Annotated in this window: 44 protein-coding genes and 2 tRNA genes (2 of these 46 running past the window's edge); 3 read left to right on the top strand and 43 right to left on the bottom strand. The window is 35.6% G+C overall.

Annotated features, from left to right (window positions below; translation table 11 throughout):
• Positions 1-904: the 3' portion of a siderophore ABC transporter substrate-binding protein gene (locus EL194_RS02185; protein ID WP_003774832.1), read on the top strand. It extends 11 nt beyond the left edge of the window; the window shows 904 of its 915 coding nt (coding positions 12-915); the start codon falls outside the window, past its left edge; the stop codon is at positions 902-904.
• 575 nt (positions 905-1,479) lie between these two features.
• Here EL194_RS02185 and EL194_RS02175 read toward each other — a convergent pair.
• The 27 genes from EL194_RS02175 to EL194_RS02040 form a co-directional block, all read right to left on the bottom strand.
• Positions 1,480-2,070, bottom strand: coding sequence for an ATP-binding cassette domain-containing protein (locus tag EL194_RS02175; RefSeq protein WP_003774829.1), 591 nt, complete (start codon positions 2,068-2,070; stop codon positions 1,480-1,482).
• 525 nt (positions 2,071-2,595) lie between these two features.
• The gene (locus EL194_RS02165; protein WP_115355042.1) at positions 2,596-3,381 is read right to left on the bottom strand and encodes a hypothetical protein; all 786 of its coding nucleotides are present in this window, start codon (positions 3,379-3,381) and stop codon (positions 2,596-2,598) included.
• Positions 3,382-3,715: 334 nt separating this feature from the next.
• A complete protein-coding gene (locus EL194_RS02160; protein ID WP_003774823.1) occupies positions 3,716-4,696 on the bottom strand; it encodes an ArsR/SmtB family transcription factor in 981 nt (326 codons plus the stop codon).
• 11 nt (positions 4,697-4,707) lie between these two features.
• On the bottom strand, positions 4,708-6,441 hold the full coding sequence (locus EL194_RS02155; protein WP_003774821.1) for an ABC transporter ATP-binding protein: 1,734 nt from the start codon (positions 6,439-6,441) through the stop codon (positions 4,708-4,710).
• The gene (locus EL194_RS02150; RefSeq protein WP_003774819.1) at positions 6,425-8,146 is read right to left on the bottom strand and encodes an ABC transporter ATP-binding protein; all 1,722 of its coding nucleotides are present in this window, start codon (positions 8,144-8,146) and stop codon (positions 6,425-6,427) included. Before EL194_RS02150 ends, EL194_RS02155 begins: the two co-directional genes overlap by 17 nt.
• Before the next feature lie 132 nt (positions 8,147-8,278).
• Positions 8,279-9,082 carry a hypothetical protein gene (locus EL194_RS02145; protein ID WP_003774816.1) on the bottom strand — a complete coding sequence of 268 codons (804 nt, stop codon included), beginning with the start codon at positions 9,080-9,082 and terminating at the stop codon, positions 8,279-8,281.
• 101 nt (positions 9,083-9,183) lie between these two features.
• Entirely contained in the window at positions 9,184-9,873 is a 690-nt protein-coding gene (locus tag EL194_RS02140; protein WP_003774815.1) for a pseudouridine synthase, read from the bottom strand.
• 80 nt (positions 9,874-9,953) lie between these two features.
• The gene (locus tag EL194_RS02135; RefSeq protein ID WP_003774812.1) at positions 9,954-11,816 is read right to left on the bottom strand and encodes a hypothetical protein; all 1,863 of its coding nucleotides are present in this window, start codon (positions 11,814-11,816) and stop codon (positions 9,954-9,956) included.
• On the bottom strand, positions 11,813-12,667 hold the full coding sequence (locus tag EL194_RS02130) for an ABC transporter ATP-binding protein (protein ID WP_003774810.1): 855 nt from the start codon (positions 12,665-12,667) through the stop codon (positions 11,813-11,815). The genes EL194_RS02135 and EL194_RS02130 overlap by 4 nt, the downstream gene beginning before the upstream one ends.
• Positions 12,648-13,685, bottom strand: coding sequence for a hypothetical protein (locus EL194_RS02125; RefSeq protein WP_003774808.1), 1,038 nt, complete (start codon positions 13,683-13,685; stop codon positions 12,648-12,650). The genes EL194_RS02130 and EL194_RS02125 overlap by 20 nt, the downstream gene beginning before the upstream one ends.
• Before the next feature lie 228 nt (positions 13,686-13,913).
• Positions 13,914-14,606 carry an ATP-binding cassette domain-containing protein gene (locus EL194_RS02120; RefSeq protein ID WP_003774807.1) on the bottom strand — a complete coding sequence of 231 codons (693 nt, stop codon included), beginning with the start codon at positions 14,604-14,606 and terminating at the stop codon, positions 13,914-13,916.
• Positions 14,607-16,748 carry a hypothetical protein gene (locus EL194_RS02115; RefSeq protein ID WP_003774805.1) on the bottom strand — a complete coding sequence of 714 codons (2,142 nt, stop codon included), beginning with the start codon at positions 16,746-16,748 and terminating at the stop codon, positions 14,607-14,609. It lies immediately after the preceding gene.
• Positions 16,749-16,920: 172 nt separating this feature from the next.
• Positions 16,921-16,996 (bottom strand) — tRNA-Arg (locus EL194_RS02110).
• Positions 16,997-17,063: 67 nt separating this feature from the next.
• Positions 17,064-17,996, bottom strand: a complete 933-nt coding sequence (locus EL194_RS02105) for an alpha/beta hydrolase (protein WP_003774802.1) — start codon at positions 17,994-17,996, stop codon at positions 17,064-17,066.
• 137 nt (positions 17,997-18,133) lie between these two features.
• Positions 18,134-18,643, bottom strand: a complete 510-nt coding sequence (locus tag EL194_RS02100) for a hypothetical protein (RefSeq protein WP_003774800.1) — start codon at positions 18,641-18,643, stop codon at positions 18,134-18,136.
• Positions 18,637-19,284, bottom strand: a complete 648-nt coding sequence (locus tag EL194_RS02095; protein ID WP_003774797.1) for an ATP-binding cassette domain-containing protein — start codon at positions 19,282-19,284, stop codon at positions 18,637-18,639. The genes EL194_RS02100 and EL194_RS02095 overlap by 7 nt, the downstream gene beginning before the upstream one ends.
• On the bottom strand, positions 19,271-19,960 hold the full coding sequence (locus EL194_RS02090; RefSeq protein WP_003774796.1) for a hypothetical protein: 690 nt from the start codon (positions 19,958-19,960) through the stop codon (positions 19,271-19,273). The genes EL194_RS02095 and EL194_RS02090 overlap by 14 nt, the downstream gene beginning before the upstream one ends.
• On the bottom strand, positions 19,957-20,559 hold the full coding sequence (locus EL194_RS02085; protein WP_003774793.1) for a hypothetical protein: 603 nt from the start codon (positions 20,557-20,559) through the stop codon (positions 19,957-19,959). The genes EL194_RS02090 and EL194_RS02085 overlap by 4 nt, the downstream gene beginning before the upstream one ends.
• Complete coding sequence (locus tag EL194_RS02080) at positions 20,546-21,454, bottom strand: hypothetical protein (protein ID WP_126345107.1); 909 nt, start codon at positions 21,452-21,454, stop codon at positions 20,546-20,548. Before EL194_RS02080 ends, EL194_RS02085 begins: the two co-directional genes overlap by 14 nt.
• A gap of 306 nt (positions 21,455-21,760) precedes the next feature.
• A tRNA-Val gene (locus EL194_RS02075) sits at positions 21,761-21,836 on the bottom strand.
• A gap of 96 nt (positions 21,837-21,932) precedes the next feature.
• Positions 21,933-22,928, bottom strand: coding sequence for an SIS domain-containing protein (locus EL194_RS02070; protein WP_003774790.1), 996 nt, complete (start codon positions 22,926-22,928; stop codon positions 21,933-21,935).
• 9 nt (positions 22,929-22,937) lie between these two features.
• Positions 22,938-23,762, bottom strand: a complete 825-nt coding sequence (locus EL194_RS02065) for a PTS system mannose/fructose/sorbose family transporter subunit IID (protein ID WP_013853305.1) — start codon at positions 23,760-23,762, stop codon at positions 22,938-22,940.
• Positions 23,749-24,519, bottom strand: coding sequence for a PTS mannose/fructose/sorbose/N-acetylgalactosamine transporter subunit IIC (locus EL194_RS02060; protein ID WP_003774785.1), 771 nt, complete (start codon positions 24,517-24,519; stop codon positions 23,749-23,751). The genes EL194_RS02065 and EL194_RS02060 overlap by 14 nt, the downstream gene beginning before the upstream one ends.
• A 15-nt stretch (positions 24,520-24,534) precedes the next feature.
• Positions 24,535-24,999: a PTS sugar transporter subunit IIB gene (locus tag EL194_RS02055; RefSeq protein ID WP_003774783.1), complete on the bottom strand. Its 465-nt coding sequence runs from the start codon at positions 24,997-24,999 to the stop codon at positions 24,535-24,537.
• Between the two features lie 9 nt (positions 25,000-25,008).
• Positions 25,009-25,422, bottom strand: a complete 414-nt coding sequence (locus EL194_RS02050; protein ID WP_003774781.1) for a PTS sugar transporter subunit IIA — start codon at positions 25,420-25,422, stop codon at positions 25,009-25,011.
• Positions 25,423-26,235 (bottom strand): sugar phosphate isomerase/epimerase family protein, encoded by an 813-nt coding sequence (locus tag EL194_RS02045; protein ID WP_003774779.1) that lies wholly within the window; start codon positions 26,233-26,235, stop codon positions 25,423-25,425.
• The gene (locus EL194_RS02040) at positions 26,232-28,934 is read right to left on the bottom strand and encodes a sigma 54-interacting transcriptional regulator (RefSeq protein ID WP_034886701.1); all 2,703 of its coding nucleotides are present in this window, start codon (positions 28,932-28,934) and stop codon (positions 26,232-26,234) included. Before EL194_RS02040 ends, EL194_RS02045 begins: the two co-directional genes overlap by 4 nt.
• A gap of 462 nt (positions 28,935-29,396) precedes the next feature.
• On the opposite strand from EL194_RS02040, the gene nagE reads away from it, so the two are divergent.
• Positions 29,397-30,833, top strand: coding sequence for an N-acetylglucosamine-specific PTS transporter subunit IIBC (nagE, locus tag EL194_RS02035; RefSeq protein ID WP_003774776.1), 1,437 nt, complete (start codon positions 29,397-29,399; stop codon positions 30,831-30,833).
• Between the two features lie 41 nt (positions 30,834-30,874).
• Here the strand turns inward: nagE and EL194_RS02030 are convergent, their stop codons facing one another.
• The 12 genes from EL194_RS02030 to EL194_RS01985 form a co-directional block, all read right to left on the bottom strand.
• Complete coding sequence (locus EL194_RS02030) at positions 30,875-31,723, bottom strand: PRD domain-containing protein (RefSeq protein WP_003774773.1); 849 nt, start codon at positions 31,721-31,723, stop codon at positions 30,875-30,877.
• 122 nt (positions 31,724-31,845) lie between these two features.
• Positions 31,846-34,428 carry a calcium-translocating P-type ATPase, PMCA-type gene (locus tag EL194_RS02025; protein WP_003774771.1) on the bottom strand — a complete coding sequence of 861 codons (2,583 nt, stop codon included), beginning with the start codon at positions 34,426-34,428 and terminating at the stop codon, positions 31,846-31,848.
• A 335-nt stretch (positions 34,429-34,763) separates the two neighbouring features.
• Entirely contained in the window at positions 34,764-39,392 is a 4,629-nt protein-coding gene (locus EL194_RS02020; protein ID WP_003774769.1) for a DUF1542 domain-containing protein, read from the bottom strand.
• Positions 39,393-39,868: 476 nt separating this feature from the next.
• Positions 39,869-40,348, bottom strand: a complete 480-nt coding sequence (locus EL194_RS02015; RefSeq protein WP_003774767.1) for a GNAT family N-acetyltransferase — start codon at positions 40,346-40,348, stop codon at positions 39,869-39,871.
• An 80-nt stretch (positions 40,349-40,428) separates the two neighbouring features.
• Positions 40,429-41,190 carry a phosphotransferase gene (locus tag EL194_RS02010; RefSeq protein WP_232012992.1) on the bottom strand — a complete coding sequence of 254 codons (762 nt, stop codon included), beginning with the start codon at positions 41,188-41,190 and terminating at the stop codon, positions 40,429-40,431.
• Positions 41,191-41,223: 33 nt separating this feature from the next.
• Positions 41,224-41,514 carry a hypothetical protein gene (locus EL194_RS08630; RefSeq protein WP_003774761.1) on the bottom strand — a complete coding sequence of 97 codons (291 nt, stop codon included), beginning with the start codon at positions 41,512-41,514 and terminating at the stop codon, positions 41,224-41,226.
• Positions 41,515-41,584: 70 nt separating this feature from the next.
• Entirely contained in the window at positions 41,585-41,695 is a 111-nt protein-coding gene (locus tag EL194_RS08725; protein WP_396349460.1) for a DUF6903 family protein, read from the bottom strand.
• Positions 41,696-41,723: 28 nt separating this feature from the next.
• Positions 41,724-43,910 carry a 1,3-beta-galactosyl-N-acetylhexosamine phosphorylase gene (gnpA, locus tag EL194_RS02005; RefSeq protein WP_003774759.1) on the bottom strand — a complete coding sequence of 729 codons (2,187 nt, stop codon included), beginning with the start codon at positions 43,908-43,910 and terminating at the stop codon, positions 41,724-41,726.
• A gap of 9 nt (positions 43,911-43,919) precedes the next feature.
• Positions 43,920-44,801, bottom strand: a complete 882-nt coding sequence (locus EL194_RS02000; protein WP_003774757.1) for a carbohydrate ABC transporter permease — start codon at positions 44,799-44,801, stop codon at positions 43,920-43,922.
• Between the two features lie 8 nt (positions 44,802-44,809).
• Positions 44,810-45,706, bottom strand: coding sequence for a carbohydrate ABC transporter permease (locus EL194_RS01995; RefSeq protein ID WP_003774755.1), 897 nt, complete (start codon positions 45,704-45,706; stop codon positions 44,810-44,812).
• Between the two features lie 86 nt (positions 45,707-45,792).
• Positions 45,793-47,109 carry a carbohydrate ABC transporter substrate-binding protein gene (locus tag EL194_RS01990; RefSeq protein ID WP_003774753.1) on the bottom strand — a complete coding sequence of 439 codons (1,317 nt, stop codon included), beginning with the start codon at positions 47,107-47,109 and terminating at the stop codon, positions 45,793-45,795.
• Positions 47,110-47,236: 127 nt separating this feature from the next.
• Positions 47,237-48,310 (bottom strand): phosphotransferase enzyme family protein, encoded by a 1,074-nt coding sequence (locus EL194_RS01985; protein WP_003774750.1) that lies wholly within the window; start codon positions 48,308-48,310, stop codon positions 47,237-47,239.
• 130 nt (positions 48,311-48,440) lie between these two features.
• Here EL194_RS01985 and EL194_RS01980 point away from each other — a divergent pair, with 130 nt between their 5' ends.
• On the top strand, positions 48,441-49,262 hold the full coding sequence (locus EL194_RS01980) for a helix-turn-helix transcriptional regulator (protein WP_003774749.1): 822 nt from the start codon (positions 48,441-48,443) through the stop codon (positions 49,260-49,262).
• A gap of 246 nt (positions 49,263-49,508) precedes the next feature.
• On the opposite strand, the gene EL194_RS01975 is transcribed toward EL194_RS01980, so the two are convergent.
• The 4 genes from EL194_RS01975 to EL194_RS01960 form a co-directional block, all read right to left on the bottom strand.
• Complete coding sequence (locus tag EL194_RS01975; RefSeq protein WP_003774747.1) at positions 49,509-54,653, bottom strand: DUF1542 domain-containing protein; 5,145 nt, start codon at positions 54,651-54,653, stop codon at positions 49,509-49,511.
• 239 nt (positions 54,654-54,892) lie between these two features.
• Positions 54,893-55,789 (bottom strand): LysR family transcriptional regulator, encoded by an 897-nt coding sequence (locus EL194_RS01970; RefSeq protein ID WP_003774745.1) that lies wholly within the window; start codon positions 55,787-55,789, stop codon positions 54,893-54,895.
• Between the two features lie 15 nt (positions 55,790-55,804).
• Positions 55,805-56,860, bottom strand: a complete 1,056-nt coding sequence (buk, locus tag EL194_RS01965; protein ID WP_003774744.1) for a butyrate kinase — start codon at positions 56,858-56,860, stop codon at positions 55,805-55,807.
• Positions 56,860-57,671, bottom strand: the 3' portion of a protein-coding gene (locus tag EL194_RS01960; protein ID WP_003774742.1) for a phosphate acyltransferase. 85 nt of this gene lie beyond the right edge of the window; the window shows 812 of its 897 coding nt (coding positions 86-897); its start codon lies beyond the right edge, outside the window; its stop codon occupies positions 56,860-56,862. Before EL194_RS01960 ends, buk begins: the two co-directional genes overlap by 1 nt.

Here is a 57,671-nt window from a genome sequence, read left to right as displayed (position 1 = left end):
AACATTAATCGTGTGCTTTGCCCTCATCTTCGTGACGGGATGTACACCTCAAAAAACAAAAGATACCACCCTTTCCATTACACATAAATTAGGAACAACCGAGGTTAACGAAAACCCACAGAACGTATTTGTCTTTGATATGGGAATCATTGATATGATGGAATCCTATGATTTACCAATTTCCGGGGTGCCTACTGCCTCCTTAACGACAACACTGAAGTCGAAATTGGATTCAAACCTCACCGATATTGGTACCCTTTTTGAACCCAATTATGAACGCATAAGTGAAGCACAACCAGATCTTATCGTTATCTCAGGTCGCAGTGCCAAACATTACGAAGCCCTCTCAAAAATTGCCCCTACAATCTATATGGGAAGAGACAGTCATCCCGATGGCTTAATCGCATCGATGAAAACAAATACTGACATACTTCATCAGCTCTACCCAGGTCGTGATCTTGAAGGCTTGATGACTGATTTAGAAAGTCAGGTAGATGCATTCAAGAATGAAGCACAAAAACAAACGGGCACCTTACTTTTCTTAATGGCCAATGGCAATGAGATTAAAGCCTTCGGACCTGAAAGCCGATATGATCATGTGTACCGTGATTTCGGATTTACGCCCGTTTCCAAACAATTTGATGTCTCAACCCATGGTTCTACCCTCTCCTTCGAACAAATCCAAGACCTTAACCCTGATTATATCCTTGTAATGGATCGCTCCCGGGTAACCGGTGGTGAAGGAAATGCGGAAGTCTTGATGGACAATGCCTTTGTGAAAGCAACGCGTGCCTACCAAAACGGCCATATCATCTATGTGGATCCTGAAGTTTGGTACCTAACCGAAGGGGGAACAACCGCAGTTTTATCCATGATTGAATCATTAAAACCTCTATTACCGTAAAAAAAACACACTCTAGAAGTGTGTTTTTTGCTTAGAGTTCATGTTTCACAAACAACAACAATGTGTGAACACTGAACTAAATCCTTGGTTAATTTTGTAATTACAAATGAATTGATTCCCTTTAAATAAGCCTATAGGCAATCATCGCTACTAAAGACACAAAAAAAGTAATGTGTGAATTTTTCTTGTTATAAAGAAACATGATTCCAAAAAGACAAAGTAATAAGTAGTATTCTAAATGTCTGAAAACACCTAAAGAATCTGCTTGAACAAAATAAATAAAAAGCGAATTTGTCGTAAAAATTGTTATGATTGAGAATATTAATTTTTCAAATATAAAATAATAATACTTCTCTTTTTTTCTAATTTTAATATTTGTCTCAACATCCAAATACGGAGTCAAGAAATCAAATACATATAGAATATTAAAAATAGAAACTAATAGAGAAGCACAAAGTTTCATTAATGTGAAATTACTCGAAGGGATTTTAAAAATAAGGTGTTCAATCTGACTACTCTCTACGATATTTTTTGTTATACAAGACAGTATTAATAATAGGTTAAGTAAGAAAAATCTATATTTTTTCCAATTTACCATTTACGAGCTCGAATTTCTTATCAAAATTTATGTCTTCTATTTCATCATGTGAACAAATTATTATAGTTTTCGCCTTCATATTACTGATTATATTTGTGAAAGTTAAGATAGATTCATCATCGAGACCGCGTGTTGGCTCGTCAAGCAGAATAAGATCTTGATCTTCCATGATTGCCTGAATTATACCCACTTTCTGTCTCATCCCAACACTATAATTTTTCATTTTGATTTTACTATCGATCTCTAAATCAAAAGCGTCTGCTAATTCTTTTACATATTCATAATTAAAATTTGATTTTATATTAAATAAAAATTTGAGGTTTTTTATTAATGTTTGGTCTTCTATAAAAGAGGGATTTTCAATAAGAGCCCCTATATTTTTATAATTTGTTTTTATACTGCCACCATCCGCTTTTAGTATTCCAGATATAATTTTTAGTAAAGTTGATTTACCGCATCCGTTTTTACCTTTTATATAAATGATTGAATGATCGTTTAGTTCTAAATTTAGATTTTCTAAAACAGTTAAATCCTTATAGCTTTTTTTTATATTTTCTAATATTAACATAGGTTACTCCTTTTTATAAAACTGACATAAACACAACGTGAAATCCAAAAGTTAACAAAAAACTTAAGAGCGAGACAAATAAAAAATAACGGTTATTAAAATAAATTACGAAGGATAAGAGTAAAGATATACTGTAGTACAGTAAAAGTAGTGACAAGATATAGATAAATAAAATTGTGAGAAATTCAAATTTAACAAAAAATATTACGGGTATTATATGTGCTAGCGTACCATAGCAAAAAATAAAAAAAATAGTCCTCTGTAACCTTATCGATAATTCGCGATCATTTACACGAGCCAACAAAAAAAATTTTGTTTTTGAGATTTTATAAACTATAGTAAAACCAATTATTAGACATACAACATTTAAACTCATCCAATAAAAATTATGATTCAACAAAACAGCGATAGCACGCGCTCCTGAATTATAAATAAGAGCGTATTCAGATATATTTAGAATTATAAATATAAACAACAAGATATACTGTTTCTTTGAAACACACGAAAGTATTTTTCTATTTGGGTTCATCCTTCTGTTTCTCTCTTTTTAACAGTTATAACATAAAAAAGAATCGATATTAAAAGGTACAGAACAATAGAAGCAAGGAATATGTTAAGTCTGTTTGCTCCCGATGAGAAGTTGCCAACTGTTGGAAGATTTCCTATAACCAAGCCGTAGAAATACATTGATAAGTTCTTCAATGCACTTAATTTATTCGTAAATGGAATGATAAAAACTCCAACTATAAAAATAGTTGTGATAGAAATTAATGGACTTAGTGCAGTATATAAGTATTTGTTTTTTATATAATAAATTAAACTGCTTAAAAAGACACAATAAACTGTGGTTCCGATAATTGAAAGTAAAAAATAAACAAAGAAATTAATCGTATTATGTGTGCTAAACGGTAACATTTGCGTTAATGTCGGATCATTGACTTCAAAGGTCAGTGGTGATTTGATAAATATAATGATTAATAATAACGTAATTTGTTGTAACAACGAAATAAAAAGAGTTCGCTTTATTACGTTTTTGATCTTGCTCGAATAATACTTAAAATATCCAGTTCTTAATATTACTAAATCATCAAATTTATTTTGTGTGATGAGATATTCGAAATTTAGAGCATATATGCTCTCTAAACTAATTATTATTAAATAATAAACAAAAAAGAATCCTGGATTTGTTATTGTATAATAATAGAAAGAGGCATCGAAATTAAATATTTCTTGCTTTAAAACAAAAATAACTTGGACTACAATTATTGGTAACATAATTGATAGTAAATTTTTTTTACTTGATTTGTACATTTTTTCCCCCCGTATTAATAATAAGTTTATCATTCTAGACAATGGTGTACAACGCATTATTTGTTGATTTGCTTGTTGTTCTTGTAAGTATTTACTGTGTTTTTGATACACTACTGGAGTATTCTCATCGAATTATCAACTCAAATCATTTTGTATCTATACGATGTCTATCGTAATTGTGGATTAACGCCGGTTGTGAAAGACTTAGAGGTTTCCACACAGAGACTTACCCTTTCCTTTGAAAAATCCAAGACGTAACCCGGACTATATCCATGGTTTAATTATTAATTCCTCTATTTCCGTAAAAAAACACACTCTAAGAGTGTGTTTTTGTTTAGAGTTCCAGTTCGTGTTCCACAAACACCAACAATTCTCGAACCCTGTCTTTCGCAATATTATAATAAACCCGTTTATTGCTGCTGGGTTCACATTGAATCAACCCATCATTTAATAATTCTTGGATGTGATAGGAAATGGTTGCGGGTGTTAAACCAAGCAGGGTCGCGAGTTCCTTTCCGTATTTTTGTCCATGATTCAAGGCTTTTAAAATCGCAAATTTACTTGGATCACCCATACTTTTCATCATCTTACATGCATTTTTATCGCTGAGTTGATTTCGATTTAAAAATGCTTCTGTCATCGTAATTCCCAAATACGTTACATCCACAAATGAATTATTAGCCATCACACTTGGATAAATAATCCCCTCATGATTATCCCAAACAATTCCAAACGTATCACGAAGATATTCAATATAAGTATTTGACTCAAGACGCGCGGTCCACTCTTGGTTTAAGACCTCAATTTCTTGATCAAACACCGATAACATTTGTTTCAGCGGTTTTGAAAGGTCTGTCACAATACCTTTAAACTCGTGATACAGCACGTCAACGGACTCGACCATACTTACTAATGCCCACTTTTCAGAATAACTTAACGATGCATGATTGATTACCTGGAAAATCCCTTCATGACGCGTGGATCCTTCACTAAAAAATGCTTTTAAAATATCTTCAATGGTTTCAACCAATAATGCCTTAATCTCGTTTTGATTACGTGTTTGGATTTCAAGAAAACATTTAAAGGGAATATAGTACAGTTGTGCTTTTTCATTGCCAAGTAATTCAAGAATTTCAGTTGCATGGGGGTAATTTTTTTGAACTTGAAGCATCGATGCTTCACACCCTTTATAAATTGAATCAATGCGATCATGAATTGCATGAGCATCCTCTGCATAAGGGGCCTCTTGGGTCAAAAAACGTCGAAACATTACATAAGCTTCAAATTCATAATTTAGTTTTTTCTCAAATTTCATCGTAAACTCCTTTAAATATGTTGGGACTGCACAAAGCGTTCATAGACACCGTGCTCTGTTAACAGCGAATCATGGGTTCCCATTTCCACAATCACACCCTGATTTAATACAATAATTTTATCAGCATCTCGAATGGTGCTCAATCGATGTGCCGCAATAAGAATTGTTTTTTCGTTTTGGATGTTTGCGATGGCTTTTTGAATCAGTTGTTCTGACTCACTGTCCAATGCGGATGTTGGTTCATTCATTATGAGAATGGGTGCTTCACTTATTAGTGCACGAGCAATCGCGATGCGTTGACGTTGTCCCCCTGAAAGCATTCCACCTTGTTCGCCCACATGTGTATCATACCCTTGGGGAAGCGACACAATAAAATCATGGATTGCGGCTTTGTGTGCGGCTGCCTCAATCATCGCATCACTGACAATGCCTTTACTGCCTAGACGAATGTTTTCACGGATGGTGGTGTTGAACAAGGGGGATTCTTGTTGGACATAACAAATTTGATTTCGGACACTTTGCAGTGAATAATCTTGCACATCCTTTCCATCCAACAAAATCCGCCCATGATCGGGTTTATAAAAGCCAAGAAGTAATTGAAAAATGGTTGACTTCCCACTTCCCGATTCTCCCACAAACGCCACCTTAGATTGTGGACTGATCGTAAAATCAACAGACTTTAAAATGGTATGATCTGGTTGATATCCAAATTGAACCTGATCAAAGGTAATTAAATCATGACCTTTCCCAAGACTTAGGTCTTGTCTATCAATACGACCCTCTTCACATTCCATGTCCAACATCGTTAAGATACGATCCGCAGATGTTTGAACTTCCAAAATATAGTTCCAAGCAACACCAAAGTTTCCAAACATATATCCAATAGATGCCTGTAATGGTAACAACAACATTACCTTCGCAAATTCAAAATCAGTGGTCAATGCTAAGTAAAAGCCAATTCCCACAAACAATATTTTACCCAAAGCCCCAAAACCATCATTCCACATAGTAACTCGATGCTTTTTAACTTCCGCATTTATGAGGGCCTTTGCATGCGCTTGGTTTAATTCACGATAATCATCCACCACCGTATTCTGTGCATTATACAAACGCACCATTGTTTCATTTGCGATAATATCGGATACGTGATTGGTTGCTTTGTTTTGGAAGTTTCGTGCTGATACGTAATCAGTTTGAATTGCGTCTGCATACCGTGTTGCCACCCATACACTCACAATTCCCAACACAACCGCAATCACCCCAAATCGCACATCCACAAAGAATGTTGTGATTAAGGCTGCAAGACCACCCACTGTAGGATGAATAAACATGTAATTAAATCCTTGGAAATAATAATTATTAATGACATCCGCATCACTGGTTAATAAGGTCATCATATCGCCGGTATGTGAAGCACGAATTGTTGCTTCTTTTTGACGTAAGATATGATGAATCATGTGTTCTTTGAGACGTTTCTCTGCGTTTAATCCCCCCATGAGATTTCCCGTTTGTCCCATTACAAGAAGTGGAAACATAAGGAGAAATAGACCGGTTATTGTGAGGAGGATTTGTAAATCAAAAGTTCCTGCTGTAGCTTGTTCGATGGAAATCTGCGTCATCTTTCCAAACGTAAAGTTAAGACCGAAATTTGCGAGACTGGCAACACAACCGCCTAGAATTGCGCCAACAAAAGCCCACGAACCAATTTTGGATATTCGTCGCATGGTTTTAAATACGTTTGTCATGATGATCACCTCCATTTTGAATTGCGATTAAACTTGCATAGATCCCGTCTTGAGCCATCAGTTCATGATGCGTTCCACTCGCAACAACCGCCCCTTGATCCATCACAATATTGCGATCACAATTGCGTAAGGTTGCAAGACGATGCGCAATAATCAGTTGCGTACGTTCTGTCGTATCCATAACATGCTGGATGAGCTGTTCTGTTTCCACATCTAAAGCTGAAGTTGCTTCATCAAACAACAAGACATCACTCTCTTTAAGCAGCGCTCGTGCAATCGACAAGCGCTGACGTTGTCCCCCGGACAAACGATTCCCCTTTTCGCCAACGATAAAGTCCAAGCCGTTTTGATCCACAAAGTCTGAGAGATGAACGTGATCCAGCACCTCATGAAGTTGCTTATCCGATACCATCTGATTGCCATACTGAAGATTTTGACGAATGCTTTGATTCATCAATTCACTATTTTGAAATACAACCGCCAAGTCATTACGTAAGGCTTGTTTATCCCAATCTTGAATCGAAATCCCTTTATAATAAACCGCTCCGGATTGAGGCGTATACAGTCCTAACAGGAGCTTCATCAGCGTTGATTTCCCTGAACCACTGGTTCCCACAACACCGACGTGTTCCTGATTATAAATCTCAAGATTGAAGCCCTTTAATACGAGAGTATCCGTATTTGGATATCCAAAAGATACATCTTTAAAAGCAATAACAGGATCGCTTTCCTCTGATCCCACCGCATTCCCGAATGTTTCTTTCGCAGCATCCCACATTGGATAAATTCGTTCGGTTGAAACCAATAATTGCGGAATGTTTTGAACCATATTCGCAATAACATTAAATTCATTTGAAATCAGTTGAACTAAAAGAAAGGCACTGACAAGTTGACCCAATTCTAGCTCACCGTGTGCGATAAGATAGGTTCCACCAATACCAATGAGGAAATTGGGAAGCATGGCAAAGACTGAAAATGGAAATTGCAGTAAGTAGAGGGAACGGATTCCATAGATTCCCTTATCCCGTGAATCCACCAGTGCTTTCTCGACCCATGAAGCAACCGTATCATACAAACCAAAGGTTCTTATGGTCGTTCGGTTATTCATCACATCTTGCGTGAGGGCATTGGTTTTACCCATAGCCGTTTTCCATGGAAGGATGAAATCACTGGATTTTTGTGAAGCATAACGTTGAATGATAAAAGCCAATGGAAGGGGAATAAAATACAAGATTAATAAACGCACATCAATACGAAGAATCCCAAAGGATAAGATTATTAAAAGTACAACCGCTTTAGATAAGGTGACACTTAAATTTGTTGCGGAAACAATGCTTGAAACATCATTTTCAAGCCGTCCAATGAGATCACCTTGTTCCAGTTGTGAACTGACACGATAATCACTTTCCAAAATGCAATCAACTGTTTTTGTTTTAAATTGACTGCGCATTGTTTCAATCACTTGAGTTTGGTATTTTTGGGCCTGATAGGTCATCAATACCGCAAGAAGGGTAAGACAACCAAACCCTATTAGACTGGCTTGAGTTTGGGTAAAATCACGCAGTAATATCGATTGGGTTAGTGCTCCAAAATATTGCGATGCCATTAATTCCATGGCACCAATTAATACGAAACTACATAGGAGTACCACATATCGATTGAAACGATTGCTTTCGCGCCATGCGCGTTTTAATTTATGGATCATAAACCATCCTCCTACACTTAGTTATATCTTCATCTAATGTTATGTTAGATAAACATTAACACAAGCGGTCTTTTCAGTCAACAAATATCTAACAACGTGTTAGACATTAATGAGAACCATAAAAAAAGAGTCTCACGACTCTTTGACTTGGATACGATCTAAATTTATAACTCCGGCATTTTTTAAGATTTGATACATCTCTTCGGAAACATTTTCCAGATCCACATAATAGAGATAGACTTGATACTGCGTTTCGTTGACTCCATCAGAAGCTTCAATTTTAAGCTGTGTCGCCTCTTTCACCGGTGATTTTGAAGAATTGAATTGAATCTCAATATCGTGATCAAATCGCGTATCCGTAACACGCAATTCCCCTTCATCATCCCCTGTTTGGACCACAATGCGTGCACCACTATCAACTTCTTTATCATCCACACGATACGTTATTTTAGGCGGAATTGTATCAACGGCTTTAAAGACTTTCTCAAAGCTTGCTTCTTCACCGTTTGAAAACGATGCGATAAAGCGCATTTCTAAATCACCGACAACAGGAATTTCATCCCCGTTATCTAGCAAGTCCATAATTCCCTTATCATCAAACCCTTCTGGAAATGGATAGGGAATGTTATGCATCGTTGTATACAACTGAATTTGTTCTTGTCGGATGGTCTCAGGATCTATAATCTTTCCATCTCTTAAAAATTCAACGTGATACGTTCCAAAATTACTCTTTTCGAGATCAATAGCATCTTGTAGTGCTGCATTACTTAAGTAAGTGTATTGTTCTAATTGCGCATTATTTTTAAATACGATTGTTGGTTTGGCTGGTTTGGTTAGTTGATAAACAAATACAATAATTACCACAATCAAAATAACCGCAACTGAACCAACATATCTGAACTTTTTCACTTTGTCTGAACGTTTTAATGGTTCCATCTCAATGCTCCTTTCAAGTTTATAAACTCATATTACTTTAATCGTAGTCCCTTTTGATTCAAAATGATACCCAAATCACAAAAGACTCATCAGATTACCATTTATTTGATAAACAAGTTGATTTCTTCCTCTGATAAATCTCGGTACGCACCGGGTTGTAAGCTTGAATCCAGTTCCAATGCACCAATCTTAATGCGTTTTAAATACGTAACTTCATTATCGCAGGCATGCATCATGCGTTTCACTTGATGGTATTTCCCTTCACCGATTGTTAAGTGGATGGCGCGTTCCCCTACAACTTCAACTTGAGCAGGTTTCAAAAGTTCATCCCCTAACATCATCCCTTTTTCTAATTCTTCACAAAAGCGCAGGTCAAATGGTTTATCTAGTTCAACATAATATTGTTTATGAACATTACTTTTACTGTGCGCAACACGATGTGAAAACTGGCCATCGTTTGTAATTAAGAGTAACCCTTCCGTATCCGCATCCAAGCGACCGACAAAAACCAAATCACGATGATACGATTCTATCAGTTCTAAAACAGAGGGATACATTTCAGGATTATGTTCACAAATATATCCAGCTGGCTTGTTCATCATAAAGTAAATATCCTTCTGGTACGATACACTTTCCCCTTTAACAAAGACTTCATCCTTTTCAAGGTTTAAAACCATACCTGCATCCCGTACCACATCGTGATTTACCGTAACCATACCCTTTTTCACAAGAATTTTTACATCTTTTCGTGTTCCAAATCCATTATGAGCTAAAAATTTATCCAATCGCATATCTTATCCTCATTTCAATATCTTCTATTATATCGTATTCTTTAGAATTACGGATGAATTTTAAAAAGATTATAAATCACTTAGAGGCTATCATTAAATACATTCCTTTGGATTAAATACATCAAATTTCCAATGCGTCCGATACCATAACTCATGAGCGTCAACATAACCCACACTAAAACAACGCCTGTTTTTAACGTGACCGGAATCGATGTAATGAGGAGGTCTTTCATTGTATTTGAAAAATCTATATTTAAGACCTTGGAAATTTTTAAAATATGCATCGCAATCATAGTGAAACTCATCATCATTGAATAAATCAAGAGTGAATATCTATGGGTCTTTCGATAGTTTTTCATTCCAGTTCTACTTATATGAATAAAGCTCTCATTACGGCGGTCATAAATAAGGTGGTATTGTTGATAGCCTAAGAAAAACATTGGGACCAATAAAACACCCATAAAGATAAGACGATAGAAGACTTGGTTCTTCATAACGATGAGTGAGGCACCACGATTATCAATCATGGTATCAACACCCAACATCTGTGCCTGCTTAAGTTCTTCATCAAATCGGAGTGCATTTGAAATTTCATGGGCACGTTTAAATACCGCATCATGCTCTACGTAGAGATCATGAGCGCGCTCAGGTTCCCGTTCAATCATTATTTGAATCTTTTCTTTTTCTCTTACAGCTTCTTGAATTATCTCAAGTGCTTGCTTATGTCTTATGATACTTGAATCATCGATGGGGCCAAGATAATTTTGTTTATAAAATTGATAAGACTGTTCATTTGACGTCGTACTGATCGAAAAGGTTTTAATATTATAGATACCAAAAATTAGTACAAAAACAAGAATTATTAACCCATAAGAACTTATCCAAAGTTGATACATGCTATGTACAATTCGATGTGTACTTCGAATCGGAATCCCCGCCCCCTTATGCTTACGGATTGGTCCACTCTTTACATAGCACTCATATGAAACAATGCCCAAAATTCCAGTCAGAACTACACAAAAAAGAAGTAAATTATAAGGGAAATCGCCTTTATCATGGACAACCATATAGTAAATATTATATAACTTGAGGAAGCCATATTTTGAATGAATCGGAATCATTGCATATTGCATGCCTTGCACAAAGAGAACACTTAATCCTGCGATTACTGTAAGAAGTGTATTTCGCGTAAGGGTCATAAAAATTAAAGTTAACAGTAAAAGCATTAGGGTCACTACAAAAATTGAGATATACCTAAACATTGAATAGTGAAACACACTTCCCATAAGCCAAACATGTTTGAAATAGGGAATGCTGTGAATGGATGCCTTTGAAAACCCCAATCTAAACCCATCAAATAATATTAGAAGACCCGTCACAACAAAGAGTAACCCCGTTAGTACCACCATTTTTGAACGAAATAATTTTGAAAGACCTCTTTGTGTTGGCTGATAAATCTCAAGTGTCCCTTCTAAAAGATCTTCTCCAAAAAGTAAGTAGAGTAAATAAAAACCAAAGAGCAGCATCACAATCTTAGACGTTGGACTGCGTAAAATCAGTTCATGTCGTTGGATGTTTATAAATTCAACGGGTTCAAGTTTGAGCTGCTCATAAAAATCATGTTCCTTATTCAATTTATGAATATCTTTGGGATCATCAAAAAGGCCCGTCTCACGTTTGTCATTGATTTCTTGAAGGTGTTGATCAATGTTTTCATGATAACCTGATATGTAATTAATCTGTTCTTCAAAATACATTGTGGCATCATCTACTGAATCATTTGTGAACAAGTCTGTATGTTTAGAATATTCCTTATAAAGAGCATCATACGCACCTGTAGATTTCAGATAAACCATATTTAAAGAGACAAAGGCCAAAACAATCACCACGAGCATTCGAAAATTCATGCGCATTTTTAGATTTTTGAGTTCAAGATGGATCATGATAGTGCGTACAGGTAAAGATCCTCGATTGTCGGATTAACCTTTACCCCTTCAATGTCATCACTAAAATGGCGAATTCTTACCTGGTCCCCAATGCGAATGCTATTGATAATTTTATGTTCTTGAGCGAAACGTTTATACGCCTCAAAAGATAGTGTGGATTCAAAGACACGCATCTTTAAAATAAGTCTATCCGGTGTATCAAATTCAATGATATTTCCTTTTTGAAGAAGCATTATTTTATCGGCTATATATTCGATATCGGATATAATATGCGTTGCAATCAAAACAATTTTATCACCAGAAAGTTCCATGATTACATTTCTTAGATTGCTCCGTTCAACAGGATCAAGACCTGCGGTTGGTTCATCCAAGATTAAAACTGCGGGATCATTCAACATCGCTTGCGCAAGCAAGACCCGTTGTTTCATCCCACCGGAAAGAGAACTTAATTTATGATGTTTCTTTGTTTCCAAATTAAAACGCGTCAAAAGATCTTCAATCCGCAATCTCGCTAAATCATTTGGAATCGCCTTTAGGGATGCGATATAGAAGAGAAAATGCTCGACAGTCATCTGTGCAGGTAACGATTGATTTTGAGGCATATAACCCAAAAGACTTCGAAATACGGTGTAATCTTTTATCAATTCTCCATTAAAAGATACTGTTCCCGAATCTGCTTTCATCAAGGTTGCAAGTATTTTAATTAAAGTGCTCTTCCCTGCACCATTATGCCCAACAAGCCCATAAATCCCGTTCTCCATATCAAAGCTAAGATTATTCACAGCTTTCGTAGCGCCATAAGCCTTATTTAAATTCCTTACTTCCAACCTATTTAACAAGATAATCACACTCCTTCATCGCCAAATCGCACATAAAGTGAGCTTCCTGTGATTTCCCAAAAACATAACGATCATCCACAACGCGTAACATCAGTGAAAAATCACTACGCATAAACATCGCGCTCTCCGGTCCGCGAGATGTGATTGTCTCAGCGGGTACTACGCGACTGATCAACGTTCCATTATGATCATACTGTTCATATGCTTGTATGCCATCAAGACTTGAAGTATAGAAATAATCTTTATTTGCATACATAATAATTTTATTATCAAGTCTAATTTCGTGATCACCCTTTGAAAAAACTGCCGTCACGCGAGCATTTTCTAAAGAAGTGTTTGAATCATCCGTTGTCCGATGGATCTCATAATAAAGTCGCATGGTCTCATCTTCATAAACGGTCAACGGTTCTTCTGGAATTCTCAATTGCCCTTTATCAATAAAGAATTGATATGTCTGTATGGATTCAGGATACAGATTACGTTCAATTTGTTTAAAATGATGGTCATATACTTCAATAATGGATTCCCCGGTTACTTCATCTTCAAAAAGAACATAGATGAAGCCTGAATCAATTCGAAAACGAAGCGGTAAGGTTTCAAAGCGGAGAACTTCTTCATAAGCTTCCCCTTTGCGATTCAAGCGTCCAAGCGAATAAGCACTTCCACCATCGGCACTCATTCGCGCGAAAAGTCCATAAAGATAATCCCCATAATAAATTAAATCGCTATCTTGCACAAAACTCTCAAAGTAGCGTGTATAGGATATCCGATCATTTTCAACTTCTTGGTCATCCGCAAAGGACATCCCGGTTAATCGTGCTACTTTTTGTCGGTTGATATTATAGTAATAAAGCGATGCATTCTCGACAAAATACACATCGTTATCCGTTTTAGCAATGGATGATTCGATTAAAGGCGTTGATAAATCAAATGGCTGAATCTGAATTGAATCTGAACCTAATGTTGTCCCACAACCAGATAACGGAAGCAATAATCCCACGCATAAAAGCTTTTTTATTTTGAACATAGTTCCCCCCTTGGTACGTTCTTTCTAACTCTATAATAGCATTCATTAATAAAATGTAAACGCTATCTAAACATTTTTAACACGAAGTCAAAAACAGCGTATTCATCCACCCGATTCACTCTTGATTTATATCCACAAAAAAAATCCCAAGTTCAAATCTCGAGATTTTTTCACGAACACTATTATTAATCACTTTAAATTGAAGGTCTTATAAGATTCCATGCCACTTCAAAATGATATCGTCCCGGATTTTTTAGTGATTGAAAAACCTGGTTCACCATCATTACTTTCTAAGACTAAGTGTGTATCTGCCAGTGTCATAAGATAGGAATCATGAGTAACAATCACCACTGTCTTCCCTTCATCCTTCAACATCATCAATAATTCTATGATTTTATCTCTGTTTCGCTCATCTAAACTCCCTGTCGGCTCGTCACACAAGACAAGTTCACAAGGTTTTAAAAGGATTCGTGCAAGTGCGATACGCTGTTGTTCTCCCCCGGAACATTGATAAACAATTTTATTTTTAAATCCATCGAGACCTACTTTTTTTAGGACCTCATTCACCTTTTCTTTTTTGTTCTTTAGCTTAACGTTCTCTAAAGCTAACATTAAATTATACTCGACGGATTTGTTCTCGACGAGCGCAAAATTTTGAAAAAGATAACCGATTTTTGTGCGTAATAATGCCGTTGCTTCTTTAGAAAACGGTTTAGGATTTGCTTTTCCAAACAAGGTCACTGTGCCTTCGTCTGGCGTATCCAGGAGTCCGATAATATTTAATAATGTACTTTTACCACTTCCCGATGGGCCTGAGATTACAATAACTTCATGAGATGGCATTTCTAGATTAATTTCAGTTAAGATTGGTATATCGTTAAACTGTTTAGAAATCCCTTCTAACTTTATAATTGATTCCATTTAGTCATCTCCTTTTAAAATTGTAGACACTTCAGTCGATTCATATTTTCTTATGCTCGCCTTAATGGTGATCCATTCCAAGATTAATGTCACGACAAATATTCCTAATAATACCGCAGCAATTGCTTTGTCTCCTGAAGCCTGGTAGAGAAGATATGTAAAGGCAGCAATTGTTGAAAAGACTGATCCGTTAATGAGCATTGCATAGCGATTGTAATAATTCGTCCCGTTGAGATATCTAATGGCAATTTTTTTGCTATAGCCATCAACATAGATTTTAATTGAAGTATAGTTTATTATTAGAAGTATTAAAAAATATAATCCAATCGATTGTAAACAAACTAAATAATCATTTTTGATTTCAAAAATACTTAATTCATAGATATCTCGCGATTTCACAACTTTATAGCTCGCATCATATTCTTGATCCATACGTTCCAAGATATTTGTAAGGCTATTGGTTTCTCCGTTGTATAACAAGCTCACAGTAAAGTTATCAATCCCTCTTGAGTAAACATTATCTACAAAGTAAATAGGATCATCTATGGTCCCTGCTGGAATGGCTATCGTTCTATTGGCGGATACATAAGTTGAGTTTGGTTGAATATAAAGAATTTCATAGTTACTCATATATGGCTCTAAGTAATTATAATACGTATTAACTCGTTCCTTAGAAACCAAGATATAATTTTTATCTTTTGATAACATTTTAGGATTTAACATTCGATTTGTTTCGTCAGTGATGCTGATATAATCTAAATATGCATTATTAATGTGAACGGATGGTGGTACATATCCGTCCATTGCTAATTCAATGTTCTTGTATTGATCATGTTTTAGCACGGTGAGGTAGAAATCATATGCATTATGGTTTGCGTATGCAATATCATTTTGACTTACAAGCTCAAACAAAGCTTTCTCATAGTCCTTATAATCTTTATCCACAGGAGATTTTGATGCATAAGCAATGCGCTTAGAATTTAAAACCATTGGATTTTCTGTCAATGAATTTATATGCCCCTGTTTGTATTCAATGCTTTGAATTCGAGTAAAAATAGGAATAAGAAGAATAATTATGGATAGTGCTTTCAAAATAAGCGTTAACATATATATTGGTACAATTGACATACTCGATTTTAAAATTTCATTAGACGTTCGTTTAACAACCAAAAAATATGTAACGAATAAACATCCTAAGATACTAAAAACATAAATAAGAACAAATGGAATCAGTTTTACTAAAAACATAAATAGTAACGTTCCATAAGAATCCGTGATGACAAAGGCTGTACTAAAAATCGTAAAAGCGAATAGAATTGATAGACCTATAATGTCTTTTAAAAATAATTTTTTAATAATTTGTATTGTTGACTGTCCTTGCAAATAACGTATCCCGATTTCCTTACCATTTTTAAGTACTGTAAGTACCATTAACATAAGAACGCTGATAACAGCAACAACCGTAGCCGGCTGTAATTCTCTATCCACACTTACATTATTCATTTGTCCTAACTCAGATACAAAAAATCCGGAAGGGCCATTCATATAATTATAAACTTGAAAATAATCAAAGATCGTCTCTTGTATCTGTGTTGAATATTCGTCAACAAAAATTGTTACTAAAGTTTGAATACCACTTGATGGATAGTATTCTTCTATTTTGGACAAGGGATAGATTGAAATGGGATCTTTATAAGTTGAATCAAAATCATAGAAACGATGATCAAGATAATCAATTAAATAACTTGGCTTTTTGAGGTGATCATTAGATATAACCCAATCGTCATTAATAAAAAAACTTTCCTTTAATCTCCCCTCTTTCACAATAATGTGGCTTAAGAGTTTCGATTCATTACCACTTATAAAATAAAAGTAGCCATTTTCTTGATTGGCATAGTCATCCTCTGAAGTTGTAATCGCAACATCATATTTGTATCTTTCACTAAAAGTTCTAACGTCTTCGATCAAATCATCAATCGAACGATTCACTTCACTCGGAGTTATATCAATATAGTAAGCTTTTGAATGTTCTCTATGAATTTGGTCCACACCTAAAAGCCCAAGTCCTACCTGATACTCATAATTGAATACTTGAAAGCTGCTTGTAGTAATTAAGATTGCTAACAATATCGTAAAAACCATATTTATTTTTTTGATAAGAAGGCCCCCCTTTCCTTAAATGTACCATAAACGCACACCTATTCATATTATAGTTATGTGTAGATTAATCCCTCTAAAGCTGAAGAACCTAATGATTTCAACGAAAGAAAAAAGTCTCAAGATAATATCTTGAGACTCTTAATTAATTATAAATTGGCACGCCCGACAGGAATCGAACCTGCAACCTTTTGAACCGGAATCAAACGCGCTATCCCTTGCGCCACGGACGCATATCAATGCATGGATATAATACCATAGAATTGATATTTTAAAAAGACCGTATTTCATTCTTTGAGGTTAAGAATTATTTGGTGTTTGAGTTAAATAACGAGTCAGAAATGACTCAATGGATTTTTTGTAATATACAGGATCTTTTTCATAACTCTCTGCATGATTTGCACCTTTTATTACGATCTTTTCTTTGGGACCAGGATGTGCTTGGTATAAGGTATCCAACATCTCATAAGGTACAAAGTCATCTGCATCCCCATGAATGAATAACGTAGGCAACGTGCTTCGTTTTAAAGACTCGACTGCAGATGCTTCATAGAAATTAAAGCCTGCTTTGACTTGCGTAATCATACTTGTAATTGGAATCATTGGAAAGGCGGGTAGATTATACATATCTTTGAGTTTATAAGACAGTTGATCTGCAACACTGGTATAACCGCAATCTTCAATCACAGCCATGACATTGTCTGGGAGATCAAGACCACTTGCCATCATTACCGTTGATGCTCCCATACTAAGACCAAATAATGCAATTCGAGAATCTTCACCATTTTGATTTATGATTTTTTGGACCCAAGCTTCAATATCAAATCGCTCTGGCCAACCAAATCCAATAAGGTTTCCCTCACTTTCACCATGTGATCGTGCATCTGGTGCGAGCACATTAAATCCCATCTCATGGAACAGTCGGATATAATGACCCACACGGTCTTTGTTATTGCTATAACCGTGTGCAACTAATATTGTATCTTTCGTTTCTGTTTTCGCAGGAACATACCACGCTTTAAGTTTCAATCCGGAATCACTGACAAGTTCTTGAGACGTTTTATTCACCGATTTTAACCATTCTTGATCGGGCTTCCATACAGCTTTCACATCAGCGTCTATAAAATCTTTATCCCCCGGGATCAATGCAAGTTTAAAGAAGTACCCACCCGCAAAACCAAGTAGTACCACCAATATACCCGCAACGATTATTAATTTTTTTAAATGTTTCATTGTCACCTCATATACTTTGATATTCAAAGCAATAAAAGAATAACATAGATTATTAAGTTTGTAAATCTATAAAAAACAGAACCTTAACAACAGGTTCTGTGAAAAATTGCAGGATTCAAATCAATTAAAACAATGCATTATTGATCTAAATAATCTAAAGCGGTTGGTTCTAGATAAAAATTTTGACCGTAAGCGTGGATGTCGGTGGCTGGATAATCACTCGGATTTGACTCTAAAATACACACTCTTAAAAAATGACGATCAAAATCGAGGTAGATAAAATCTGATTCATAACTTGTATCATTGTATTCAGCCTCAAAATAGTATCCAAAACCTGGCTTCTCAATCAATGGCACTTCTTCAGATTTTACAATTTCAAGAATTTCATCTTTCTCGCTATCCATCACTACTTGATAAATTGTGGCGTTATTGTGATCGCCAAGCGATAAATAATATTGAGTATAACGATCGGAATAGGATTTAATTACCGGATCCTTATAGTTATCATTAAAAATAAATGCGGAATTTCTAATTTCCTTTAACACTTCTTCATTTAATGACAATGTCGGTTCTTCTTGATGTGTACATCCAACAAGAATGAGTGTTATAAGTAACGAAAAAATGAGAACCCGTCTTTTCATTAACATTCCGATTCCCCTTTGATGAGTCTTAGTTTTTTATCATCAATTTCATATACAACATCGGCAATTTCAAAAACTTCTTCCCCATGATTGGTAAAAACAAGGGTACATCCTGTTTCTTCAACATATTCATCCAACATTTCTATCACAATTTTTTTACTTAATCGATCCAGTCCATCAAAGGGTTCATCAAGGATTAAGTAATCAGGACGTTCCATTAAAGCTTGAATCAATCTCATTTTTTGTTTCATTCCTAAGGAATACGTTTTATATTTCTTAGATAACTCCGCTTCAAAATTAACCTTTTTAGCGAGAAGGATAATATCCGCTTCTTTCACACATCTTCGAATGCGTGCAATTTCACGAAGGTTTTCAAGTCCTGTTAATGAACCAATAAACTCTGGCGCATTAATACTTACACCGCCATTGGGTACAAAATCGATATCCTGCTGCAATTTCTTCCCATCAATCACAATACTCCCTAATGTTGGGGCAGAGTAGCCGACGATGAGTTTCAATAACACACTCTTACCACTACCGTTTGGACCTACGATTGCGGTCTTTTTTCCTTCTCTTATATTAATATTGACATCTTCAAAAAGAAGTAGGTCTTTAAACTTTTTAGAAACGGCATTAAATTGAATCATAATAAATACTCCTTTTTAAAATAAGTATGGAACCTCCGAAGGCAATTAAAACAAAAGCGAAAGCTAAAATCATTCGCATCAATTCAAGTTCTAATACACCAACAAAAGAAACAATACTTATTGAACTGTAATAATCAATTGATATCATAATCATAATCATAAAATATGGAAAAATTGATATAACCAAATTCTCACTGAACCGGATACTAATTGCTTCAAATAACAGTCCAATCGCTAGCATTAGACTTGTTAATCGGGTGAGATAAAATATGGTCACAAGCATTGTAGTTAATGTACTTTTATAGACTAAAGTCATGAAAACAAAAAATAAAAAGGTCATGACCATCATCTTAATTGCATTCAAAACATGATACTTCGCTAGAACTGTATAAGAAGTGATTATATTCTTCCGATAAAGTAAGAGACCATAAAATGATTGTAAGTCTTTAAATTCCCTTAAAACGGTATTCATTAATGTAATTGTAATTAACGTAAACACAATGACATTTTGAATGCTTGCTTGATCAATTCCGTACAAAGGAAAACTATTAAAGTTTAAATATAATACATTCATAAGATCACTCAATGTTATGACTCCATGCGGGCCTGGGAACATTTGGAGTGAAGAGATTATAATTCCAAGTATCAAGGTGATAAAATAAATCAATACTGTCATAATTCCAAATCCTCCATTTTTAAGTAGAAAACTAACATCAACAAGAATACATAGGGTAGATAGTTTAAAATAATCACCCCACAATTTAAGCCTTCTAAATGATAAAAAATGTATAACGGATTCATGGGATTATCCAATATTGGCATATAGTAACTTGTAGAGGAAAGAATTAACAGAAATTCTACAAAACTTGTTATGGGTAACTTTGAGCCAAGACGTAAAAGTTTTACGAGCACTTCCGATATCCCTAACACTACCACCAGCACCATTATTTTCAGAAAATAATAAAAATCGAAACCCGAATAAAAATAGATTGATAGGATCAAATAAAATAGAACTAAACTAAAATAAAGCACTGAAGCATGATACACAGCGTTCCCAATTGTTTTTAAAGCAAAATTTATTTTTGAGCCATATCGATGTACCGTCATCATCTCACAATCTTCTTTTATATAGATCGAAAAGTACAAGACAATCGTACCAATAACAAAATATATATCATTGAAAAGATTTTGGAATGAAGCTGCATTACCGATCAAAAATATAAAGCTAATATACATGATATAGCCTGCAAATGCTGCTTTTCTAACTAATCTCAAGATGCTTACCTCGCGTCTTATGGTTAAATAATACATAACCTAAAATAAGGGGCATTGAGTTTGTGATAAAAAGCAGTATTGTGGGCGCTGTATTGTAATCACTAATAGAAAAAATAGTGGATGGCGCAAACAACATGGCAATTGGAAACTTATCAATTGTTCCCACAGAAACCAGAGGAAACATAAGAACCGAGAGACCAAAATAATAAATTAAGAGCCCAAACACCACCGTACTCTTTTTAGTTGAGAAGAGCGCAATCGATGTTGATAAATAGGCTAAAACAAATGGAATGAGTAAATACTTTACAATCCCCAGTAAAAAATAATAAAACTTGAGGTGTTGATAGTAAAACTTATTTCCAAGTACATCTAAAAATAAATCCGTGTGAATTGTGTATGCGTCAAATCGTCCTCCACCTATAAATAGAATGAGTAGGTAATATAAAACGTATGCGCTAAAAATTGAACCCGCCACGCTTATCGCGATTCTTAACTGTTCATTGCGAATAAAGTTACGATATTTTTTTACACGGTATGATTTTAAAACATTACAACTGGTTTGATTTTGATACATTATTAATCCCGCAAATGAAGCAAGTAAAGGAACCACGATTTGGAAAAGTGACAGAGCCCTTGTTAAGCTCGCTTCAAAACTTGAATACTTCAGTGCGTTATGGAGTTCAATTGAAGTATATTTGATAAATGTGATTTCACTGCTGTCTGAGAAGAATATCCCGACATCAGAATTAAATAAACTTTCGTTACTATTTTGGAAATACGAAACGATGATTTGATAGATATCCAATTCATTTAAGAACATAAAGCCAAATAAAAATAGTGATACACAAAAAAGCAAAACATAATACCGAAATTCATTTCTTCTCTTAATAAACATTCCCCACCCACTTATCCAAATTCTATTTGCATCCATTTCCCCAAAAAATGATGCGCTATTTATTACCGAGTTTACTCTTGTTTTTCTAAAAAACAAAAGCTTAGCGGTTTCATTATAGTCATAAAAGGAGCCGTAAGTCAAAAATGAACCTACAAAGGTGCATTTAATTTTGAGTTAAACTGTTCTTGGATTTCCTTGTCTTCCATTTTTATTTGCCCTGAAATTAGACGCATTACCCACACTCAAAATCCACAGATGAGAAAGCATAAAAAAACCACCCTCGTCGTGGGTGATCCAGAATAAAAATGGTGGAGGTTAACGGGCTCGAACCGCTGACCCTCTGCTTGTAAGGCAGATGCTCTCCCAACTGAGCTAAACCTCCATGGAAGATAAGTCTAACATATGTATAAGCGAATAACAATGCGTTTGAACTGAAAATTTAAGAAAGAAAACCCACTTGTTTAAAGTGGGTTTTCGCTTAATAATCCAATTGTCGGTAATAACGACGAATTTCTGTAGGATGACAGTTTATTTTCTCAATATGAGCATCAATACGACGGTTAACCGCCATCATTACAAGATGACAAATGTGACCGCGATATTTTTCACTGATCCCTTTCAGTTCATAATCTTTACTATCAATGACTTCATAGTTTGCGCATATACGCGGAATAAAATCGACAACACGTGTTGATAATGGACGAGATGTATCTTCTCCTACGAAGATCGTTACAGGGGTGTCTCGTTCGACAATCTCAAACATACCATGGAAGAATTCAGGTGCTGTAATTGATTTTGTAGGAAGCCAATGTTGTTCTTCCCAATAACACATTGCATAGGAGTACGTTGCACCCCATTGATTCCCTGCACCTACAAAGTAATGCATGGCATCATCGTGATGACGTTTCGCATAAGCTTCCCCAAATGCATCGGCTTTGATTTCCACATCAACAAGTGCTTCAGGTAAGTATTGATCAAATTCTTGATACATTGCTTCATAATCATCAAAATCACCCTTACGTTGCATTAAACGATCCATAAACATAAAGAACTTAAGTTGTTCATTCAGACCGAAAGAGATGGTGTAATCACCCAATTCCGCAAGGATTGAATTAGGTTCATCGACGAATGCGACAATCGTACACCCAACTTCTTTTAAAACCTTAACCGCTGCCACAACCTCTTGTGTTGTCCCAGTTACAGAAGAATAAACGATAATTGAATCTTTAGTAATGTTCTTATTCCCGGTTACTAAGTATTCCGCAGCATGTTCCACATAAATTGGCAGTGAACTCATCTCTTTTACGTGATGAGCAACTTGGAGTGCAGAAGCATAAGTTCCTCCAATCCCTACAAAATAGATACCGTTATAACCTTTATCATGAATTGCATCGGCAACCTTTTCAATTTCAGGTCGAAGGGCTAATCCCCCTTTAAAACTCGCTAATTGCTTTTCTTTATCAAATTTTAACATACGTTTCTCCTATCCAAAGATTCCTAAATAAACACCAGCAATACCTACTACCATCGTCCCAACAATAAGAATAAGGGGATTTACTTTTTTCTTAAGTAACCAATAATAAAGCCATGTTGTTCCTAGACCGACAAGTCCTGGCATAATACCATCCAATATTTCTTGGAAGGGTTGTGCCGTTTCTCCAGTACCAATTTGTAAGGCCAATCCTGTATAAACCATTTCTTTCGACATACCACCAATAACCATGATCCCTAAAATACCTGCTGCCGCAAGAACTTTATCCATCACACCACTCTGTTGCATTTTCTCAAGATAATTAAAACCAATATTGTAACCGAGATGTGCTCCAAAATAACGAGCTAAGAAAGCAGGGATGTTATAGATTAAAAAGTAAGCGATCGGTCCTAGGATATTCCCACTCATCGCAAGTGATAAACCAACACCTAATGCAATAACTCGAATACACCCTACAAAGATCGAATCTCCAATTCCAGATAAGGGTCCCATTAACGCCGTTTTAATCGCACTAATCGCCGTTGCATCGACCTCTCCATCTTTATGTTTCTCTTCCATCGAACACACAATACCACCAACAAATGGCGCTAATTGGGGTGTAATATTAAAGAATTCAATATGACGTTGTAACGCTTCCGCATAACCTTCTTGATCATCCTTATAGATTTTTTTAAGGGTTGGATCCATCATCATGCCAAATGCAAGATGCATCTGACGTTCATAGTTCCAAGAAAACTCCATGCCTAAACTTCCAGCATTGAAGGCCATCTTGGTAATGTCTTGTTTGGTAATTACACTGTTGTTAGAAGTCATCATCATCGTCCTCCACATTTAATCCTGCTGGCGCTTGTCTAAAGCCCCCTAAGAAGTCAAATTTCTCAATCACAATAATGACACCGATAATCGCAATCCCTAATACCGGTACATTGAGATAAGCAGATAAAACAAATCCTAAGAAATAAAATGGTACAAGTTTCTTGTTTAAGATCATACGCATTAACATCGCAAATCCAAGTGCAGGAAGAAGTCCCGCAGCCGCATCCATACCGGCAATAATTTGTTCTGGTATTGCTGCAATAACATTAGACATTGCTTCAGCACCGAAGTAAAATCCAAGGAATACTAACAAGAAACGACGAACTACTGTAATCATTCCAATACTCCAGTGCGCTGTTTTAATACCACCAACACTACCAGCCTCTGCCGATTTATCAGCTATGCGTAGGATAAAGGAATTAACAACGTTAAAGATATTTCCAATTGCAAGTGAGATTAATGCAAGAGGCATAGCAAGCGCAATCGCTGCTTCAGTTCCAGATCCCATCGAGATTGCAAACGCTGTAGCCAGTGTCCCACCAACAATTACATCCGGTGGAATATAGGCACCAATTGACACGGCCCCCATAAAGAATAATTCTAAAGTAGCACCAATAATAACACCTTGTTGAACATCACCTAAGATAAGTCCAACAATGGGTCCAAGAATAATTGGGCGATTAATATACAGTGATCCCAGTTGATCCCCGAAGACACCCAATGCCGCTACTAAACCAATCAATATTGCTTGTAACATGAATTCTTCCTCCTTTTATAGTTTTACTACCTGCTTTGAGTCGCTGGATAACATCCGTATTTCTACTTCTTTTCCAGCATCCATTAGTTCCTTCAACAATTTCTTATCGGTTTCACTGACAAAGATGGCTTTACTGATTTGTTCATCATCACCTTCTTTTTTCGTTCCACCAAGGTTAATAGATTGAATTTGTGGACATGCTTGCGCAAGCTTATACGCAACGTCAATAGTCCGTACGACAATTAACAGCTGATACTTATCTGTAACGCCACTGTTTAATGCGTTTATTGCATCTTCAACATTCTTTATGACTAACTTAACATTGGCTGGTTTTGCCAATTTCAATGTGGTCTTCCAAATATCATCGGAAACGACATCATCATCTGCAATCAAGATACAGTCTGCACCAAGGGCATTGGTCCAAGAGAATGCAACCTGTCCATGTAAGAGACGATGGTCAACACGACATAATACAATCATAAGTTCCTCCTAAAATTCTTCTTCGACGTCTGTTCCAACAAGATCGTCATTACAATATCGTAAGGTCATACGACACTCTTCAATCTTTTCAATAAGTTCTTCACGCGTTATGGGGCCTTGAATTTCAACCATGATTGAAATAATAAGCGCTAGGTTAACGCCAGCAATGAGATGGAAATCACGGCTACCCAATAACTTCATAAACTCTGTATTGACACTTCCGCCATAAATATCCGTCATGACCACCAAATCATCTTCTAGTGGGATTCCCTCTAAGCACATCATAATTTCTTGTGTGAGATCATGATGATCAACGTAGGCGGAAATAATATGAACGGAATCCACATCTCCGACAATGGCTTTGACGGCACTGTAGAATCCTTCGGCCAGGTGTTTATGACTTGCGATAATATAGTGTTTCATTTAGATCCCTCCCTGTTCTTTATATTTCGTTAAACTTTGTAAATCCGCATCACCTGGTTTTGTTTCATAACATTGTTTGGCTGTTTCCAGCGAGTAATAACCTTGATACTTATATTGATTAAATTTCATAAGATCTTCCTGCATGTTTCGATGTCCATCCCCCCATGCACAATGTCCTGAATCCACAAAATGCACATGAACAATATCTTCTTTAAAAACATTAAAGTAATCATCAATTGTTTCTTCAGCCTGGGTCATTGCCCCAAGGTCCAGACAAATTTTTAAGTTTTCACACGCCACAGCATCTTGATACGCTTTCAAATCTTGAATGGTATTGACCAAGCGTGATTCATAAGGTTGTAATGCTTCAATGGCAAGAAGAATTCCTTGCTCTTGCGCATAAATACACAATCTTCGCATCATTGCGACACTGCGTTGATAGGCTGTTTCTAGGGGTTCGTCATAAAATGACCAACCACTTGTTACCACCACCAGTTTCGCACCGACTGTATGCGCAATATCAATCATATTGCGGAAGTAAGCATACACACGATTTTGTTGTTCAAGAGATCCTGTCGCCATGTTATGAGGCTTTGGATTTGTCTGTTCAGGACAGATTGCGATAATCTGTAACCCAAAATGTTCTGCATGGGTTTTGAGTGCAAAAGGATCATCATACTGTTGGTAATCCACAAAGAAGTGATGTGGACTGGTCCATATTTCACATGCATCAAAGCCTAGACTTGAAATGGTTTTAAAAAATGTATTCAAACTATAATATCGATAGTGACTGTTCATTGCTGATAGTTTCAAAATGAATCATCCTCTCCATGCTCTCGATTTTTATCATTTTCAATATAGTCATAAAGGAGCGCAATCTCTGATACCGGCAACATGACATTATAATGTTCGAGCATAGGACCAAAACTATCATTCACATCACGAATAAAGGCTTGATGATCTTTCTCAAAGCGCTTCACGTCCTTATAGTCGTCAATAGCTGTTTTGGTTACCAGACGTTCAATTAAAAAGCAGACATGAATATAAATACCGACAATCGTCTTACTTTGGAATGTCTTTTGCATCTTGCGTTCTAAATGAGATGTGGAATCACTGACAAAGTTCAAAAGTTTGTTTGCATTTAAGATGGTTAGATTTTGCATCACATTTTGAAGTGAAAAGTTTTTAAGCAGATTTCGGTTAAACACCTCAATCTCATCTACATCCAAATAATCTTCCAAGGCCTTATCCACAATGGAAATATCTTTAAAACTGACAATATCCTCCAAACTTACACTGCGAATCGAATCCAGCGGTAATGAGTGTGGTTTCACCATCAACATCACTTCAAACTTATCAAATAAGGGATCCTTTAAACCATTTGTTAATAATTCTTTAAAGTCATACCGGATAAAACGAAGATCAATGGACTTAGGCAAGGATTGTTTAAAGAGGTTGACCATCCGATCTGCAACGGATACCCCTGCATCACTTACAAAGACCATGGCTTTTGTCTTCTCTGCACGATTCAAGATTTTATACTTGGTTACGGCTTGCTTCGAAGCTTTCGCTAAGATTTCTTCCAGCGGATATTCTTGACGAACCATTGAACCAATATGCAAGGCAATTGCCGTTGAACTGTTATTAATGACACCAACATTTAAATCTTTAAGAATGCGGTCCCCAATCAATTCCAACGATCCCATATCGACCAGTAAAATCAAATTCTTATAATACGGATTTAAGGCGATATAGTCATTCACCTTCATAATGATTTCTTCACTGCTACTATCCAGTGGCATATCAAAGGCATCAAAGATATGTTCCTCTAACAATTGATTGGCAGCATCCGCAATACTGCTTGCAGTGGAGTAGCCATGCGATACAATTACGGCCGCCGTATCTTTGTGTTTAATGTTGTCGTTATAAAAATAGATATTTAAAATTAGAAAGATTAGATTGAAATCATTAAGTTTTAACTCTAAAGCTTGGTAGATCATTTTTGAAATTTCATTTGAAATCATAAAGATGTCATACATTTCTTCTTTTAAAAACTCTAATAAAGCATTGATATCCTTACGATGTTTATACGTCCACCGATCAAGTTTTATTTTTTCATGTGATGATGACAACAAAACCCGTGATAAGACAAAACTGCAATTGCTGGGAATGTTGATTTTGTTTTTTTGTTTCACATCTTCAAGCACATCATCAATAATTTTCTCAAGTCCATATACTTTTTGAAGGCTATACGATTGATCAAAAATCATCAAATCATAATAATTACGCATGGACTCAAAATCTTGTGCTAACATCTCACGATACGATATCTGATTGCTTTGGAAACTGTTAAACGCTTTTAAGATGTTTTTAAATAGATGTACTATTTTATCCGTTGACTCATGAATAACATAAGTATCAATTTCAATAAGCTGCTTCATATCTTGTTCATTTGAAATGCTGTAGTTCAATTTATCTTCTGGTAAATGATATAAGTGACAATGCATGACACCTTGTTGCGCTGATTCTAGGGCTGTTGCGCAAATGCGTGTAATGCATTTTTTTAACTCATGAATGTCTTCATCAAATTTAAGTTGAAGCAATGCCTCTAACAGCTTGTATGAAATAAAGATCTTTAAGCCGAGTTTTTGTTGTTCTTGTTTAAAGAATTTGAGGATGAAATGTTCCTTTTCCTGTGTTCCGCGTTGATCAAAGTGCGGAATCTTGCATATAATTGGAAGACTTTGAAGTAAGGAATAATCAAATGCATCTTCTGGATTATAAGAGGTTCCAAAAACCAAACGGCAATGAACCTTCACAACCTTACGATCTTTAGTGTAATAGCCATCTTTAATGACATTTGAAACTTGATATTGGATATCAGGACGCATACGATCTGCATGTTCTAGGTAAAGAACACCGATATCTTTTTGTTCAAGCAAACCACTTTGTGTTTCATCACCAAAAAGCAGGCGTTCATAATCACATTGCGGATCAATAAATTTTAGATGGTAGACACTTTGTCCTGTTTGAATTAGATTATGTTCCACACAAAATTTATGAATCATACGTGATAAATACGCCTTACCACTTCCCCGTTTTCCAAACAAAACAATTGGTAATCCACGTCCTGGATAAAGCAAGGCAGACTTAATTTGTTGAACGATGTGACTTAATGATCCATCAAAGCCAATTAAATCTTGGAAAGAATCATACCCTTCCGAGCTCTGTATTTCATCCATGAGCGCTTTAACACTTAAATACTCACGCGATACATTTTGAACACGATAGCGCTTCTCAAATTCGTGTTTATCGAAGTAATACACCGGTCGAGACGATACCTTAATCAAGAGCCCTTCCTGAAATAATTCATTTAAGTATTGCGATACTAAGGAACGGCTTAAGTGTAACGATTCTGAGATTACTGTGGTTGTGAGTAAGGAAAAGTCATGATCGAGTAGAATTTGTGTTTCGAAAACAAGATACTGATAAATTTGTTCTTTTGTATTCATAGATACTCCTTCTTTTTCAATGGTGACTTTAACTGTCTCTATTGTACGAAGGGGATGAGATTTCGTCTTTAGTTTCATCATTCTTCGACAAAAACACTTAAAATCCACCAAGCTCTAACACTGAACGCCACTTTCGACACTTAATTATCAGTAATAACCGATATTATGGGGATACTGTCGAAACGTGCGTTGATACCCTTAGATTACCACACAGCCAATTCAAAACATTCAATTCTCTAAATGTCTCATCATATCCTCATTTACCACTCATCACATAAAGACACACATTTCTTTCACTTTTTATTGACAGCGGTTACACCTCATGCTAATATGTGCTTGTAAGATAGGATTGTTACTGAAGAAGGCAAGACCTACAAATATGGCGATACGCTATTTTTGTAGGTCTTTTTATATCTTCACGCAACAATTTCTAAATCATATAGAAAAGGAGAAGTGACTTATATGATGAAACATTTACAGAAATTAGGCCGTGCCTTAATGCTTCCAGTAGCGGTATTACCGGCTGCAAGTTTATTAATGGGTATTGGTTATTGGATTGACCCTGTTGGATGGGGAGCTAACAGTGTTCTCGCCGCATTCTTAATTGGATCGGGTAAAGCAATCATTGAAAAACTACCAATTATCTTTGCGGTAGGGATTGCTTATGGATTATCAAATGATAAAGATGGTGCTGCTTCCTTAAGTGGTCTTGTTGGTTTCTTAATGATTACCACATTACTATCTGTAGGATCTGTAGCAAACTTAAAAGGTATTGCACCTGAAGCCGTTAATGCTGCATTTGGGAAAATTGATAATGCCTTTATTGGTATTATTTCTGGGGTAGTTGGTGCATTAATGTACAACAAATTCTCCAAAACAGAACTCCCAACCGCACTCGCATTCTTTAGTGGTAAACGCTTGGCGCCAATCATGACTGCAGTTGTGATGATGCCAATCTCAATTGCTTTACTATATATTTGGCCAATTGTTTATGGTGGTCTTGTATCCTTTGGTACCGCAATTTCATCCATGGGTCCTCTTGGAGCAGGTTTATTCGGGTTCTTCAACCGTCTCTTAATCCCTACAGGATTACACCACGCTTTAAACTCAGTATTCTGGTTTGATACAATTGGTATTAATGACATTGGAAACTTCTGGGGTGGTACCGGTGTTAAAGGAATTACCGGAATGTACCAAGCTGGTTTCTTCCCTGTTATGATGTTTGGACTTTGTGGAGCTGGTCTTGCTATGTATCAATCCGCAAAACCTGAAAATAAAAAGGTTGTGGGATCACTCATGCTTGCAGCTGGTTTCTCAGCATTCTTCACTGGGGTAACAGAACCGATTGAATTCTCATTTATGTTCGTTGCACCTGCATTATACTTAGTACATGCACTCCTTACAGGACTTTCATTATTTATTGTTTCATCCTTTGGATGGACGGCAGGATTTGGATTTAGTGCTGGATTTGTAGACTTATTCTTAAGTTCACGTCTACCACTTGCAAACAAACCTTATATGATCGTTGTATTTGGTGTTGTATACTTTGTAATCTACTACGTACTCTTCCGATTCTTGATTGTTAAGTTTAATATTAAAACACCAGGACGTGAAGAAGTATTGCTAGATGACACAATTCTCACTGCATCGGACAGTAAATTTGCACATCAAGCAGAAATTATTCTTAATGCGCTTGGTGGTAAAGAAAACGTTAAAAGCGTTGACTACTGTACAACACGCTTACGTCTTGAACTCTTTGAAACCGAAAATATTGATGAAAAAGCAATTAAGGGAACTGGAGCAGCAGGAATCGTAAGACCTGGTGGAAGCAGTCTCCAAGTTATCGTTGGTACAAACGTTCAGTTCGTAGCCGATGAATTCAAAAACTTAATTAAATAATAGAATAAGTAATATCCTACTCTATAAAAAAACCGGTATCGCTACCGGTTTTTTTCATGCTTCATAATTTGGTATAGATGTATTGCAAGATACATGCGCTCATCCATTGAGAGTTCATAATCAAATCGTGTGTGAACGTATTGGTTAATCTTTGCGACACAGTCGTTATACTTTTTTAACTTCGCTGCAATAAATAAATTAAGTTCACCAATGCTCTCATCAAATGGATGGTTGGAACTTTGATTCCCAATAATACGTTGGGCGAGATATTTTAAGTGCGTTGCAAGACGTGTATATGCAGGTTGACTGCTATTCATCTCGATACCCAATTCACTTTGAACAATCGCCATAACATCCTTTAAAAACATCATGGTATTTTGAGCTTGATGCGATATATTCCCGTTACTTGCATTGACGATGTGAATAACAAGATACCCAATTTCATCTTGAGGAAGTGTTACCTCAAACCGCTTATTAATATAATTTAATGCCCATGCTCCTACTTTAAATTCATCAGGATAATACATTTTAATTTCTTCTGTAAATAACCCTGGCAATTCCACATCATCTTTTGATCTTAATACTGCGTAGTAAATATGATCTGTCAGTGCTACGTTTATCGTGTCACTTAGTGATGTATCTAAAACAGAATGTGCATATTCAACGATTGCGCGCGTTGCTTCAAAATAATCCACTGGTATTTTATTAAGAAGTTGTTCAAAGTCGTCTTGGCTATCACTTACCACTTTAAACATCTTTTCGATGCGTGAAGCATCTATTTCGTCCCCTATTTTATGTTGGAAACCGATTCCTGAACCCGTAACAACCATGTCTTCTCCATCGATAAATGTAGCGACACAATTATTATTAAAGATTTTCGTTATGTGCATATCAAAAACCCATCCCCTTTTTATAGGCCTATTATACCATAGACACTACTCTTTAAAGGTGAAACCGTATTATCGCCATAAAAAAAAGAGAGGTTATTCCTCTCTTTAAATATTCAATTGAATTAATGCTTACCATTAAGTTTTAGAAGTTTCATAATTTCAACGATAACCATTGGTACAAACATCAACACAATCACAATCATCCAGTGATGACCATCAAGTGTACCCAGTTTAAACAGATCGTTTAGAACCGGAATGAATAATACAGCAAGAATCATGAGCCCGTTAATGAGCGTTGCCATGATAAGGTATTTATTTTTCCAAAATGATGTGAATACTGATTTTTCACTTGAATGAATACTGTATGAATGGATTAATTGTGAGAATGCTAATACGATAAATGCCATTGTCGTACCTGTTTCAGTATCGCCAGCTGCCCATAGACGCCCTGCACCGTACATGTAAGCAAAAAGTGCAACGCCCCCTACAACAGCACCTTGGTACCCAATTCGCCAAAGCATTGATTTACTGATGAGTGAGCCTGTACGATCTGGTTGACGTTCCATAATACCATCTTCTGCACCATCAACACCAAGTGCTAATGCTGGAAGACTATCCGTTACAAGGTTAATCCATAATAAGTGAATTGGTAGTAGTGGTGCGTCCCAGTCAAGGAGTACCGCAATTAATAACAGTAACAATTCTCCAACATTACATGATAATAAGTATGAGATTGCTTTCATAATGTTATCTTTAATGCGTCGACCTTCACCAATAGCGGTTACCACTGTTGCGAAGTTATCATCTGTAAGAACCATGTCGGCTGCACCTTTAGCAACTTCTGTTCCAACAATACCCATCGCAGCACCAATATCAGCACGTTTTAATGCTGGTGCATCGTTAACACCATCACCTGTCATCGCCACAATATCGCCATGACGCTTCCAAGCGGAAATAATACGCATTTTATGTTCTGGAGAAACACGTGCATACACACCAATGTGTTGAACTTGTTCAAACAATTCATCATCAGTCATCGCATCCAATTCTTTTCCAGAGATAACACGTTGTCCATCTTCAAGTAGTCCGATTTCACGACCAATTGCGGATGCAGTAACAGCATGGTCACCCGTAATCATTACGACACGAATACCTGCTTTTTTACTTGTTTTAATTGCTTCTGTAACTTCTGGACGTGGTGGATCAATCATCCCTACCAACCCTACAAAAGTAAGTTCACTTTCAATTTCTGTCGCTTCTAAATCCGTATTTGAAACAGATTTCTTAGCAAGTGCAAGAACACGGAGTGCCTTAACACCCATTTCTTGATTATGTTTTTGAATACGATCAATATCTTCTTGCATAATTGCACGTACACCATTTTCATCTTGGTACTGTGTTACAACTGCAAGAACTTCATCAACCCCACCCTTAACAAATACCGTTGCGGAACCTTCAATATCGTTAATCGTACTCATACGTTTACGACCTGAATCAAACGGTACTTCATTTAAACGAGTGTGTTTTTGAATCAAACCAACTGCATCAAGATCAAGTGCTTCTGCCCATGCAGATAGCGCTGTTTCAGTTGGATCTCCGAGCCAATTTCCATCAACTTTACGAGCATCATTACAGAGTAATAAACCACGTGATAATTCATTCACGTCACTTTCAGTCCAATGTTCTTTTACCGTCATAACATTTTGTGTTAGGGTACCGGTTTTATCTGAACAAATAACCGTTGCGGAACCAAGGGTCTCAACTGATGGCAAATTACGAACAATTGCATGACGTTCTACTAAACGTTGTACACCAAGTGCTAAGACAATTGTAGCCACAGCTGGTAAACTTTCAGGAACAACTGCAACTGCTAGAGAAACAGCTGTTAAGAACATTTGTAAGAAATCATGATTATTCAATACACCAACAAGGAGAATAATTCCACACGCAATAATCGCTCCAACACCTAGGATTCTACCCAGTTGATTTAATTGTTGCTGAAGCGGTGTCGGATCTGATTTTGTTTCAGTTAGCATTGTCGCAATCTTACCTACTTCAGTATCCATACCAACAGCAACGACAACACCTTGACCTCGTCCATAACTCACCATTCCTGATGAATATGCCATATTCTTGCGATCACCCAAGACTGCATCATCAGCACAGACAACATCTGCATGTTTTTCAACTGGCACAGATTCTCCAGTTAATGATGCTTCTTGTACTGTTAAGGAATTTGATTGGACAATTCGTAAATCAGCAGGTACTAAATCCCCTGCATCCATTACAATCAAATCTCCAACAACTACATCATTAGAATTAATAGTTTGTTCTTCACCGCCTCGTATTACTTTTGCGGTTGGAGTAGACATATCTTGAAGCGCTTTAAGAGACTTCTCAGCTTTATCTTCTTGAATCATTCCAATAAGTGCGTTTAATGCAACGATTGCGAAAATTAAAATCGCATCTGCATGTTCACCCACAATACCACTAATTAGAGCAGCAACAAGCAAAATAATGATTGTTACGTCTTTAAACTGATCCAATAAACGCATCATAAAACTGCGTCCTTTTGCTTCAGCCAATTTATTCATGCCATATTTCTCACGAGACGCCTCAATTTGAGCATCCGTTAATCCGTTGACGATATCCGTCTTTGCTGCCACTTCTTCAAGTGACTTTGCAAACCATTTTGTATCTTTCACAGGCTTCCTCCTTATACATTGGATAGTAAGTAAAATAAAAAGACCCTATCCGTGCCTTAAAAAACTTGGATAAAGTCTCGAATTTATACACGTTCCGGACTCTAAAGTCGTGTTGACGAAACTGTGGACCTAAAGAATAGGCTTCTACTCCCTTTATGTATTAATAATAACAAATGCACCTTTGGGTGTCAAAGTGTTTTGGGTGATATTACTTGATATTTTACACATTTAGAATGCGTAGATACACAATTAAAGCAATATAAATTAATAAAAAACCGAAACTCAGATTATCCTTTGAGTTTCGGTTTATAAATGAATATTTTCAATAAAAGATTTTAATGATTATAACGGTTTTTCTTTGTTTGTATTACAAAGATTAGCATACCAACAAGGCTTAGTAGTAATCCATAAAGACGAATACTACTTGCAGTAATCCCAGCTGCCGGAAGAACCGATTGTGGTTTTGATAAGGCTTTAACAATTTTATCCATTTGGTCCATTGAATTGTGTAACGATTTATTAACTTTTTCAACCTTTGAACCTGAATCAATTGAAGCGAGACCTTCTTTTAACACTTTATCCACCTCTGCCTTAGCTTTATCTTTTGCTTCTTGGGAAAGTCCAGGAAGTGCATCAATCGCTTTTTTCGTTTCATCAGCTTTTGCTTCTAAGTCTTTTTTCGCTTTGTTTTTTGCATCTTGTAATGTGCTTTGATCTACAATGTCTTTCACCGCAGTATCCGTTGTATTTTTTGCATTTTCAACATCTTTTGGTGTCGTACCTTGATCAATTGCATTTTTACCTTCTTCTGTTTTCTGATCAATATCATCTTTCGCTTTTTGCTTTTCATCATCCGTTAAGTTTGGTAACTTATCGATTTCTTTTTTAGCATCCTCAGCTTTTTTATCGAGATCATCTTTCGCTTTATTCTTTGTATCAAGAAGTTTGTTGTCCTCAACAATATCGTTGATTCCTTTTTCAGTTGTATCAATCACTTTGTCAATTTCTTTTGAGTCTTTTGACTGATCAATCGCATCTTTACTCTCTTGATTTTTTTGTTCAATTTCTTCTTTTGCTTTAGTTTTCTCTTCATCTGTTAAGTTTGGTAACTTATCGATTTCCTTTTTAGCATCTTCTGCTTTTTTATCGAAATCATCTTTCGCTTTATTTTTTGTATCAAGAAGTTTGTTGTCGTCAACAATGTCGTTGATTCCTTTATCCGTTGTATCAATCACTTTATCAATTTCTTTTGGATCGTTTGACTGATCAATCGCATCTTTGCTCTCTTGATTTTTTTGATTAATTTCGTCTTTGGCTTTATTTTTTTCTTCATCCGTTAAGTTTGGTAACTTATCAATTTCTTTCTTAGCATCTTCAGCTTTTTTATCAAGTTCAGATTTGGAATCTTCTTTTTTCTTGTCTAAATTGCCTGTGTTTTTCGCTTCGTATTTCTTTTCAATTGCATTTAATTCATCAATTCCTGTTTTTAAATTTTCAGGAACATCAGTAATCACAGTTGTGTCTTCAATACGCTTAATTGCATCCGTAAGTGTTTTATTAATTTCATCATTTGCTTCTTTGCGTTGTTGATTTGAAAGTGACGGTTTATCTGCAATTTGTTTTCGAACTTCATCCGCTTTAGCTTTTAAATCGGCAACGGCTTTAATTTTGGCATCATCAAGTTCTGCTTTTACCACAACATTTCCTATATCTGTTTTACCTTGATTGTAAATTGTATTGATATCTGAAGGTGTTGTTGCTTTATCAAGTTCTTTTGAAGCATTATTGACCGTTTGGTCAATAACTTTCTTCGCTTTGTCTTTGTCAGCTTGTGATAAGTTTTCAAGTTTATCGATTGTTTCTTTAGCTTTCTCAGCTTCAGCATTTAAATTTGCTTTTTTATCATCTTTAAGTTTTTCAAGTGACTCGAAATTTTCTTTAATGAGTGCATCTTTAATTGCGTCCATCTCTGTTTTTGTTTCGGAAACAACTTTATTAACATCTTCGATAGACTTACCTGTTTCAATATTTTGAAGTCCATTACTTAGAGCGTTCTCGATCTCACCTTTTGCTTTATTTTTAATTTCTTGAGAAAGACCAGGAAGTGCATCAATCGCTTTTTTCGTTTCATCAGCTTTCGCTTCTAAATCTTTTTTCGCTTTGTTTTTTGCATCTTGTAATGTGCTTTGATCTACGATATCTTTCACCGCAGTATCTGTTGTGTTTTTTGCATCTTCAACATCTTTTGGCGTTGTACCTTGATCAATTGCATCTTTACCTTCTTTTGTTTTTTGACCAACATCATCTTTAGCTTTTTGCTTTTCATCTTCTGTTAAGTTTGGCAACTTATCAATTACTTTCTTAGCATCTTCAGCTTTTTTATCGAGGTCATCTTTTGCTTTATTTTTTGTATCAAGAAGTTTGTTGTCGTCAACAATATCGTTGATTCCTTTATCCGTCGTATCAATCACTTTGTCAATTTCTTTTGGATCGTTTGACTGATCAATCGCATCTTTTCCATCTTGATTTTTTTGATCAATATCATCTTTGGCTTTTTGCTTTTCATCATCTGTTAAGTTAGGTAACTTATCAATTTCTTTCTTAGCATCTTCAGATTTTTTGTCTAAATCAGATTTAGAATCTTCTTTTTTCTTATCTAAATTTTCATTATTTTTTGCTTCATATTTTTGTTCAATTGCATCTAATTCATCAATTCCTGTTTTTAAGTTGTCAGGAACTTCGTTAATAACCGTTGTATCTTCAATACGTTTAATTGCTTCTGCAAGTGTCTTATTAATTTCATCATTTGCATCGCTACGTTGTTGATCTGATAATGCCGGTTTATCAGCAATGAGTTTACGAACTTCTTCAGCTTTAGCATTTAAATCTTTAATTGCTTTTGTTTTCGCATCATCAAGTTCTGCTTTTATAACAACATTTCCAATATCAGTTTTACCTTGATTGTAAATTGTATTGATATCTGAAGGTGTTGTTGCTTTATCAAGTTCTTTTGATGTGTCACTGACCGTTTCATCAATCAATTTTTTGGCATCATCTTTTTCGGTCTGTGATAAGTTTTCGAGTTTATCGATTACCTCTTTGGCTTTTTTCGCTTCAGCATCAAGATTTGATTTTTTATCGTTAATCAATGCATCGATACTATCGTTGTTTTCTTTAACGATCGCATCTTTTATTGCATCCATCTCATTTTTTGTGTCCGTTACAACTTTATTAATAACATCAACAGACTTACCGGTTTCTACCCCTTCAAGTCCTTTATTTAACGCATTATCAATTTCACCTTTGGCTTTATCTTTAGCTTCTTGAGAAATTCCAGGGAGTGCATCAATCGCTTTTTTCGTTTCATCAGCTTTCGCTTCTAAATCTTTTTTCGCTTTATTTTTTGCATCCAGCAAGTTACTTTGATCTACAGTTTCTTTTACCGATGTATCGGTTGTGTTTTTTGCATCTTCTACATCTTTTGGTGTTGTTCCTTGATCAATTGCATCTTTACCATCATTTGTTTTCTGATCAATCTCATCTTTAGCTTTTTGCTTTTCATCATCCGTTAAGTTTGGTAACTTATCGATTTCTTTCTTAGCATCTTCAGCTTTTTTATCAAGATCAGCTTTTGAGTCGTTTTTACGATCAACAAGTGTTACATCATTAACAATCTTATCGATGTTTCCTGAAGAATTATCTTTAGAATTGGTTGCATCTTCACGTGTTTTTGCGTTATCGATTGCTTTCTTACCATCTTCTAATTCCTTTTGGATTGCATCAATTTTTTCTTTTTTCTCGGACTCAGATACGTTTTTTAAGTCCTCAATTTTTTTGATTGCTTCATTAGCTTTCTTCTCAAGTTCATCTTTAAGAACAGGTTTTAATTCTTGTAATTCATAAACGCGCTCAACTTCTTTTAAATCATTAGTTAGCTTTTCGTTAAGTCCTGGACTTGAAACTTCATCAATATTCTTTTTAAGTTCATCAATTGTACTTTGTGTTACTTCACCTTTAAGAACTTTATCATCAAAGTTCTCAAAAGTATCCTTAATCGCTTTTTCAATCCCTTTTGCTTGATCTAATAAAGCTTGAGCCTTGTCGAGTAAGTCATTTACATATGCTTTTACATCACTTGCATAAGGGTTTCCTGATGCTGTAATTTTCGCACGAATTGCATCAATATTTTTTTGAATTTCAGTTGTATCTTTACCCACTAATTCTTTGAATTCACTGTCATTAAACAATGCATGTGTATCCTCTTGAATTAAATAGTCATCTTTCAAGAAGAATCCCATTCTATGAATTTCTAAGTGTGTACTTTTATCGTTGTTTCCGAAATGACGTAAGGAAACAGTAACTTCCCCGCTTCCTTGTGCCGTAAATGGTAAGCTTACAATCTGCATTTGACTATCGACAGTAAAGTTTTGCTTAGCTAATACAGGATCTCCAGAAGTCTTTTTATCGGGATAAATATTCAATACACCTTTGTTCGATCCTTTAGGACTCTTTAATTCTGCACGGAAATAATACTCATATCCTGCTTGAAGTTGAATTGTCTGACCGACAAGAATAAACGCTCTATTCTCTTCGGTAGTCGCACCGGACTCGCGCATTGATTTTGATTTGAATACAGATTGATCCGTATCATTTTTTTCACCAACTAAAAAGTTTGGTTTTCCAACATCTCTAAAACCATCTACGACTTTCGTATTGATGACGCCATCTTGCTCACCACCAAAAACGTTATTTGTAGAAGTAATCTTCCAGTTCTTAATTGATTTCTCATTTGCACTATATCTTAAATAGGGGTTTTGTAATTTATTGCCTCGGAATGGAAACAATTCCTCTGTTTCTTGTGCAGATATTGTATAATTCTGATTCATTGAAATACTTGTTACAAGCAAGACAAATGTCAGTGCTATTGTCATGATCTTGTTCATTAGTTTATTTTTTTTCATCATATAAATGCTCCTTTACATATCAATACTACATAGTTGCGTATTTGTATTTCCCCTCCCCATTCCGTAAGCACGCTCTAACAAGATAGCATAGAACTTCATCTATTTCTAAGTATTTGCTTTGAATTTCATAATATGTTTATCTGCGGTCGTTAAATATTTCGTTTTTTTTATACATTCAGTCTTTTTTTGTTGCGCTACCCTTTTCTTGTCCGAGTATGTTCTTTTATTTTACCACCGTGTTTTACAACCCTAATATTCGTTTCTATAATATAATTTCTTAAAAAAAATCGAAAACAAATAATTGCTCATCTTTTCTCGTAAGATATATTTTAAAATCTTGAACTTGTTTGTTCACAACTGATAAACAGTCTTAGTTAAAATACTTTAATCTGATATCATTAGTAGATTATTGCGAATAAAAAAATTCGTCTTTAATTGATGTTTGAAATATATAAATAAAAAAAAACGTTGAATTATCAACGTTTTACTTCGTAAACCATACGTAAGGTCTTTAAAGGATAACCGTACAAAGTATCTGGTATACATATTTTTTGGACAAATCCATATTTCTTATAGAATGTTTCTGCACTTACATTACCATTTTCCACATCCACATATGCTTGATTAATAGTGTCTGGAACACTTGCCTCAATAAATGATAGCAACTCTGAACCTACACCAGCACGTTGATGCGTAGGAAGTACATACAATGCGACAATATATAAATCATTATCACGAATTTCATAGTTAGCAAATCCGACGATGTAATCATCTTGAACCGCAACCATAAATTTTGTTGTTTCAATGCGACGCTCTAAAACGGTGGGTGAATAAGCATCTTCAATAAAACGATTAATAATATCAAGCGGGATTAAATCCTTATACGCTTCTTTCCACGTAATGGATGCAATCAAACGAATCGCTTCTAAATCATCGGGCGTAGCCAATCGTATCATTATGTCACCTTCTTTTTATAGTAAACATTGTAACCGATATCACCTAAAATTCATAGTAATCCATTCGAAATTTCATAATTCTACGATATATACTTTTGACTTATACTTTTTAATATTTCCCATGAATCATCCATTTCCTTTACAAGTTTGAACTGTGTCCGAGCCCTCACAAGATTATGCTCTGGGTAATTTGTTTTAAAGTATGTATCTCCGTCAAGATAGTCTTTAAGAAAACGCAATCCACATTCAAGCGTCATCATTTTCGCACCTTCTGGAAATAGTTTAATCTCTAAATTGGACAAGCTTCCTTGAGAGCCTTTTATAAATCCATCAACATACGCTTCATAATAGGGTATGTTTAAGTGCACTTTCGTTAAGTCTTTTTCATCTTCTAGGGCAGTACTTGCACCAAATCGAATCGAGTCTCCAAAATCATCGAGCGAAAATCCGGGCATTACAGTATCTAAGTCCACAACACAGAGAACATCATTTGTATCTTTATCTAAAAGAACATTATTTAGCTTTGTGTCATTATGTGTCACCTTTAACGGTAACATGCCTAGTCTATGATAATTCCACAATGTATCCGCAAAATCTTGATGTTTTAGCACAAATTCAATCTCCGGTAATGCTAAGTGTTTTCGTCCAGATCTATTTAATTCTAGAGACCTATGGAAGTGCTCATATCTCATCGGGGTATTGTGGAAGTCTTGAATCGTTAGATTTAATGTATCTACTGGAAAATCTTCCAAATCTTTTTGAAACGATCCAAATGCCACACCACTTCGATAAAAATCCTCGATATTATCGACAAGATCCAAGGACATTGAATTATCAATCAAATTATAAGCACGCCAAAAAGCACCCACTTCACTTTAAAAAATATATTCTTGATGCCGAGTCGGAATTAGGTTCAAAACTTCTCGACTTGGATTACCACCACGTATCAGTACTTTTTTGCGAATATGATTTGTTACTTTTTCAATATTTTCAATAAGACCTCGAGGATCTAAAAAGATTTTATGGTTAATTTTTTGGAGAACATAACTCCCTTGTGAACAAATAACGCGATATGTATCATTTATATGTCCATTCCCAAATGGTATAACTTCTATTACATCACCATCAAAGCAAAATTCCTTTATAACTTCGTTTATAGATTCCATACTTTCATCCTTCTATTGTCAAATGCAAGACCAAAATAACACCTGTAGTACCAGGTGTTATTTTAATTCATTAAAGAAAACGTTTATTATACCTAAAGAGTAAATAGAGCAGCATCCCCAAACCAATCATCATCATTAATAGCGATTGAATAGAGATCGTTTTTTGGAAATGGATTACCATCCAAATACCCAATAATAATACGCAAACGTTAATGATGCCATTCAACAGTTTCTTCATTGCGTTCACCCCACTTAATTTCAGATGGTTCAAGCGTTATTTCAAATGCATTTCCCAAACCATCATAGAATATTGTCTCTTGTCTTTCATGTGTATTATTAAGTAATGCCACTGAATTTGGATATACATTCACTTCGCAATGAATGTTTGTAGCAAAGAAATTCTTCATTTTATTTTCTTTATTCATTGCATAAAAAATTGAACGGTAAAGAACTCGTGTATTTTCAAAACTGTAAGGAAGACCCGTAAGGTACACACCACGGCCTCTACCAAACGACTTCGATGCAAGAACGACATTTTCATTTTCTACTTTAATAATTTCTGTATCAGAAGATCGAGCGTAAATATTGTTTATTGATTCGCCAAATTTAAATGCCCCCACAAGATCCTCTGTAATAAAATGTTGTGAGACGGGTTCTTTGAAATATTTATCGGTTGAAAGCGTGAATCCGAGTTCTCTATCAACACCTAATACGTCATGGAGTTGGAAGAGATGCCCGCCTTTTTCAAAGGCTGTAGGCTCGCCCACTCCAATAAATCCATGTCCTTCATAAACCCATTTTCGAATAACCGCAACAAATGCTGGATCATCCCAAACCCTATCTCCAGAAAATGATGTCTTGGCATCCCCCGCATTAATCAATACATCGATGTCTTCAGGAATACCCAACTTAATTTCATCAAAGCTTAGAAAACGCACATCAACATCCATTCCACTAAGCGACTCTAAAATTCCAATGTAAGAATATATTTGTTTGTAATGGAGAGCATGTGCGACCATGAAATTTTGCCAACTACGTAGAGATCCCCAAGCACTCATAATCCCTACCGTTGCTTTAGTCATCGGTTTTACATCTTCTATTTTATCAATTATCCCTCTAAATTCATCAGCAGTTTTAGCAATATAATCGACAAACTTAGGAAATTTATAAGCAAGGCTTGGATATCCTCCGTAACCGATACGATTAAGCGGACTTCTCATTAATGCCCGACGTGCAGATATCCAATTGTCATTTGCTTCTTTTAAAATTGCATCATCATTGCCGTCAAAGAATGTATCGGGGAAGAAATACGGTAAAAAACGTCCTTCCGTATATTTTACATGAGGAATATCGGAAATAAGTCGAAGCGTCATCCCACCGCCAACACTCCCCACTACTGCATCCAGTCCTATTGTATGGAAATACGCTCCATACGGTTCAACCCCAATCCAGTTATCACCTAAAAACATCATGGCTTCTTTACCGTATGAATGCACCAAATCAACCATTGCTTTAGCTTGCTGAGCGACAAATTGTTGTTGGAAATCAATGTAATCTTTATATGCTTGAGTTGGCATGCAGAATGTCGAATTATAATATCCATTTTGGATAAAGTCTTCAGCGGTGAGACGGTAGCCTTTCGCTTTTTCAAACGCCTCTAAAGCACGGGGAGAAACACTCGATCCATATCCAAACCAGTCCACGAATTTTTCTTTTCGTTGATCATTAAAGCACAAAGTAAAGTGATAGTAAAACGTCGTAAAACGAATCACATCGGTTTTGGGATTGGTTTCTAGAAAGTCTTTCAGTGTATCCATCATAAATTTTTGAGAGTGTGGTTGTCGAACATCGAAAGGAATCTCTTTCTCACGATCTTTCCAGTCGTTTGTGATGTAGTTATACATTTGAGTTGGATCCCAAATCATATAAGAAAGGAAATTAACGGTATATTCATGGAACGGTTCAGTATCCTTTATCACGACAACATCACGTTTTGAATCAACCTCCCATTTCGAAACATCAACCACTTCATTACGTGTTCGATCAATAACTTGCCACCAAACTTTAGGATCATGATTGTAATCAGGTGAAAGTTGTTCCCGTAGATATCCTGTCATAAATGGAATTTCAAGCTCTGTTTTGATAGCAAGATGGTAATCACTCATCAAGAAAATCTGTTGAGCCTCCGTTATATGTTGTAGCGCAAATTCATTTTGACCTCGGGCTACAAAATACGTTGTATAGATTTTCGCATCAAGATTTTTTAAATCTTCATCTAATTTGGTTCCATCACTATCACGCAAGGCATCTGCACCCCAACGGTCCATTAAATCCTTGGTTTCTTCAAGGAAGTTGTTTTCACTTGGGAGTGTTACACGGCCTTTATTCTTTTTCATATTAATCTCCTAGTCTTTAACACCACCCAAGGTCATCCCTTGAGTGAGCTTGCTTTGTACAAATATATATAAGATAAGTGTTGGTAACATTACAATTACCAACCCCGCATAAAGCGGTCCAGGGTTTGCAGCCCCTCTTGCTGCCTGTTGTAAGTTTATTAATCCAACAGGTAATGTTTTTTGAGCACCTGGCATTAAGGTTAATGCAATAATATACTCATTCCAAAACGATAAAAAATTAAAGAGAATCACCGTTACAATACTTGGTTTTGCCATTGGAATCATAATTTTTGTCATCGTCTGAAAGTACGTACATCCATCAATTGATGCTGCTTCTTCAAATGCCTTCGGTAGTGTTTTAAAATATCCGGATAACAGATAAACCGTAAATGGAAGTGCAGTGGCTGCATAAACTACTGCTAACATGAATCGATTGTTTATAAATAAACTCATATTTAAAAGTGATTTACTGCTTTCATTCCACTTTAAAAGCATTAAGAATATGGGTATAACAATATAGTTTACGTTAATAAATAGGCCGGCCATAAACAAACCATTAATTTGTTTCTTAAATTTAAAATCAAATCGCGCTAAGACATAGGCCGCAGGTAGTGCGGTAATCAAAAGAAGAACGATTCCTAAAACCGTTACATATACAGAATTAAGGAAGTAGTCACCCATCTTAGCTTCTTTGAATGCAACCACAAAGTTATTGAAGTTCGGATTCTGCGGGAATTTCCATGGATTCATAAAGAACTCTGATGGTTCTTTAAGTGATGCAAGAAATACCCAACCGATTGGTACGATTATGGAAATGGTTAATGCGATTAGAACAACATAAATAAATAACTTATATGCTTTCTCAGCACTCATGCTCTTATGTTTTTTCATAGATCCTCCTACATTTGGATTGGATCACGTTCTGTAATCTTATTTACAATTGCAGATAGTGCAAAGGAAAATAAGAAAATCATGACCCCAATCGCCATTCCATATCCATACGAAGCATTATCGTATGCTTGTTTGTATAAATAACTCAAGAATACTTCACTTGATCCACCAGGTCCACCACTTGTAAGTACCTTTACAAATAAGAAACTCATGTTAATAGTACTAATAATAAAGAACGTTAGTGTGGTACGTAGATTCGACCATATTAATGGTAGTGTGATTTGGAAGAATTGACGGGTTCGGGATGCCCCTTCAATTTTCGCAGACTCATACAAATGCTCTGGAATACTGCTAATACTTGCCATATACATTACCATATAATATCCAATTGCCTGCCATATCATCGCTCCCGCAACGGCATACAGAACAATATTTGGATCACCTAGAAATTGAATATTTTTCCAGGTCTCTGGTTTAAATATCCGAATAATACTATTTAACAAGCCTCCCTGGTCTACTGCATAAATTTGTGCGAAGATTGCGGATATAATCGCGACAGATAAGATGTTAGGTATATAAAAGATAACGCGAAAGAAACCCTTTCCCTTTACATTTTCACGCACAAGAATGTTTGCGAATACAACCGCAAATCCAAAAGTCACAATCGTAACCATCACAATAAGCAAGATTGAATTTTGAACTGCTTGAATGAATTTTAAATCCTGAAATAATATCTTAAAGTTATTTAACCCTACAAAAGTTTTAGTACTGGATAACCCACCCCATTTAAAGAGTGACATCATAAAGATATTTATCGTTGGATAAACCATAAAAATCCCGATTAATATGAGTGCCGGGGTTAAGCAACCAATTACGAACCGTCTTTTTGCCTTTTTCTTATTCATATTCCCACTCCATTTCAAGGCTTCTTAATAGAAGAGCGATAACACGTGTGTCATCGCTCCTTAAACATCAAATACTTATTGATTAATTATTGATATTTCGAAACTGCATCCAGTACTTCTTGATACCATTGTTCTGCAGTTTTTTGTCCAGAGACAACGTCATTGACGGTTCCATATAAGATTCCATCTCCTGATGTTAAATCAACACCTTCTACTGGATCTTTCGCTGCAAATCCAACGGATGAAGCAATAACACCACGACCATAAATTGCATAGAAATCTTTGGTTTGTTCATCAGTGATCAAGTCTGATGACCCTTTGACGGGTTGAATTGCATTTCCATTATTCGCAAAGAGTTCTACAGCTTTATCAGAATAAACAAAGGTTAAGAATTCTTTTGCTAGGTCTACATTCTTAGCACCCTCTGGTATATACATTTCTTCCGCAAAGGTTGTTGCATATGTTGCATCGCCTTTTGTACGTACAGGCGCTGTGGTTAATCCCCATTTAAATCCCTCAGCATGTGGTGCTTTTTCCATTTCTCCCGCTAACCATGTACCATTTGGAATAAACAGTGCTTTGTTATCCAAGATTAATTGTTGATTCTTCGTAAATCCTTCACCATTAGCTTGTGCTACAGTATCTGGATGTGTATACGTTAGGAGTTTTCCTACTAAATCAAACGTTTCTTTAACTTGAGGATCTTTCCACGTTTCAAGATCATAATTCATAAGTTTTTCAAATTTTTCAGGACCAACCATATTATTCAAGATTGATGAGAAAAATGCATCAAAATATCCCGTTGTTGGATAAGTAAATAATGAAATGTCTTCCGCCTTCGCAAGTTCACCTAAAGCAAACATTTCTTCCCATGTTTCTGGAACTGTCCAACCTTTTTCCGTAAATAATGTTTGATTATAGAAGAGGCCTGTTGGTGCGTAAAATACTGGTGCTAAATATGTTTTACCATCCCCATATGGACTTGTACGCATCGTATCTTGAACACCTACATTAATTTTATCTTTTAATTTTACAGATTCGCCAAACACATTCATATCCATGATATCGGAAATATCCATAATTTTCTTTTCAGATATCATCGTATCTGTGAGTTTACCTTCTGAACCAATTGCAAGGTAGATTACATCTGGAACATCTCCTGATTGAATTTGTGGTCGGAGCACTTCTGCGATGTTTTTCTCAAGTACTAATTCAACCTTTGTACCATCACCCTTTGCTTCTTCAAATGCTTCCACAACTTTCTTAAAGCCTTCAGTACCGTATCCACTATTTAGTCCCGCTACTTTTAAAACTTTACCCTCATTTGATGCGGTATCTTTTTTTTCTCCACATCCGGTTAGGATAAGTAATGCAGTAAGACAAATTACTAACATTTTTTTCATTTAAAGTTCCTCCCTGATACTTTCATTATAGAGTAATGTAAGCGTTTAATCTTTCATGATATTGTTCTTAACTTATGTTATCTTGCTGTTTTAAAAAAAATATAATTTTTCATAGTTTATTCGTAAATTAATAACAATATGCACTCCCAATTGCTTGCATATCCACCCAAAAATCTTCCATTTCACTCACCAATTTAAGTTGTGTACGTGCTCTTACTAAATTATGAGTGGAATATGTTGTTTTAAAATAAGCATCACCTTCAAGGTAATCTGTTAGAAAACGCATACCACATTCTAAGGTCATCATTTTAGCCCCTACCGGAAACAGTTCTATTTCTAAATTCGTTAGACTTCCGTTAGCTCCTTCAACAAAACCCTCTACATAAGCACGGTAAAGATTTAGATCAAAGTGAACCTTGCTTAGATCTTGTTCATCTTCAAGTGCTGTGGATGCACCGAACCGGATTGAATCACCAAAGTCATCCAAAGCAAAGCCTGGCATCACAGTATCCAAATCGATAACACAAACACCCGCACCACTTTTCGCATCCAATAAAACATTATTCAACTTCGTGTCATTATGAGTCACTTTTAATTGAAGAGAACCTTGATCATAGAGATTCCAAAGTGTATTCATGAATGCTTCCTGTTCTAAGATAAACTCAATCTCAGCTTCACAAGTATGGCGTCGGTTCATGACATCATTTTTCAATGCCGATTTGAATTGTTGAAATCGTTTTGGTGTATGGTGGAAATCTTCAATCGTACTGTGTAATGACGATACTGGAAAATCCGCCAACATAAACTGAAAATTCCCAAATGCACGACCACTCTCGTAAAAATCATGCGCATCTAAGACGAGATCATATGAAACTGTATCCTGTATAAAACGGTACATACGCCAATAGTTACCGTCTTCATCCACAGCATAATCACAATCTTCAAAAGTAGGAATTAACGTAAGTGCTTCTCGTAAGGGATCACCACCTTGTTTCTGAATTTTATCTTGTATAAATCGGGTCACACGCCCAATATTTTCCATCAATAACGTGGGGCTCTTAAACACATTTGTATTAATTCGTTGTAGTATATACACATCACAAACAGTCTCAACACGATACGTGTCGTTGATGTGTCCATTTCCATAAGGAGCACAGTTTACAATTGCGCCCTCTAGTTGAAATTGATTAAGTATTTTCATAATATACCTCCTATATCTTTATTATGACGACTCGAACAGACTCAAAGCAATTGAGATGTTGTTAGTTTCTTATGTTATCTTGTTTAATTCATAAAATCATAATATACTTTAATTAATATAGGGGGTACTTATGGAAACAAAACACGATCTTACAAAACGTCTTAACCGACTTAAATTGCTTTACATTGATAGTTCTCGCTTTGATTCTGATTGGCATTCAACACTTCATTCACACCCATTTGCTGAGTTGATGTATGTTGTACGGGGAAGCGGATACTTTCGCTTTGCAGACAACCTTAAACTCCCCATACAAGCTGATGACCTAATCATCATTAATCCAAATGTTTTGCACACGGAATGCAGTGACGCTGAAGGCGGATTAGAATATATCGTTTTAGGGATTGATGGTGTCGAATTCTACACTGAACAAAATGCACACCCTGGCGTTTCAATCCATAATTACGAAGATTACAAACACGAAATTCTTTTTTATATTAAGGCTATTTTGGAGGCTGGCAAAACACACGATGAAATGTCTGAACTTATTGTGGAAAACCTTCTTCGTGTATTAGTTTTAAATACAATGCGTCGAACTACATCACTTTTGGATGTTGAGACATCAACTGGAGGAGATAACAAAGATTGTATCTTTTTAGAACATTACCTCAATCTTCATTATCGTGAAAACATTACGCTTGATCATCTTGCATCACTGACGTTTCTGAACAAATTTTATCTATCACATATCTTCAAAGAACAAACCGGACTCTCTCCAATTGATTATCTCTTACGAAAACGTATGATTGAGGCCAAAAAGCTATTAATCAACACCGATTTATCTATTACACAAATATCAGATATTGTAGGTTTTAGATCACCTTCTTATTTTTCACAATTTTTTAAAAATATGGAATGTATGTCTCCAAGTTCATTCCGTAACAAACACAAATAACTTTTACCAATACTAATTCGTGGTTTTCTAATAATAGGAATGTCATCTAAACCAAATTAATAAAGGATTTAATATATCGTTAAATATATATTAGCCTACCTTCCTTAAAATTAATATGTATAAAAAAGAACCTCAATCCAAATTCTGGAACTGGCGCGCTAACCTAGTTCTTTGGGTTTATGAAGTTCTTTTTTATGTTCAATGAAAAACTATAATTATTAATAAACGTAATAAGTTTTTACATAGTTATTTTTTAAAAAAATACTTTTTTCGATCAAATAAAGTGAAAGCCAAACCAAATATGGCTATTAGAGCTCCTATAGCAGGTGTATGGGAATCATTTACACCTAAAGGTCCGAGATCACTCTCTTTTTTATTTAGTGATTCAAGCACTTTATGCATATCTTTTATTGAATTTTGAACATATCGTTCGATTTCATAAAGATAATCACTAGAATCTATACTTTGGTAGCCTTTTTTGAGAATTGAGTCAATCATTGCCTTGGCTTTATCTTTTGCCTCTTTGGAAATTCCTGGTAGTGCATCAATCGCTTTTTTCGTTTCATCAGCTTTTGCTTCTAAATCTTTTCTAGCTTTGTTTTTTGCATCTTGTAATGTGCTTTGATCTACAATATCTTTCACCTTAGTATCTGTTGTGTTTTTTGCATCTTCAACATCTTTGGGTTTCGTACCTTGATCAATTGCATCTTTACCATCTTTTATTTTTTGATCAATCTCATCTTTAGCTTTTTGCTTTTCATCATCCGTTAAGTTTGGTAACGTATCAATTTCTTTCTTAGCATCTTCAGCTTTTTTATCAAGTTCAGATTTGGAATCTTCTTTTTTCTTGTCTAAATTGCCTGTGTTTTTCGCTTCGTATTTCTTTTCAATTGCATTTAATTCATCAATTCCTGTTTTTAAATTTTCAGGAACATCAGTAATCACAGTTGTGTCTTCAATACGCTTAATTGCATCCGTAAGTGTTTTATTAATTTCATCATTTGCTTCTTTGCGTTGTTGATTTGAAAGTGACGGTTTATCTGCAATTTGTTTTCGAACTTCATCCGCTTTAGCTTTTAAATCGGCAACGGCTTTAATTTTGGCATCATCAAGTTCTGCTTTTACCACAACATTTCCTATATCTGTTTTACCTTGATTGTAAATTGTGTTGATATCTGAAGGTGTTGTTGCTTTATCAAGTTCTTTTGAAGCATCATTGACCGTTTTGTCAATAACTTTCTTCGCTTTGTCTTTGTCAGCTTGTGATAAGTTCTCAAGTTTATCGATTGTTTCTTTAGCTTTCTCAGCTTCAGCATTTAAATTTGCTTTTTTATCATCTTTAAGTTTTTCAAGTGACTCGAAATTTTCTTTAATGAGTGCATCTTTAATTGCGTCCATCTCTGTTTTTGTTTCGGAAACAACTTTATTAACATCTTCGATAGACTTACCTGTTTCAATATTTTCAAGTCCATTATTTAGAGCGTTATCGATCTCACCTTTGGCTTTATCTTTAATTTCTTGAGAAAGACCAGGAAGTGCATCAATCGCGTTTTTCGTTTCATCAGCTTTCGCTTCTAAATCTTTTTTCGCTTTATTTTTTGCATCTTGTAATGTGCTTTGATCTACAATGTCTTTCACCGCAGTATCTGTTGTGTTTTTTGCATCTTCAACATCTTTTGGCGTTGTACCTTGATCAATTGCATCTTTACCTTCTTTTGTTTTTTGACCAACATCATCTTTAGCTTTTTGCTTTTCATCTTCTGTTAAGTTTGGCAACTTATCAATTACTTTCTTAGCATCTTCAGCTTTTTTATCGAGGTCATCTTTTGCTTTATTTTTTGTATCAAGAAGTTTATTGTCGTCAACAATATCGTTGATTCCTTTATCCGTCGTATCAATCACTTTGTCAATTTCTTTTGGATCGTTTGACTGATCAATCGCATCTTTTCCATCTTGATTTTTTTGATCAATATCATCTTTGGCTTTTTGCTTTTCATCATCTGTTAAGTTAGGTAACTTATCAATTTTTTTCTTAGCATCTTCAGCTTTTTTGTCTAAATCAGATTTAGAATCTTCTTTTTTCTTATCTAAATTTTCATTATTTTTTGCTTCATATTTTTGTTCAATTGCATCTAATTCATCAATTCCTGTTTTTAAATTTTCAGGAACATCAGTAATCACAGTTGTGTCTTCAATACGCTTAATTGCATCCGTAAGTGTTTTATTAATTTCATCATTTGCTTCTTTGCGTTGTTGATTTGAAAGTGACGGTTTATCTGCAATTTGTTTTCGAACTTCATCCGCTTTAGCTTTTAAATCGGCAACGGCTTTAATTTTGGCATCATCAAGTTCTGCTTTTACCACAACATTTCCAATATCAGTTTTACCTTGATTGTAAATTGTATTGATATCTGAAGGTGTTGTTGCTTTATCAAGTTCTTTTGATGTGTCACTGACCGTTTCATCAATCAATTTTTTGGCATCATCTTTTTCGGTCTGTGATAAGTTTTCGAGTTTATCGATTACCTCTTTGGCTTTTTTCGCTTCAGCATCAAGATGTGATTTTTTATCGTTAATTGATGCATCGATACTATCATTATTTTCCTTAGTAATCGCATCTTTTATTGCATCCATCTCCGTTTTTGTTTCGGAAACAGCATTATTAACATCTTCTACACTCTTACCCGATGCAATATTTTCAATTCCTTTATTTAGAGCGTCATCAATTTCACCCTTAGCTTTATCTTTTGCTTCTTGGGAAACTCCAGGTAGTGCATCAATCGCGTTTTTCGTTTCATCAGCTTTCGCTTCTAAATCTTTTTTCGCTTTATTTTTTGCATCCAGCAAGTTACTTTGATCTACAGTTTCTTTTACCGATGTATCAGTCGTGTTTTTTGCATCTTCGACATCTTTGGGTGTCGTGCCTTGATCAATTGCATCTTTACCTTCTTTTGTTTTTTGATCAATCGCATCTTTAGCTTTTTGCTTTTCATCTTCTGTTAAGTTTGGTAACGTATCAATTTCTTTCTTAGCATCTTCAGCTTTTTTATCAAGTTCTGTTTTTAAATTTTCCTTTTGATTATTAAATTTATCAGAATTTATTTGTTCATACTTGACCAATAGCGCATCAAGCTCGTCCATACCTATTTGTAGATTTTCAGGTAAAACATTAACATCTTGAGTTTGATTAATACGTTGTATAGATTGTTCTAACGTTTGATTTATTTCATTATTTGCGGCATTTTTATCATCATCTGTTAATGATTCCATCGAATTAATCGCATCACGGACTGCTTCAGATTTCTTCTGTAATACATTAATTGCATCAATTTTAGCATCAGCAAGTTCTGTTTTTATAACAACTTTATCAATAATACCTTTTCCTTGGTTATAAATCGAATCAATATCTGAAGGTGTTGTTGCTTTATCCAGTTCATTTGAAGCTTCTGTAACCGCTCTATCTATTGCTTTCTTCGCGTCATCTTTTTCAGTTTGTGATACATTTTCAAGTTTATCGATTGTTTCTTTCGCTTTCTCTGCTTCAGCGTTCAAGATGGCTTTTTTATCATTGATTAGTGCATTAATGGTATCATCGTTTTCTTTAATGATTGCATCTTTTATTGCATTCATCTCAGTTTTTGTATCCGTTACTACTTGATTAATAACATCAACAGATTCGCCGGATTCTACCCCTTCAAGCCCTTTATTCAACGCATTTTCAATTTCACCTTTGGCTTTATCTTTAGCCTCTTGGGAAATTCCAGGTAGTGCATCAATCGATTTTTTCGTTTCATCAGCTTTCGCTTCTAAATCTTTTTTCGCTTTATTTTTAGCATCCTGTAAGACACTTTGATCAACAGTTTCTTTTACCGATGTATCGGTCGTGTTTTTTGCATCTTCGACATCTTTGGGTGTCGTGCTTTGATCAATTGCATCTTTACCATCTTTTGTTTTTTGATCAATCGCATCTTTAGCTTTTTGCTTTTCATCTTCTGTTAAGTTTGGTAACGCATCAATTTCTTTCTTAGCATCTTCAGCTTTTTTATCAAGTTCCGATTTTGATTCGTTTTTACGATCTACAAGGCTTACATCGCTAATAATTTTATCAATATTTCCTGAAGAAGTATCCTTTGCATCCGTAGCATCTTCACGCGTTTTCGCATCATCGATGACCTTCTTAACATTCTCTAATTCTTTTTGAATTGCTTCAATTTTTTCTTGCTTTTCAGACTCTGGTACATTTTTTAAGTCTTCAATTTCTTTGATTGCGTCGTTTGCTTTCTTTTCAAGTTCTTCTTTTAGAACTGGTTTTAACACTTGTAAATCATAAACACGTTCAACTTCCTTTAAATCATTGTTTAGTTTCTCTTTAAGTCCGGGACTTGAAACTTCTTCAATTCTTTTTTTGAGTTCGTCAATTGTATCTTGAGTTACGTCTCCTTTTAAAACCTTTTCATCAAAATTTTCGTAAGTATCCTTAATCGACGCTTCGATACTTTTAGCTTGATCTAACAATGTTTGTGCTTTATTAAGTAATCCATTTACATATTCTTTGACATCTTCGGCATATGGATTGTCTGACGCTGTAATCTTAGAACGAATTGCATCAATGTTTTTTTGTATCTCAGCAGTATCTTTACCGACAAGTTCTTTAAATTCACTGTCATTAAACAATGCATGAGCTTCTTCTTGAATTAAATAATCATCCTTCAGGAAAAATCCCATACGATGTATTTCTAAATGTGTATCTTGCTTTGCGTTTGCAAAATGACGTAACGAAACCGTGACATTTCCATCGCCTGTTGGTGTAAAAGGAAGACTCACAATCATCATCTTATTACCAACACTATATTTTTGCGAAGCAAGTACATTTGGACCCGAGGTTCGATCGCCAGGATATATATTTAAAACCCCGTCATTATTACCATTAGAACTTTTTATTTCCGCTCTAAAATAATACTCACGGTTAGCTTGTAGTTTCATGGTCTGTCCAAACAACATAAATGCGGCGGCTGCATTTGATGATGATTCTGATGTTCTATATGATTTAGATTTAAACGTGGATGTATCCGAATTATTTTGAGTCCCCACGAGATAGTTAGGCATACCGATATCCCTAAATCCATTTTTTGAGGTTTTACTTATTGTACCTCTTTTTTCACCAGAAAGTATATTATTTGTCGAACTGATAACCCAATTCGGTATTGATGTATCACTTGGGCCATATCTCAAATAAGGATTTTGGAGTTTATTCCCTCTAAAAGGAAACAGTTCTTCCTGTTCATTTGCTGAAACTGTATAGAATCCGTTCTTTGAAAAACTTGTAATCAAAAGCACTAATACGATTAAAATCATAAGTACTCGATTGATGACTAATTTGGCATATTTCATTTTTTACCCCTTTTCCTTTTAATAAAAAAAATCTATTGCATCAAATCATTATATGTTTCAATACGCACTCACCATAACATATTTTTTCACTCCTTCATTGAAAGATAGTTGAAATCGGTTATTTTACTAAGTTTTATGAGTAAATCTCTTCATTCATAGCGAAAAATCCCACTATTAAAGCCCGACTTTCATGATTAAAGAACAAATCCCAACTTATTACTAAGATTGGGATTATATTTTTAATGATTCACCATCAGTTCTTCATATAAATTTTGAAATATTGCATACTCATCCACGTTTGTTTTATCGTAATTAATTACAAGTTGTAGATGAAAACGACTGATCTCGTCATCCAACTCAATCCACTCCACATCATCACGTGCAATGATATGTTGGAGATCTACTGGAAGAATTGTCACAGAACCATATGCAGCGACATGTTCCAATACTACTTCCCAGTTGTCATTACGATAATTGATTGCCGGAATAAAGCCAAGTTCTTTACAACGACGTGGTACTTCTTGACCAATTGCATAGGCATCTGAGACTAGTGCAAAAGATTCCGTCATAATATCTCGAAGCGTTAGGCGTTCACGGTTAGCAAGCGGATGATCTTTAGCGACCACCACACCAACATCATAGTAATACCCTTCCAAACGCTTTGCATTTTCTTCAAGTTTTGAGTAGTAAATAGGTTCTGAAATTAAAGCAGCATCCAATTTATCTTGGATGAGCATGTCTTGAATTTCCTTAGAACCACGTTGCACAAAATTTAATTCTACTTGTGGATATTTGCCGACATATCCTTGGAATTGATCCATATAGTTAATGGAAGAAAGGATGGTAAGTCCAAATCGAATTTTACGGCGGATGCGTTGTGCTTCAGACTTCATTAATCGATCCAAGCGATTGAGATGTGCAACAACATCTTTCGCACCATCGTAAAACACTTGCCCACTTTCTGTTACACTGACGCCAGTTTGAGTACGCTCAATGAGTTGCGTTTCAAGTTTCGCCTCAAGTTGTTTGATGTTCCAACTGAGGGCAGGTTGCGTCATGTGTAACGTTTTAGCGGCAGCAGTAAAACTCCCTGCTTCAATAACAGCAATAAAGTATTTCAACTCTCTAATTTCCATAGCTACCTCTTAATTCTATTCGAAATAATGAGTGGTTTCGAGTTTATGAAATGCTCTTAATCCTCCCGAAGCGAGTGCTTCAAGTTCAAATTCTCCCGGATAAATCGCAACCGGTGCAATAAACGATACACGTTCTTCAATCCAATTCATCATTCGATTCGAACGTGCAAATCCCCCACTGATCACGATACTATCAACCTTGCCTTCAAGCACAGTACTTAGCGTACCGATACTTTTCGCAATTTGATAAGCCATTGCTTCTAAAACGAGCGCTGCTTCATCATGACCCTCTTCAATCATTGCTTCGACACTTCGGACATCGTTGGTCTCAAAATATGAGATAAGACCACCTTGATGACGGGTTAGTTTTGTAACCGCTTCCTTGTCATTATTATAGCATAGATTCATAAAGGGACGTAAGGGTAAACCACCACTTCGTTCAGGTGAAAAAGCACCTTCATCATCACCGACAAGATCAATCATACGACCTTGTTTGTGTGCTGTGACAGTAATACCACTACCAGCATGGACAACAATCATGTTGAGTTTGTTATAAGGAGTTTGAAGGGATTTCGCGTGTTCTATGGCAACAGCACGCGAATTTAACATGTGTCCAATACTTTTACGTTCAATACCCTTTAACCCAGAGATACGGGCAATTGGATCCATTTGATCGACGGAGATCGGATCGTAAATATACGCCGTACAGTTTTCTGCTTGATCTACAAATTTCTGAGCGATCGAAGCACCTAAGTTTGCAGGGTGAATGACTTCTGCTTTATGTAAGAGGTAATCAATGAGTGTGTCGGTAACTGCAATTGCACCGGCTTCAACCGGTGGCAAAATACCGCCACGCCCCACTGCAATTTCAACTTTTTTTGGATCAAATCCATGATCAACCAACGCATCATAAATTGAAACATAACGGTCTTCCAATTGATCTTCTAAAGTTTTATAAGATTCTACTTTTTCTAAAGGTATTTTTAGGTCATCACGCATGAGTTCCTGTTCGTCATTAAATAGTGCGAACTTTGTTGAGCTGGCCCCAGGATTGATTGCTAGAATATACATTATAAATCCCCTTTCGCAATCGAACACGCAAGTAAGATTGAGTTAATTTTTTCATCACGATTTGAACCGCGAGATGTTAAAATTATGGGCACTTTCGCACCTTGAATTACACCCGCCATTTTCCCATCGGTGAAAAGTGTTCCAACTTTACCCAAAATATTTCCACTTATAATATCTGGAGTAATAAGAATGTTGGCATCACCTTGGATACGACCATCCCATTTTTTAATCTCTGCAGCATATTTTGATACAGCAAGATCGAGGGATATAGGTCCTTCCACAATTGCATGTTCCCATTCACGTTGACTTAAGGTTTCTGAATCAACGGAAGATTGAATATGAGGATTCGTATGCTCTGCAGCATCCAACAATGCTACTTTAGGTTCTTCAATCCCTAAAGCGTGAGCAAGTTGAATACTGTTTTCAATGATCCCTACCTTTTGATCAAAATTAGGTGTAGGAATCATGCCACCATCACTCATAATATACATCGTTTCTTTAAATGGAATTTCTACAAGCGCAACGTGTGATAGCACTTTTTGCTCGCGAATCCCTGTTTCGCGTTTTACAACCGCGGATAATAAATCACTGGTTTGAATTAACCCTTTCATAATGAGATCAACTTCTCCTGCTTTCGCAAGTGCAACTGCTTTTTGAGCTGCTTCGCGAGGTTGATCACAATGAATAATTTCGTAATTCACCGCAAGATTGTTTTCACGAATTACATCTTGAATTGCTTCTTTATTTCCCAGAAGAATTGGTTTGATATACCCACGTTCTTCCATATCGATGACTGCTTCAAGTGTATTCA

Source organism: Erysipelothrix rhusiopathiae (assembly GCF_900637845.1).
GTDB classification, from domain to species: Bacteria; Bacillota_I; Bacilli_A; order Erysipelotrichales; family Erysipelotrichaceae; genus Erysipelothrix; species Erysipelothrix rhusiopathiae.
Note: the sequence above shows the minus strand (reverse complement) of the source record. Positions and strands in the feature narration are given on the sequence as shown.

Bases quoted from the DNA above. Each gene is read 5' to 3' on its own strand.
- nagE (WP_003774776.1), top strand. From the start codon at position 29,397: ATGATGAAACATTTACAGAAATTAGGCCGTGCCTTAATGCTTCCAGTA.
- gnpA (WP_003774759.1), bottom strand. From the start codon at position 43,910: ATGAAAAAGAATAAAGGCCGTGTAACACTCCCAAGTGAAAACAACTTC.
- EL194_RS08630 (WP_003774761.1), bottom strand. From the start codon at position 41,514: ATGGAATCTATAAACGAAGTTATAAAGGAATTTTGCTTTGATGGTGAT.
- EL194_RS02065 (WP_013853305.1), bottom strand. From the start codon at position 23,762: ATGATGACTTCTAACAACAGTGTAATTACCAAACAAGACATTACCAAG.
- EL194_RS02105 (WP_003774802.1), bottom strand. From the start codon at position 17,996: ATGAAACATTTAAAAAAATTAATAATCGTTGCGGGTATATTGGTGGTA.
- EL194_RS01990 (WP_003774753.1), bottom strand. From the start codon at position 47,109: ATGAAAAAAATGTTAGTAATTTGTCTTACTGCATTACTTATCCTAACC.
- EL194_RS02090 (WP_003774796.1), bottom strand. From the start codon at position 19,960: ATGACAGTATTGATTTATTTTATCACCTTGATACTTGGAATTATAATC.
- EL194_RS02055 (WP_003774783.1), bottom strand. From the start codon at position 24,999: ATGATTGTATTATGTCGTGTTGACCATCGTCTCTTACATGGACAGGTT.
- EL194_RS02060 (WP_003774785.1), bottom strand. From the start codon at position 24,519: ATGTTACAAGCAATATTGATTGGTTTAGTAGCGGCATTGGGTGTCTTC.
- EL194_RS02145 (WP_003774816.1), bottom strand. From the start codon at position 9,082: ATGGAACCATTAAAACGTTCAGACAAAGTGAAAAAGTTCAGATATGTT.
- EL194_RS02070 (WP_003774790.1), bottom strand. From the start codon at position 22,928: ATGTTAAAATTTGATAAAGAAAAGCAATTAGCGAGTTTTAAAGGGGGA.
- EL194_RS02115 (WP_003774805.1), bottom strand. From the start codon at position 16,748: ATGGTTTTTACGATATTGTTAGCAATCTTAATTACTACAAGCAGCTTT.
- EL194_RS01970 (WP_003774745.1), bottom strand. From the start codon at position 55,789: ATGGAAATTAGAGAGTTGAAATACTTTATTGCTGTTATTGAAGCAGGG.
- EL194_RS02125 (WP_003774808.1), bottom strand. From the start codon at position 13,685: ATGTTCAAAATAAAAAAGCTTTTATGCGTGGGATTATTGCTTCCGTTA.
- EL194_RS02120 (WP_003774807.1), bottom strand. From the start codon at position 14,606: ATGGAATCAATTATAAAGTTAGAAGGGATTTCTAAACAGTTTAACGAT.
- EL194_RS02050 (WP_003774781.1), bottom strand. From the start codon at position 25,422: ATGAAACACTATATTATCGCAAGTCATAAACACCTGGCCGAAGGATTC.
- EL194_RS02175 (WP_003774829.1), bottom strand. From the start codon at position 2,070: ATGTTAATATTAGAAAATATAAAAAAAAGCTATAAGGATTTAACTGTT.
- EL194_RS01985 (WP_003774750.1), bottom strand. From the start codon at position 48,310: ATGAAAATACTTAATCAATTTCAACTAGAGGGCGCAATTGTAAACTGT.
- EL194_RS02095 (WP_003774797.1), bottom strand. From the start codon at position 19,284: ATGATTCAATTTAATGCCGTTTCTAAAAAGTTTAAAGACCTACTTCTT.
- EL194_RS08725 (WP_396349460.1), bottom strand. From the start codon at position 41,695: ATGGTAATCCATTTCCAAAAAACGATCTCTATTCAATCGCTATTAATG.
- EL194_RS02140 (WP_003774815.1), bottom strand. From the start codon at position 9,873: ATGCGATTGGATAAATTTTTAGCTCATAATGGATTTGGAACACGAAAA.
- EL194_RS02135 (WP_003774812.1), bottom strand. From the start codon at position 11,816: ATGATCCATCTTGAACTCAAAAATCTAAAAATGCGCATGAATTTTCGA.
- EL194_RS02000 (WP_003774757.1), bottom strand. From the start codon at position 44,801: ATGAAAAAACATAAGAGCATGAGTGCTGAGAAAGCATATAAGTTATTT.
- EL194_RS02040 (WP_034886701.1), bottom strand. From the start codon at position 28,934: ATGAATACAAAAGAACAAATTTATCAGTATCTTGTTTTCGAAACACAA.
- buk (WP_003774744.1), bottom strand. From the start codon at position 56,860: ATGTATATTCTAGCAATCAATCCTGGGGCCAGCTCAACAAAGTTCGCA.
- EL194_RS02100 (WP_003774800.1), bottom strand. From the start codon at position 18,643: ATGTTAATGAAAAGACGGGTTCTCATTTTTTCGTTACTTATAACACTC.
- EL194_RS02150 (WP_003774819.1), bottom strand. From the start codon at position 8,146: ATGATCCATAAATTAAAACGCGCATGGCGCGAAAGCAATCGTTTCAAT.
- EL194_RS01975 (WP_003774747.1), bottom strand. From the start codon at position 54,653: ATGAAATATGCCAAATTAGTCATCAATCGAGTACTTATGATTTTAATC.
- EL194_RS02165 (WP_115355042.1), bottom strand. From the start codon at position 3,381: ATGTACAAATCAAGTAAAAAAAATTTACTATCAATTATGTTACCAATA.
- EL194_RS02080 (WP_126345107.1), bottom strand. From the start codon at position 21,454: ATGTTTATTAAGAGAAGAAATGAATTTCGGTATTATGTTTTGCTTTTT.
- EL194_RS01980 (WP_003774749.1), top strand. From the start codon at position 48,441: ATGGAAACAAAACACGATCTTACAAAACGTCTTAACCGACTTAAATTG.
- EL194_RS01995 (WP_003774755.1), bottom strand. From the start codon at position 45,706: ATGAATAAGAAAAAGGCAAAAAGACGGTTCGTAATTGGTTGCTTAACC.
- EL194_RS02155 (WP_003774821.1), bottom strand. From the start codon at position 6,441: ATGACAAACGTATTTAAAACCATGCGACGAATATCCAAAATTGGTTCG.
- EL194_RS02160 (WP_003774823.1), bottom strand. From the start codon at position 4,696: ATGAAATTTGAGAAAAAACTAAATTATGAATTTGAAGCTTATGTAATG.
- EL194_RS02015 (WP_003774767.1), bottom strand. From the start codon at position 40,348: ATGATACGATTGGCTACGCCCGATGATTTAGAAGCGATTCGTTTGATT.
- EL194_RS02030 (WP_003774773.1), bottom strand. From the start codon at position 31,723: ATGCACATAACGAAAATCTTTAATAATAATTGTGTCGCTACATTTATC.
- EL194_RS02020 (WP_003774769.1), bottom strand. From the start codon at position 39,392: ATGATGAAAAAAAATAAACTAATGAACAAGATCATGACAATAGCACTG.